Origin of the sequence: Oceanobacillus piezotolerans (assembly GCF_003665065.1) — a bacterium.
GTDB classification, from domain to species: Bacteria; Bacillota; Bacilli; order Bacillales; family Amphibacillaceae; genus Oceanobacillus; species Oceanobacillus piezotolerans.
In genome coordinates this window covers 1-57,671 of record NZ_RCHR01000004.1, presented here as the reverse complement: position 1 = coordinate 57,671, position 57,671 = coordinate 1, and the positions used below count along the sequence as shown (strand labels likewise).

Sequence of the window (57,671 nt, the reverse complement as noted above, 5' to 3'; positions counted from 1 at the left end):
ATTAAGATTGGAATTTAAACGGCACCTGTGATAGGTGTCGTTTAATAGTATTTTCTGGGAAAGTAATCTGCTTAACTAACTTTTTAATCATCCTACTCTTGTTTCCCTTGCTTAATAAAGTAATGGTAAAATATAGAAAAGGAGTGAAGAAATTTGAAATACAAAGATACGTGGGATTTAGAAACGATTTTTCCTGGAGGAACTGCTTCTAAACACTTACAGGCAAAGCTAAAAGATATTAAGAAGGACATTGATACTTATGAGAATCTTATCCAAACTTGGGACAATTCACAAAAATTATTTAAAGAAATTTTAAAGCAACAGGAGAAGATTGGTAAAGGGTTAGGTCAATCAAGAACATTTGTGCAAATGTCGCATGATGCATATACGAAGGATGAGCATGCGAGTGTAGTGATGGGACAGGTGATGGATTTATACAGTGACGTGCAGAAGTTATCAACAGTATTTACGAAAAAACTTGTTGCATTCTCAGATCAAGACTGGCTAGAACTCCTTCAAGATGAAGAATTACAAGCTGTCTCTTTTGCATTAAATGAAATAAGGGATCAGGGCAAGCGTCTTCTCTCAGAGGAAGAGGAAAGAATCATTACGGAGTTAAACAAGGATGGATTATCAGCTTGGAGTAACTTGTATGATACGATTGTATCTACGATGACGATACCATTTACCGATTCGGAAGGCAAGACGACTGAATTATCTATTGGGCAAGCGATGAACCGGATGTATGCTGACCCTGACAAAGAAGTGCGAAGCCAGCTGTTTGAAAACTGGGAAGCTGCTTGGACAAAATATGCCCCTATATTTGCTGACACACTTAATCACTTAGATGGCTATCGTATTACATTGCAAAAGCTGCATGACCGAGATCATTTCTTAGAAGATCCACTAGAGTATAATCGCATGTCCAAAGAAACATTGGACGCAATGTGGGGAGCAGTCTCTAGCAATAAAAAACCTTTCATTGACTTTTTGAATAAAAAGGCAAAGCTTCTTGGAATGGAGAAGCTTGGATGGCAGGATGTAGATGCACCGCTTGCTGTAGGAAGTGAAAAACCAAAGGAATTCACGTATGATGAAGCCTGTGACTTTGTTATCGAAAATTTTGCAAGCTTTGGTCCGAAATTAGCAGGATTTGCAAAACATGCACTGGAAAATCGCTGGGTAGAGGCGGAGGATCGTCCGAATAAACGTCCTGGTGGCTATTGTACCGGATTGCCAGAGTTTGGAGAGTCGCGAATTTTTATGACCTTTACTGGATCGAATAGTGATACAAGTACTCTTGCCCATGAACTGGGACATGCTTTTCATAGCCATGTCATGAAAGACTTGCCGACACTTAATCGCAGATACGCCATGAACGTTGCGGAAACAGCAAGTACTTTTGCGGAAACGATCATCAATAATGCGACTGTGGCGAATGCTAAATCTAAGGAAGAAAAAATCTCACTTCTGAATGCAAAATTGGAGAACGCAACAGCGATGTTTATGAACATTCATGCTCGTTTCTTATTTGAAACTGCCTTTTATGAAGAAAGAACGAAAGGAATCGTGTCTGAACAAAGGTTAAATGAATTGATGGTTAATGCACAAAAAGAAGCATATGGTGACAGCTTATCTAGCTATCATCCGCATTTCTGGTGCAGTAAACTCCACTTCTTTATTGATAGTGTGCCATTTTACAATTTCCCATATACATTTGGCTACTTGTTTAGCCTAGGAATTTATGCCGAATACTTAAAGAATCCAGCTGGCTTTGAAGAAAAGTATATAGCACTGTTACAAGATACTGGTTCCATGAGGGTGGAAGACTTGGCGAAGAAACATTTAGGTGTTGACCTAACGAAACAAGACTTCTGGGCAGCTGGGATCGAGTTAATGGCGAAGGATGTAAAGGAGTTTATAAGTCTAGTGTAGATCGACTTGGAAGAGGTTTTTTACTAATTCCAAACTAGCTAGGAGTGTAATCCGATTACACTGTCTTATGGCAGAATACAGATCTTGCTGGTTTAATGTTAATCGATGGGATTATCTTATCGGAATTGATGGGTAGCTTTTCAACAGAGCGATACATTTATTGGGAAAGTGGGATAAAAGCTAGAGGGAATGGCATTAAATGAACAAAGGTACTGCAGGTTTTTGCTTTTCCTTCATGAATAATTATTCCTGTCCACCGATTATAAATAATAAGCATTATTCCTTAATAAGCCCCTCTGCCTCCATATAATGGAGGAGAGGGGCTTAGCTGTTGGCAATGATGATACTATGATTGCAGATGGAGAATATTGTTTGCTAATCATTATGGTTTAGGCACTATTACTTCCAAATGACTAGGAAGCAGTTTCAATTTAACTGGCGTGTGAGGTCCTTCCTCTCCATCAACATTGGCAGTAAGGATTTGGTCTGTACGGATGGTAATTCGGTTTGCTGTGAGATAAGTGATATGATCATCATTCTGTAAATTTCCACTGAGGGTAGAACCAACCATACTGAAAATGTTGAAAGCGGAGAGCTCTTCAAAAATGAAGATATGCATTTTCCCATCATCGACCTCTGCTTTTGGATTAAAGTGGATATAGCCACCAACAGAATTAGTAAGGGCAACGAGAATTAGAAAGGCATGTTTTTTTATAACTTTGCCATTTGCATCTATTTCTACATTAAACCCCTCATCATCTCTAAGTTTTTTCGCACCTTCTAACACATAGGCCAAAGCACCCAGTTTTGATTTTTGTTCTGATGGAACTCCATAGAAAGCTTCTGCAATGGGACCGATGGAAATACTGCTCATAAAATAGCGTTCATGGGTCTTTGCAATGTCAATTTCCTTCGTGAATGTATCCTTTTCTAACAATTCGATTGCTGCATCTGTCTGAAGAGGGATGGAGAGGGCCCTAGCTAAATTATTAACGGTTCCTAAGGGAATGATGGATAATATAGGACGATGCTTTTGCTCCGCAAGGCCGTTTATTGCCTCATTGACTGTCCCATCGCCACCCATCACAATTAATAAATCCATTTCTTTACTACAAGCCTCTCTTGCATATTTCGTTGCATCAGACTGTTTTTCTGTTAGACGTATTGAGGTTTCGTAGCCATTTCTTTTTACTGCTTCCAAAGCTTTTTGTTGATATTCTGTGCTTCTCTCTTTTCCAGAATCTGGATTTGCAATTAACATGGCTTTCTTCATTTTCATTTCTCCCATAAACATTCTTTTCTTCTTATCTTCCCTTCTGTTGTTCTATGGAAACATGGAGGAGAACTAATTGTACCTCAATATTGTGGGAGTCATTTTATTTTTGAATATTTAAAAATAGGTTGATTTTTTGAAGCGAGTATAATAATATAACTAACATAAAACATACTAAACTTATAAGGATTATTTGATTTTGGAGGGGAGCCTTTGAGTAAGCCGATGTTTATTGAAGTAAAGGATGTATCAAAGTCATTTCGCAATAACGGAAAAGATGAGTTGATATTAAAGGATATCAATTTAAGTGTGAATCAAAGAGAAACCATAGCAATATTGGGACAAAGCGGTTGTGGGAAAAGTACTTTATTGAATATTATTGGAGGATTTGAACCAGCTAATGTGGGGCAAGTTTTGCTGGATGGAAAGGAAGTAACAAAGCCTAGTAAGAAAAGTGTGATGCTATTTCAACATTATGGACTGCTGCCATGGCGATCTGTATTGAAAAACGTTGAATTAGGATTGGAAGATAGTAATCTATCAAAAGAGGAACGAAAGAAGCAGGCGTATCATTATGTGGAATTGGTAGGACTAGGGGATAAAGCGAATCATTTTCCACGCCAATTATCTGGAGGAATGCAACAACGCGTCTCGATTGCACGTGCACTTGCCATTGAGCCAGACGTATTGCTAATGGATGAGCCGTTTGGCGCATTGGATACATTCAATCGCTATTATTTGCAGGACGAATTGATTCGCATTCAGCAGGAAATGAAGACAACCATTATCATTGTTACCCATGACATTGATGAAGCAATTTATTTAGCTGATCGAGTCGTTGTAATGGGAAAGGAACCTGGAAGAATTCAGCGTGAAATTGTTATTGATTCCTATAAACCAAGAGATCGAAGCGGGGATGAATTTCAATATTACCGAAAACAAATCCTTCAAGAATTCCATCTAAACAGCTCAAAACCACCATTGGAGTATCATATTTAGGGGAGAGAAATAGATTGAAGAAAAGCGTTTTACTGACCTTAGGCCTAATCAGTCTTGTATTCGTTGTAAGTGCTTGCGGCTTTACAGCAACAGAGGACAAGGAAGAGATTCCAACCATTAAAATTGGCTATTTGCCAATCACCCATGCGATACCTTTGTATCTTCAAGATGAGATAGTCACTCAAGGTGAGCAAGATTATAAAATCGAACTGGTAAAATTCCCATCATGGCCAGATTTAATGGATGCTTTAAACACCGGCAGAATTGACGGGGCTTCCGTACTGGTAGCAGTTGCAATGAAAGCAAAGGAACTGGGAATTGACTTGAAGGCAGTAGCACTTGGTCACAGGGATGGGAATGTCATCATTGCTGGAAATGACATTCACAATGTTCAAGATTTAAAAGGAAAAAGCTTCGCCATCCCGCATAAACTATCTACTCATAATGTGCTTTTATATGAAATGTTAACACGAGAAGGGATGCAATATGATGATGTGAATGTAATAGAAATGACACCTGCAGAAATGCCAGCAGCCTTAGCGGAAAATCGGATTGCAGGTTATGTTGTTGCTGAACCATTTGGCGCACAATCGGTTGTCATGGATAATGGGCATGTCCTTTACCAATCAGAGGAGCTTTGGCAAAACTCAGTTGATTGTGCAATCGTATTGCGGCAAGAATTTATGGAAGAAAATAGTGATCTCGCCCAGGCATTTATGAACAGTTATGTAGAGGCAGGAAATCAAGCGCAGCAGAAAGATGAACATGTGTATGAAGTTTCGTCGAAATTTATGAAAGTGGATGAAACGGTTATGGATTTATCTTTAAAATGGATTGCCTATGATAATTTACGTATTAATGAACAAGACTATAGCAAATTAAGTGACTATTTAATAGAGATGGGATTGTCAAAAAAACCGCCAGCTTATGAAGATTTCGTTGATAATTCTCTGATTGATGAGGCGATGTGAAAAAAATGAAAAAAATAGGAAATAATACATTAAATATTATTTTAGGTGTCCTTATTATTCTAGCAATATGGCAAATCACGGTAATGATTACCGATATCGAGGAAGCATTATTACCTACTCCAGTTATGGTGTGGGAAGCGATTGTCTCACTAGTTACAAGTGGAGCTTTATTTGAACATTTAAAGGTGAGTTTAGGAAGATTCGCAGTTGGTTATATTGCTGCAGCTATTCTAGCTGTAATATTGGGCCTATTCTTAGGGAGGATGGATAGGCTGTGGGCAGTACTTGATCCAATTGTTCAGGTGTTAAGACCCGTCGCACCGATTGCATGGTCTCCGTTTATTGTACTTTGGTTTGGGATTGGTAATGCGCCGGCAATAGTGATTATCTTTATAGCAGCGTTTTTCCCGATTTTACTTACAACCGTTTCAGGGGTTAAAAACGTGGATACCACTTATTTAAAACTGGCTAGCAATTTAGAAATCAAACAACCGCAATTAATGACAAAGATTATTTTTCCAGCAGCCTTTCCAGCTATTACAAGTGGACTTCATATTGGGGTGGGGACTGCTTGGATATTCTTAGTATCAGGTGAAATGGTGGGAGCACAATCTGGATTAGGGTACTTAATCGTGGATGCCCGAAACTTACTGCGGCTTGACTTAGTGTTGGCGGGAATTATTTTCATCGGAGTTTGCGGGCTGCTAATCGATAGAGCGATACGCCTTTTAGAAAGATGGGTAGAAATGCAATGGGGGATGTCATCAAAGGAGTAAAAAAAGCAAAAACATTACACCGTTTTTGCTTTTTCCTCCGTATGGTCCACTTTCAAAACAGCTAAGTCATCAACCATTTCGTCACAATGAGAGCAATAATAAGTGATATCGACTTGGGTGTTGCATTTCTCATGGACTAGAGTTTTATAACATTTTTCCAAATGTTTTTCGCCCCAATTGATAAACGCATGAAAGACATGTTCTAAATCTTTGCCACTTTGCGTTAAGGTGTATGCATATCTTGGGGGATGGTTGGAGTAAAGAGCGGAAGTAACAAGTCCACTTTCCTCTAGGTATTTCAACCGTTCTGATAATAGGTTGGAGGAAATACCATTTAATGCACTTTTAATATCATTAAATTTTGTATTTCCGATTAATATTTCATGAACAATTAACAATGTCCAGCGGTCTCCAACAATATTCAAAGTTTGAGCAATATTACAAGGTAAATTATAAACTGATTTCATAAATAGACCCCCATCTTTCTACATTTTCAATATATATAGTAAATGATAACATAAAAAACATTTATAAAAGTAAGTTGATTTATTTAACTTAGTATAATAAAATAACTTTAAGAAAGTTTACTAAAACAATAGGAATTATCTGTTTAAGGTAATTCCGAAAAAGGGAGAGTTGAAAATGGGTTTATATTTAGTGGAAGCGAATTTAAGTGGAGAAGTGAACGACAAAGCGAGCTTTGAGGAGAAGGTTTCCCAATTAGTAAACAATGGGGGTAACGAGTTAATCGAAGTACAAGTAGCGAAAGATTTCTCAAGAGCATTCTTTATTTTTGAAGCAGATAATAGTGAAGCGCTTGAAGCTAGCATCAAAAATCAAGGTGTTAATGTGGAGCTTGTAAAGGAAGTAAGATTAGTAGGGAAAGATTTAGATGAAGTGAAGAAGCAATCGGATAAAGTGAATTATCTTGTGCAATGGAATTTACCAGAAGATCTTACAATGGATGCATATTTAGCGAGAAAGAAAAAGAATTCCGTTCATTATGCCGAAGTACCAGAAGTATCCTTTGAAAGAACGTACGTGTGTGAGGATATGTCAAAATGTCTTTGCTTCTATGATGCACCAGATGAAGATGCTGTTAAGCGTGCACGTGAAGCAGTTCAAACACCAATTAGTTCTATTACTGAAATTAACAACTAAACCTTGCCTGTCCTCTGAAGTTCTTTAAGGAACTTCAGAGGTTTCATACATTCATGTAAGGGCAGCAAACGGGATGAACAATGGGAGGTAATGCAAGTGATCATGGCAAGAGAAGGGAATACAATGGTACTGGATTCTATTATTAAAGAGGATCTTAAGCCATTGGTTAAAAAAATTGATTCTGAGGCTTTTTATGCCGAGGATTATTTATTAAAGATTGGAAAACATGGATTATTTAATTCGGATGGGCAATCCGAAAGTGATACTTTAAAAAAAGAACTAGAAATAGTGGAGAAAACTTCGGAAGCTTGTATGACAACGGGATTTAATGTTTGGTGCCATTTAGCCGCTTTAACCTATTTACGTCAAAGTGACAATGACTATCTTAAAAATGAATTACTTCCTCTATTTGAAAATGGAGAGCTCTTAGGTGGTACTGGTTTGTCCAATCCCATGAAATTCTATTCTGGATTAGAACGACTGCATTTAAAGGCAGAACGTAAAGCTGGAGGATATCTGCTAAATGGAAACTTAGGATCTGTCTCCAATTTAAATAAAGATCATTGGTTTGGTGTTATTGCTGCTGTTGAGGATGGCAAGGAAATCATGGCTTTTGTTCCCTGTGATGCGGAGGGATTAGATTTAAAAGAAAAGACAGATTACATTGGAGTGAATGGAAGCGCAACCTATGCATGTAAATTTAAGGATGTGTTTATTGCAGATAACTTGATTATCTCAAAGAATGCAGAGGAGTTTGTAGATGAAATTCGCCCTGCCTTTATTATGTATCAAATCCCACTCGGATTAGGAGTAACTTCTGCAGCCATTCAATCAATGAAGAAGGCTCCGAAAAAGCAAGGTGGCATAAATAAATTTTTGAATATTCAACCAGAGGATATAGAAGATAAATACCTTGCACTTAAACAAGAGTTAAATCGTTTAGCTGAAAGTAAGAATTTAAAGAACCATTTATCTGAAATTCTAAAGCTCAGACTGGAAGTAGCGCAGTTAACAATAGAAGCAGTGCACGGAGATATGCTTCACTATGGGGGAGCGGCATACCTTAAGAAAAGTAATCCCTCAAGAAGATTAAGAGAATCCTATTTTCTCCTAAATTTAACTCCAACAGTAAAACATCTGGAAAAATTACTTTCCGATGGACCAAAGGAAAGTTCTTCTGTTTCATGAATGGGTGAAACGGAGGGGCTTTTTTTGCGTTCTGTACTAAAGGTCGCTAGAAAAACTAAGAGGAGAAAATTCTCTAGAGTTACATTTAATAATAGAAGAAAACAAGCGAAAATATAAGAAATATCGAGGTGGGCTCGTTTTCATTTCCATTGTTCTCGCTTACATGACCAAAGTTATCGTTTTCATCGACTTTGTAATATTTTGCCTAATATCCCATAATAAAGATAACAAAAAAGGAGGAATTTAATTGAAAAAGACAATTACTAAACTATTCGCTGCATATGTACAACCATACGAAAATTTAAACCGCGACATCATTAACGAAGCTAGAAAAATAAGATTATAAAAAGTGAGGGCAATTGATATGACTCTAATAGAAATCTATCAAAGTGATCCAAAAAACCGATTCTAATCAGGTAAGTAGAATCGGTTTTTTGTATGCTTACACTCTGATTAACTGAGCGGCCTGCTGTATTGAATATACCTAGTGGAATGCAAGATAGCGATTAATGTTTATTCCTCGAATGTAATCTCCTCATAGAAATTCATCCTTTGAAAAAGTGCAACACTTCAAGAAGACATCTTTGATCAAAAAAATAGAGATGTCTTTTTCTTATTGAGAATTAATACATTTTTTGTCACAAACCGCTTTCTTACCTCGTCTTGTTAATGAAAGTAATTGAGGAGGTTTTTAAGATGACAAAAGAATGGGATGTTGTAATCATTGGTGGAGGATTGTCTGGGCTTATTGCAGCAAATTATTTAGCTCATAAGCGTCTTTCAGTGTTAGTAATGGAAAAGGCAAATCAAATAGGAGGTAGAGCTGCTACTAAAATCGTCGACCACCAATATTTTAATCTTGGTCCACATGCTCTTTATAAAACAGGTCCTGCAAAAGGAATCTTAGAAGAGCTTGGCGTGCAACTGAAAGGGAAGTCACCAAACTTAGGTGGCAGCCTGATTGAAGATGATAAGCAGTATCTGGCACCTTTTACGCCATTGGGGGTTCTAACGACACGCCTGTTTCATTGGAAGGAGCGGATAGAGTGGGTAGGAGTGCTAATGAAGTTAAAGCGTGTTGATTCAGCTCATTTACATGAGCAATCCTTCAAGGTATGGGTAGAGAAAGTAGCCACATCCAAAAATGTGCAAAACCTGCTTTTTCTGCTCGGCAGACTTGCCACTTATTGCAACAAACCTGAGATGACAAGTGCGAAGGTCATTATTGGTCACTTGAAACATGTTATGCGAGGAGTGATCTATATAGATGGTGGCTGGCAAACCATTATAGATCAGCTTTATCAAAAAGCAGTAGCCAACGGGGTAGAATTTCAAACAAGTACTGTTGTGAAACAAATTGACCAAGTGCATCAGGATAAGATACAATTATTAACAACTAATAATGACAGAATTATCGGAAAATACGTCGTGTATTCTGCCTCTCCGATGAAGCTTTCTCAGTTGGTGGGAGATAGGGTTTGGCTCCCAGCTTTTCTCAGACAATGCGAACCAGTAAAGGGAGCAACACTTGATGTTGCTTTAAGAGAACTTCCTAATCCAAAAAACCTGTTTTCGCTAGGATTCACTACTCCTATCTATTACTCTGTTCATTCCCCATATGCCAAACTTTCTGACAGTGCAAATAGTGCAATCTTACACGTATTTAAATATCTCGAACCAGACCAAGTAGTGGACAGCAGAAGCACGAGAGTAGAGCTGGAAGACTTTTTAGAAAGAGTGCAGCCTGGCTGGCGTGAGAAAGTGATTACGGCTCGCTTTTTACCCCATATTATTGTCAATCAGCGATTGCCTATGGTAGGGGATAAACTCAGTCATAAAATGGGAATATTAAATTTATTATTAGCAGGGGATTGGGCAGATCCCGATTCAATCTTATCTGACGGGGCAGCCGCCAGCGGGAAAAGAGTGGCAGAAGAAATTATAAGAATGGAAAAGAGGAGTCTGCATGGAAATAACGAGCGAGGATTACATGCAATATAAGCCATTATTATTTTCTTTGGGATATAGGATGCTAGGTTCGGTTGCAGAAGCAGAAGATGTAGTGCACGAGACGTTCTTAAAAGCTTATCAGCTTAAAGGAACAATGATAGAGAATAAAAAAGCATACCTTTGTAAAATCTTAACAAATCGCTGTTTAGATATTTTAAAATCTGTACGAATGAAACGGATGGATTACGTTGGACCTTGGAATCCAGAGCCATTATTGCTGGATCAATCTAACGATAATAACCCTCCGGAGATACTATTGCAAAGGGAGGGATTGAGTATAGCGTACTTGCGGTTAATGGAAAACCTAAAGCCGGATGAGCGAGCAGTTCTCTTGCTTAGACAGGTATTTGAATTTTCATATCAAGAGATTGCAAGTATGGTTGAGAAAAAAGAGTCAAATTGTAGGCAGATTTTTAGCAGAGCAAAACGGAAGATGACTCGGGTTGAAGAAGAAAGTTTAAGTTACGAGAGTAATAAATTGATTGTAAATCGCTTTATTGAAGCCTTTCAGCTACAGGACATGGAAACTTTGTTAGAGTTAGTATCCAACAATGTGACTTTGTATTCCGATGGTGGCGGGAAAGTTACAGCAGCTACAAGACCAATCATCTCTTTTGACAGGGTTATGGCATTATTATTCGGGATTATCAAGAAGGTGCCAGCGGACTTTCGGTTTGAGTTAAAGAATGCAAATCAGCAGCCAGCTATTTTTATTTTTATAACCGGTAAGCTTCATAGTGTGATTAGCTTTTATATAAATAAGGAAAAGATAATAGATATTTATATGACAATGAATCCTGAAAAATTGCCATGTTCTGAGAAGGAATACAGCCGAAATGGTGACTTAAAATGAGAATGAAATCCGTTTTAAGCTCCTAGCTAGTCGAAACGGTAACTCATTGAGCCGATGAACGCCCGAATTAGAGTCGATGCAGCTCAACCGGTCACTCATGAAGCGGCTGAACGCCCAACACAGCTTCGTAGCACCTCAAACAGTCACTCATACAACAGATAAAAGCCCATCTTAAAAGCATAGCTTCTAAAACAGGCTTTCACTTGGTTTAACGTCACGAATCATAATACCTTATTCAAAAATGCCTTTGTTCTCTCGTTTTGGGGATTAGAGAAAATGTTCTCGGGAGTGTCCGCTTCCATAATTACTCCTTGGTCCATAAAAAGAACGCGGTCTGCTACTTCTCGAGCAAAGCCCATCTCATGGGTTACGACGACCATTGTCATACCTTCTAATGCTAACTGTTTCATAACTTCCAAAACTTCTCCCACGAGTTCAGGATCGAGGGCAGAGGTCGGCTCATCAAATAACATTAACTTCGGCTCCATTGCTAATGCTCTAGCAATCGCCACACGTTGCTGCTGTCCTCCAGAAAGCTGGGATGGATATTGGTCTGCTTTTTCCAACAGTCCTACTTTCTCTAGTAATTTCATTCCTCGTTCTCTTGCTTCCTGACTTGAAATCTTCCGTACTTTTTCTGGGGCGAGCATAACATTCTGGATAACAGTCTTATGAGGGAATAAATTAAATTGCTGAAACACCATTCCCACTTCGGTGCGGACTTTATTGATATTGGTTTTTTTGTCATTTAGGTTAAAACCATCGACGATAACTTCTCCGCTGGTAATGGTTTCCAACACGTTGAGGCAGCGGAGAAATGTACTTTTTCCGGATCCACTTGGACCGATAACACAAACTACCTCGGAGGGCTTGATTTCACAGTTAATCCCTTTTAATACTTCGTTATCGCCAAATTTCTTATGTAAATCTTTTACAGTAATCATTGAACATCCAACCTTCTTTCAATATAGCGTAAAACATAGGATAGTGTTAAGGTGATTGCTAGATAAAATACAGCAACAGTAGTATAAATTTCTACGGCGTTAAAATAGTTTGATGCGATTAATCTCCCTTGGAACATAAGCTCCGGTACAAGAATTACCGATAATAGAGAGGTATCCTTAATACTGATGATAAACTGGTTTCCGAGTGGAGGAATCATTCGTTTAAATGCTTGTGGCCATACAATATAGCGCATGGTTTGATGATGGGTAAGGCCAAGAGACCGTCCTGCTTCTACCTGTCCTTTATCAATGGATTGTACGGAGCCGCGAACAACCTCGGCAATATACGCGCCTGAATTTATCCCGATTACAACAATACCTGCCGTGACAGATTCCATATTATAGCCTGTAATCAACGGAAGTGCGAAGAAAATCCAAATTGCTTGCACTAACACCGGTGTCCCACGGATAACTTCAATATAAAATGAGGATATACCATAATAGAATTTATTTCTAGAAATACGTCCTAAGCCAAAAATGGCACCTAGGATAAATCCGATAAGCAGTCCAATTATAGAAATTAATAAAGTATAGTAAAGACCTGTCCCAAGCTCGGGTAAAAATTCGAGTACTCCGGCCCAATTAAATTGTCCAATCATTCTTTCACTCCTTAGATTGAAATCAGGCTTATCCTCAAGGAGATAAGCCTGATTCAAATTCGTTGTTTAGTAGCTATCCCTATAACATTCTAATTATTCTTCTGCTGCGCCAAACCATTTTTCATAGATTTCATCATAGGTTCCATTTTCCTTAAGTGTCGCCAGTGCATCATTAATTGCACTTACTAGATCTTCATTTCCTTTGGTTATTGCAATTCCATAGTCTTCTGCTTGATAAAGTTCATCGATTGATTTGAGTTTTCCCTCACCAGTAGTTGAGATATAGTAGTTCACGTTAGGTGCATCATAAACGACAGCATCTGCACTGCCATTTTCAACAGCTAAGTAAACTTGATCCAATTGTTCATATTCGTTAAGGGTAACATCATCTAAATTCTCCCTTATAAAATTGGCACTAGTTGAACCCAGGCGGGTTGCAACGGTTTTACCCTCTAAATCCTCTAACGATTGAATATCCTCGTTATCAATTGGGACGCCAATCGTGATACCAGATTCATAGTATGGATCACTATAGTCAATCACCTTTGCTCTATCTTCCGTAATACTAATACCAGCTATGGCAATTTCAAATTGGCCAGTTTGCAGTCCAGGTATAATTCCGTCAAAGTTTGTTGTTTCAATTTCTCCTCCTGCAATTTCAAAGCCAGCTTCTTCGGCAATTGCGTTAATGATTTCAATATCAAATCCTTGAAGCTCCCCATTTTCCACGAACTCAAATGGTACGAAAGAGTTATCACTAACCACTGTATAGGAATCATTTAAATCATATTCTGCTGCATCCGAAGCACCATTCTCCTCGGAAGATGTCTCCTCGCCGCTGCCACAAGCAGCTAATAAAAGTACAAGACCCATTGAAATAAGTGCAGTGATTCTCCATTTCCAATTTCTTAATATCACTTCATCAAACCCCCTTCTGTTTTTTAAACAATGATAGTGGTAAAGAAAACTTGTGCCCATAATAGTATCAAACTTTACATTATTTGGAAAATTTATTTTTTAATCATATTAACCAAAGAATCAGAAATTTTAACCCTGAAAGAAGATTAGAATGGAAATGCTTAGTTTTATTAGGAATTCCTTCCGAATACCAACAATAGCCTGTTCTTGCTAGGCTAATAGGTTGCTAAATGTGGTTGGTATAGTCTATTACTCACAGTTAGTTTTTATGCTAAGTAATAATCTTTAGTGGTCAACGTCGATTTTTGTCAGAGAAAGTAAATTTTTTTCATTCTTTTCTACTAAAAAAATTTATATCAATCTTATATCTATTTAATACTCCTTTGCTAGGATGTAGCTAGTGAATAGGAGAGGGGGAAATTTATCCTTTATAAAGGATGTTCAAAGGCCTGGTAAAAAAGACACCAGAGTTTTCTGGTTAGCTTGATTTTTTTATTTATTATGTAAAATCTTGAAATTTAAAGGACTTTTTAAATTTAATCAAGAATCTTCTATCTATAAAATAAACAGGGAGGGATAATAATGAATCGAAAATGGACGACGAGTATTTTAGCTGCTTTACTTGCCTTTTCAACTTTTGTTCCGTCTGTAGGCGCCGGGCAAAATCCAATATCAGATGTTCGTTCTGCATCCTCAGATAGAACGGAACCGATTATAACGGTTGGTCCAGCTGGGAAGACCATTGTTTCGAATGAAGACACGACGAAAATTGGACCAGGTGTTGAATTAACACAATTTGAACGCTTGGATGCACGTGGCTGGTTAAATGGGGAAGTGATGACAATTGATTTATCTAATCAAGCCATTTCTACTGATCTCCTTTATCCAGGAGTGATTACCGATTCAGAGCCAGTATCAAAGATGGCAAAAGAGTCAGGTGCAATAGCAGGAGTAAATGGAGACTTCTTTGATATTAATAATACAAAAGCTCCATCGGGATCGATGATTAAGAATGGTACGCTATTAAAGGGACCACAAGGATCACATACATTAACTGCGGGTGTAGATCAAGAAGGGATTGGTGCGATATCCAATATCTTCCTTGAAGGTACAGTTTCACTTCCAAGTGGAAAGTACGAACTGCAAGCTTTAAATCAATCTAGTATTCCAGCAAATGGAATTGGACTTTATAATTCGGTTTGGGGCCAAGCACAAAGGCCAAATGCTGGTGCTTCTGTCTATGAAGTAACAGTTCATAATGGAGAAGTTATCGCTGTATCCAATGAAGTTGGAAGGGGGGAAATAGCCGAAGATTCTTATATTCTAGTAGGACGGGAATCTGGTGCAAATAAATTAAAAGAACTGGCTGTTGGTGATAAAGTCGGGATAGCTTATGCACCAAGAGTAGACGGGGAAAGTTTAATGGATTTTGCCATCGGTGGAAATGTAATTTTAGTAAAGGACGGACAAGTCCCTGAGAATATCGATGATAGTACAGCTGCACCAAGAACTTCGGTAGGTTTCTCTGAAGACGGGAAAACGATGATTCTGGCTGTGGTAGATGGTCGCCAAACGAACAGTCGTGGAATGACATATAAGGAACTAGGTTCGTTAATGAAGGAATATGGTGCTTATCAGGCATTGAACATTGATGGTGGCGGTTCTTCTACGATGGTTGCGAGAAAACCAGGGAATGAGGACGCAGAAGTCGTAAACGAACCATCAGATGGTGCTGAACGACATGTACCAAATGGAATCGGTGTATATGCTGAAGAAGGAAGCGGCGATTTAACCAACTTTGCAGTTGAAACGATTATAGAAGCTGACAATAGCTCTCGTGTGTTTCCTGGATTAAGCAGAAGTTTTGTTGGCTTAGGGCATGATGAAAATTACTTCCCTGTTGATGTTAACGGGATTAGATGGAAAGCATTACCGGCAGATGTCGGTTCATTCGATAAAGAGGGTGTGTTTACAGCGAAGAAATCTGGATACGCTGTAGCGCAAGCGCAAATTAAATCTGCCAAAGGAACAAAGGAAATTACTGTGCTAGGTGCGTTAGACCGAATCGAAACCTCCCAGTCCTACATAGGGCTTGAAATGGGAAGGTCAACTAGCTTCTTTGTAACAGGTTATGATAAAGATGGTTATTCTGCTCCAATAGAAGCGCGTGATATCGAGTTAGAATACAATGAATCTGTCATTTCCGTAGAGGAAAATCCAGATGGAAGTTTTATCGTAGAACCTCTACAGGACGGTGGAGCAACTACGATTAATGTAACGGTTCAAGATAAGATTACGAATCTTCCGGTTACAATCGGGCTTTCTACGGTTGAAATCTCTGATTTTGAAACTGAAAAAGGATGGTCCGTGACAAAATTTCCTGCAGCTGTTGGTGCTTCCATGGAAATGGTGGAAGGAAGAACAGGGAATGGTTTACAAGTAAACTATGATTTTTCAACTTCAACAGCTACTAGAGCAGCGTATTTGCAAGCTTCCCCGCGAATTGAACTTCCGGGTGATGTGCAGAAGATTGGATTATGGGTTCATGGCGATGGCAATGGTGCATGGTTGCGTACAGTACTAGAGGATGCTTCAGGGACAAATTATACATTAACTCTAGCTAATCAAGTGAATTGGACTGGTTGGAGATATGTGGAAACGACTTTGCCAGAGGGAATCCAGTATCCAGTGAAGTTATGGAGAATTTATCCAGTTGAAACAAATCGAAATGAACAATACAAGGGTCAGCTTATTTTTGATGATCTAACGGTAAAAGTACCTCCGTCTATTGAGAGTGGGGAAGAGAAGGTAACAACAGAAGATCCAATTATAATCCAGAACGAGACAATTGGAGATGATCGCTTTAGGTTTGCTGTATTATCAGATTCACAATTTGTGGCTCTTTCCCCAAACAGCCAGCAAGTCCAAATGGCTCGTCAGTCATTACGTGAAATAGTTGCTGAAAATCCGGATTTTCTAGTTATTAATGGAGATTTAGTTGATACGGCTTGGGAAGAAGATTTTGAGCTTGCGAAACAAGTTTTAGAAGAGGAAGTTGGAGATGCTTTCCCAATTTATTACACGCCTGGTAATCATGAAATTGCTGGTAGTGGCTCTTTAGATAACTTTAGAGCTGCATTTGGCGAAAACCGCTATACCTTTGACCACAAAGGAACAAGGTTTATCCTTTTGGATACGTCCACAGGAAGTTTGCGTACAAGTGATTTTGATCAGTTAATTGAATTACAAGCGTCGTTGGATTCGGCAGCAAATGATCCTTCGATTAATAATGTTGTGGTGGTAGGTCATCATCCAACACGTGATCCACTGCCAACGAAGAATAGTCAACTTTCTGATCGTAAGGAAGCGGAATTACTGGAGGATTGGTTAACGGAATTTCGTAAAGATTCCAATGGTAAAGGTGCCATGTATATAAGTGGACACGCCCACACGGTCAACTTAGAAAGGGTGGAAGGTGTGCCGTATATGGTGACAGGCTCTGCAGGAAAAGCACCATATGGTTCTCCTAATAATGGTGGCTTCTATGCGTGGACCTTGTTTGGTATCGATCCGACACCAATCCCAGACAAAGCCTTTGGTCCAGAAAAAGCTGCAGCTCAAGCTAAAGCAGCAGGTGCAGAATGGATTCAAGCGGAGGTTAGACCGATATTAGAATCCATCACGATGGATGCGCCGGCAGTAGTGGCTACTGGTGAAACGGTTTTAATTTCTGCAACAGGTCATCAAGCAGGGGATTTAAACTTCCCGCTAGGCTATCCTGCTTCTGTGATTTGGGAAGGAAGCGACAATGTATTTGTTGGTTCTGGTGAAGAATTAGAACGTGCTAAGAAATCAGATAAATATGCTGCTGTATTTAATATAGCTACCCGTGAATTAACGGCCCTTAAACAGGGGGAAGTTGCGATAACGGTTATTTCTAACAAGGTTGAAGTTAGTAAAGATATCGTAATTGAATAGGCAGTAAAGAAGCAAGCGGTTTGCCGCTTGCTTCTTCTCCTTTTAATCAAATTGATATTCTGCTAATGTGGTTACTATTTCGTCTTGAATCCCGTTGACCGAGCCCTCTAAGAAGTTATTATTTAGAATGGAGAAAATGAACTTTTCCCCTTCCTGAGTAGTAACATAGCCGGATAATGTAGATACGCTCGTTAAGGAACCGGTCTTCGCTATAACATTTCCTTCAGTTGGTTCACCTTTCAAGCGATTGCGGAGCGTTCCGCCAACCAAACGTTCAGATGCCCCTGCAACAGGTAAGGAATGTTCCAAATGTGTATACCACTCTCTATCCTGTACGGCATAAAGCAATTGCGTGAGATCGCTTGCTGGAATATAGTTTTTGTGTGACATGCCAGAACCATCACGAAGCAATATATGTGATTCATCCACACCTAGGCTAATTGCTACATCCTCTATCACTTCTAGCCCCTTTTCCCAGGAGCCTTCTTTATGAACAACCCTTCCCATTTCCTTTACTAAAACTTCCGCATGTCCATTGTTGCTTAACTTCATAAATGGTACGAGCAACTCATGTAATGGCATGGAATCTTTGGAAGTAAGGAGTGTTGCATCCTCTGGAGTTGCGCCATAGGTCACTTCTGAATTCCCAATCAAAGAAATGCCATTTTCTTCTAGTGATTGTTTAAAGACATCAAGTGCATAACCAGTCGGCTCCCACACCGATGCCCATGATCTTGATATACTTCCATCTGCAGGCATTTGTCCTTCAATAATGATATTGTTGGAGCCATGCTCTCTTTCGATGGATATGTTTTTGCTTTGCCCAGCTTGTACCATTTCAGTTTTGTTTATAATGTTCACGTAGTCTGTGTGGGGAGTGAGTTTTACTTTAGCTTGGTCACCATTTTTATTTGGTGTCACTTCCACAATGACTGTACCTGCATCATAGTCTTCATTTGGTGATAAGGTTAGCGCAGAGACCTGAGCCCCTGTATAATACGGCTCGTCCGACCAATTGAGATCAAGGGAAAGGCGAACATCATCATACCAAGTATCATCACCAATTAAATTCCCTTTAATTTTTGAAATTCCCTGCTCTTTTAATGCAGATGCCAGTTGGTCCAAATCCTCTTTTAATAAAGTTGGATCGCCTTTTCCTTTTAGGTAAAGGTTTCCTTGTAATACTTTACCTTTTACCACCCCATCTGTCAGCACTTCTGTAGAAAATTGATAATTTGGCCCTAATGTTTCCAGTGCTGCAGCAGCAGTTAAGAGCTTCATGTTGGAAGCAGGATGAAGTTGAATATTACCATCATGTGAATATATTTCTTCTCCTGTGTCTGCTTTTCGAACACTGATTCCTGTCACTGCACCATCAAGTCGTTCGTTTTTAAGAAGTGCATTAATTTGCTCCTCAAGAGAGCCGGCTGTTTCTTCTGCATTTGCGTTTTCCTCGGATGCATGTGGTTGTTCCCCATTTGTTGTGGAAATGACTACGGCAGACATTACTACCACGAAGAGGAACAAAGCAACATTAGCTTTTATTGCCTTCATAACTAATCACATCCTTTATTTTTAATGTTTTAATTATACATAACAATAAGAAAATATTTACTGTTTTCTAGAAAAATGATTCGAAAGACCTTGATAGATTAAGTTGACGCTTAAAACAAGGGATTCCTATTTAAACATTGTAAATATTATATCTTTCTTTTAAACGACAATTATGTTAATATTTAACATATTTAACTAAATTAAATAATCTTTATTTTTTCAAATAAATATTTGTAAAGGATGAGAAAGAATGAGAATTGCCACGGATATCGGAGGGACATTTACTGACTTGGTTTATGTCGATGACAACGGAGAAATCGGTGTCGCGAAAAGTCCGACTACGCCTCCAAATTTTGAAAAAGGTGTATTGGATGTTATCGGAAAAAGTGGAGTAGATAAAAGCGCCATTTCGACTTTCATTCATGGAACAACGGTTATTATTAACGCTCTGACGGAGAAAAAAGGAGCAAAAACTGCTCTGATTACAACAAAGGGATTTAGAGATGTTTTAGAAATTGCTCGTGGGAACCGTCCAGATTTATTTAACATCCGTTATAAAAAACCGAAAGCCTTTATTGATCGGTATTTACGAAAAGAAGTAGAGGAACGATTGAACTATAAGGGGGAGGTCCTTACACCGTTAAATAAGGAACAAATCAAAGAAATTGTCGATTATTTCAAGCGTGAAGAAGTAGAAGCAATCGCCGTTTCTTATTTACATGCTTATGTGAATCCTACACATGAAAGAAAAACAGTCCAACTAATTAAGGAATTATGGCCTGAAGTATATGTAACAGCTTCTCATGAAGTGACGAAGGAATGGCGTGAATATGAACGAACAAATACGGTTGCATTAAATGCATACGTACAGCCAACAGCAACGAAATATATTGACAAACTACATAATGAATTAGAAAAATTTGTAGACAGCAAAAATTTTATTATGCAATCCAATGGTGGAACAACTACTTTTGAAGAAGCAAAGAAAGTTCCGATTAATATGGTGGAATCTGGACCAGTCGCGGGAATCTATGGTGCGGCAGTATTAGGAAAAGTAATTGGAGAAGAAAATGTCATTGCTTTTGATATCGGTGGAACTACGGCAAAATGCTCTCTTATTGAAAATGGGGAAGTAAAGGTTTCAACAGATTATTATATTGAACGAACTGATCGAAATGCGGGATATCCGATTAAAACACCAGTTGTCGATATTGTGGAGATAGGTAATGGTGGTGGTTCGATAGCTTGGATAGACGAAGCAGGCTCATTGAAAGTGGGACCACAATCAGCAGGTGCAGTACCAGGTCCTGTATCTTATGGTCAAGGGGGAACGGAACCTACCACCACCGATGCAAATTTATTAACTGGTAGATTATCTGCTAAAAACTTTGATTATGAAGTAAATCTAGATAAAGTAAAGCAAGTCATGAAAGAAAAAGTTGCAAGTCACTTTAACTTAGAAGTTGAAGAAGCAGCTCTTGGAATTATTCGTATAGCCAATTCCAATATGTTGAATGCATTAAAATTGATCTCTATCCGAAAAGGGCATAATCCGCAAGATTTTACACTGGTGGCCTTTGGCGGTGGTGGATCGATGCATGCGCCAGCACTCGCCCTAGAGCTTGGGATAAAGAAAGTAGTCATTCCGATTGCTTCCCCCGTGTTTTCTGCTTGGGGGATGTTAATGACAGATTTACGTCACGATTATATTAAAACGTTTATCAAACGACTTGGAAACTTAGATCTCACTGAATTAATGGACCAATGGACAAGCATGGAAGAAGAGGCAATTGATCAGTTCTGGAAGGAAGGCTTTGATAAGAAGGATATTGAATTCCACCGTTACCTCGACATGCGTTATGTTGGGCAAGAACATACGGTGAAAGTCCCTGTTCCAGGTGGCAAGTGGAATGAAGAGACCCGTCAAGCTATCATAGAGAAATTCCATGAATTGCATGAGAAAAACTATACATTCCGCCTTGAAGAGACAGAAACAGAAATTGTTAATTTGCATGTTACTGGATTTGGGAAAGTCAATAGCCCTGAAATGAAGAAAATCTATCGTAATACCACATTAATGGATGCCAAAATTGAAACAAGAGATGTCTATTATGAGAATCCGAATGGTTGGGTTAAAACCGATGTATACGATAGGGAGCTTCTTCCAATCAATGAAGTTATTCAAGGTCCTGCCATAATTGAAGAAAAGGCAGCAGTAACAGTTATTTATAAGGGGCAAACGTTAATCGTTGATGAATATGGAAATCTAATTATTGAAACGGAGGAGAGATAATGACGGAGAAAGTAAGAATAGATCCTTTTACATTAGAAATTGTAAAGGACTCCTTGCTGGCAATCGGGGACGAAATGTTCATTGCTTTAGCTAAAACATCCATGAGTCCGATTATTTATGAAGTGCTGGATTATGCCAGTGGCTTAACCGATGCGAAAGGCCAATTATTAACGCAGGGAAACGGAGTCGCCGGTTTTACAGGAATGCTTTCTTTTATGGTCAAGGAGACGTTAGAGAAATATGGTAAAACAAACAATCTAAGACCAGGAGATATCATCATTATTAATGATCCATATGGTGGTGGCGGCTCGCATTTATCAGATGTTGGACTAGTTATGCCGATTTTTTACGAGGATGAACTGATTGCCTTCTCAGCTAATAAAGCCCATTGGACAGAGGTTGGGGGGAAGGATCCTGGTTCCTTTACGAATGATTCAACAGATATCTTTCAAGAAGGGCTTCAGTTCCCATGCATTAAGTTATTTCATGCAGGTGAGATAAATGAAGGACTGGTAGAAATGATTCGTGCCAATGTCCGTTTTCCTGATCAATCTCTCGGTGATATGTGGGCACAAATTGCTGCATTAAAAACAGGAGAGAAACGAGTAAAAGAGATTTGTAAGAAATACGGGAAGGATGTTATCCTCTCGTCTATTACTAGCTTGCTAGACCATGGGGAAATTATCTCTAGGCAGGAACTTGCAAAATTACCTAAGGGCACCTTTAAAGCCGAAAGCATTGTCGATACGGACGGTATAGGGAATGGTCCTTTTCCTATTAAAGTAAAAGTGACGGTAACGGACGATGAGTTTATTTGTGATTTTAGAGGAAGCAGCCCACAAGTACCAGGCCCTGTTAATTGTTCCTATACAGGACTAGTGTCTGCGGTAAGAACAATTTATCTTGCAATTATTAATTCAGGTAATGATGTAAATGATGGTGCCTTTCGACCATTAAAAGTGATTGCGGATAAAAAATCGATTATGTCAGCAGAAAGGCCGGTTCCGATGTCGAATTACTATGAAACGTTAATCGGTTGTTTAGACTTGGTGTGGCAGGCGTTGGCACCACATCTACCTGAACGATTGGCAGCAGGTCATTTATCCTCTGTCTGTGCCGTTACATTATCCGGCACTCATCAGGATACAGAAGAACCCTTCCTGATTGTGGAACCATCTGTAGGTGGTTGGGGTGGCGCTCCTGGCCAAGATGGCGCAAGTGGTCAGTTCTGTATTACCGATGGAGAAACATATAACGTTCCGGTTGAAATTGCTGAAACAAGATATGGGGTATTATTAGACGAATACAGTTTACGTGTTGATGGCGCTGGTGCAGGGGAATACATCGGAGGGAAAGGTGTGATTCGCTCCTATCGCGCATTATCTGATGGTCAAACCGCTACGGTTACCTTTGGAAGAAATAAGGTAAAACCATGGGGGATTAATGGTGGACAAGAAGGGACACCGAATGAGTTTTATGTGGAGAAAGCAAATGGGGAAGTAGATGGTCCATTTGGTGTTTATCCACGATATCCACTGCAAAAAAATGATGTCATCAAATTGATAACAGCAACAGGTGGAGGTTACGGTGATCCATTAAAACGACCTGCCGAGCAAGTTGCCATGGATGTAAAGAATGAATATTATACCGCTGAAGAGGCAAGGGATTTATTTGGGGTGAGTGTAAACCCAGTAACATTCCAATACAAAGAAATGGATGTTAGAGGTTAATAAAAAATGAGGATGTAATAGCTTGGTAGATTCGCTGATACATCCCATAGAACCCATATTTTTTATTCGTGCACCGAGATGCAATCATACAAGAGGAAGTGAATGTGATTTGGAAAATAAAGAAATCGTAGTAAAGGATGAGGCACTTCAAGCTGTCCCAGAAAATCATAGACAGCATTGGATTACGCCAACGGTTATTTTTGGTGGATTGGAATTCTCTATCCCAGTTTTAATGGTTGGAGCAACATTGGCAGCTAGTTTTGGAATGACTGAAATTTTACTTATTTTAATTATTGCATTATTTGTTATCCAATGGATTGGAAATACCATTCAAGGATACATGGGAGCGAAAACAGGGCGCTCCTCATCTGTGATTGCAAGATCTAGCTTTGGGGCACTGCAATCAAGATTCATTGTTGGTTTATCTGTTTCTATTCTTTGTTTATGTTGGTGGGCTGTTCAAACAGCTGTAGCTGGAAATTCTATTTCAGTAATGCTTGGTATTGACTATACGGCTGAAAGAGGAATGTGGGCATTAATAACGATTATATCTGGTGTTCTATTTGCTTTGCCAGCTATCTTTGGCTATAACTCCATGAAGTGGACTGATTACATCGCTGTTCCGGCTGGTTTATTACTCGTATTTGCGGGTATCTATTATGCACTGCATAATATTGGTTGGGAAATGATTTCTAGTTGGAACCCGGAGCCAACGATGACAATAGCTGCAGCGATTAGTATTATCATCGGGGTCAATGTATCTCAATGGGTGACTGCATCCGATTATACCAGATACGCGAAGCCTACCATAAAGGATAATATATTAATCCCTACAGGTGTTGTGTTAGTTGGGTTTCCTCTATTCTTAGTAGGTGCCATTATGTCCGTTGGAGTTGGCGATGCAGATATTGTCAATGTCATGATTAATTTAGGTTTTCCTTTTTGGGGATTCTTGATATTATGGATTGCAACTTGGACGAGCCAAATTGTTAATTCATATTCGATGGGTCTAGCATTATCGAATATGTTCAATATGAATTCAAATAAAACAAGAGCATTGCTTACCACAGCAGGTACTGTTGTTGCGATTATCATTGCATTAGCTGGTATTTTAGATCATTTTATGGATTTATTAAGTATGGCAGCTATTATTTATCCTGCCGTTGCTGGAGTTATGATGGTTGATTACTTTTTCATTCGAAAACAAACTTGGCAAGATAATGAAGGGTGGAACTGGATGGCTACTATTGCATTGGTAGCGGGCATGCTAGTCGGTTATGTTACACAGTACGTTGCGCCAGTTGGTATCCCAGCCATACAATCCATCGTTGCAACAGGTATTGTTTACTATATTGCGATGAAGATTAAGGCACAAGTAGCGCCGGATCACTTTACAGGATAATACAGAATGACAGAGAGGTGACATGAACTCTCTGTCCTTTTTATTTAGGAAAGTTAAACACAGACCTTAAATGCGGTCGGTAAAAAAATAGAAAAAGGGTCTGTAGAAAGAATTTTCATATGTAGGCTATAAGATGGACTTGATACCTGATTCTTGAGGATACAGATTATTATTAAGAAAACTCGTAACATGGGGAAAATCCCTAGATACGAGTTTTTTTATCATATTCATACAAGAAAACTATCTTAAGACAAGTATGAGATTTAGAAAAATTTACTCACATTTTAATCTGGTTAGTAATTCTAAATATTATTATTTATTATCCCTCTATTGATTGTTCGGTAATTACTTGGTAATATAAAAAATGTTCCTGATATTGTTCTTTTTTTGGTTAAAATACGAACAATTAGGTCTGTAATAAAATTAATGTTTATTTTTCAAAATACATCTATTGGAGGTTTACATCTTTGAACACATTTGGTCTGTATATGATTCTATTTAGCGTCCTTCTAATGGTCGCAATATCTGTTCTTGGGTACTTATTTAGTAAAAGGCAGATGAAAAATAATGATTCTTATTTCACCGCCGGTCGCAATATAACCGTTGCCTTTATGACGGCAACGTTCATTGCCTATGCAGTTGGTACAGGTTTGATTTTTTCACCTGCTGAATCAGCTTATTTAGACGGTATGACTGCTATGATAGGTTATGCTTTGGCGCTTTCTATTGCATATATCATCTTTATTCCTATTTCTCGCAGAATTAAACAACTTCTACCAGAAGGAAATACAATTGGGGAATTTGTTAAGGCGCGTTATGGAAATGTGATGTTTGTCGTTGTTTTATTCGTTATCATTGTATATTTATTCTGTTTACTTGTCGCTAACTTAATTGGTGCTGGAATCGCCTTTCAATATCTTGGTGGAATGCCAATTTACGCAGGAGTATTGATTATCGGTGTTCCAGTAATGATTTATACAACTTATGGTGGGCTTGGTGCCGCGATTTTTACAAATAGCATTCAAGCACTCTTGTTAACCCCGTTGTTATTCGTTGTTGCCTTCTTTGCATTCCGTAATCTAGGTGGAACGACGGTTGTATACGAGGGTGTAATGGAGAATGCACCTGAATTAATGAGTATTTTCCATGCTTCTGGTATGGAATTCGCGTTAATGATTATTATTGCTGTTTGTTCGGCTGAATTGTTAAACCAAGCCCTATGGCAACGTGTTTATTCAGCAAAAGATTTCAATGTTGTGAAAAAAGGTTTAATAAATGCATCCGTTATGACATTCCCGATGGCAATTATTGCAGGAGTTTTCGGATTGATTGCGATTTCTATGAGTATGGAATTACCACATACATCTATCGGAACTGCACTTGTAGCTCATAACGTATTACCTGAATGGGGATCAATGTTATTTGTATTAGTAATCGTGCTTGCAACGACATCAACAGGTTCAGATGCTTTAGCCGCTTTTTCTTCTACAGCTTCATTAGATGTTGTGAAAAGTTTAGTGCCAAATATGGACGCCAAAGCTGCAGTGAAAGTAGGACGAATCTCAACGATTGTTTTCGCTGTTGCAGCAATGCTTGTAGCGTTTCAGGCACCATCGATTTTACAAATTCTGCTTTTTGCCGACTTAGTTGCAGCTGCTGCAGTAGTGCCAGTTATCGCTGGCTTGTATAACCGGGACATTAGTGGAAAATTAGCTACAACAGGTACAGTTTTTGGATTAGTATTAGGGATTCCTTTATATTTCATGGGAGAAAATTTATATAGCTTTTTAGTGGCCATTGTCATCTCCTCTCTTATTGTATTTATCGGAGCGATTTTCTCGAAAGCAGGATATAATTTTGATCAATTGAAAGAAACGATCAAGAATCTAGATTAAGGAAAGGATGAACTACATGTATTCTTTAGCGTTTTTTAATGTACTAATCTGGATTTCACTTATTGGACTATTGGTTGTCTTTGGATTTCAGATTTGGTTTACGATAGCAGATTCTAAAAATAAACAACAAGATTAAAGGAGAATGAATATGAACGCAGAACAAGCGAGAGAGCAGATTTGGGCGGAACTTAGAAAAGTTGGAAAACCGGACACACGATTTCACTGGGATTTTGCAGAATTTATAGCAGATTATGAAGGGAGCGATCTAGGAGCGGATATTGTTCGTGAGCATGAAGCTTATCAAAATGCATCTGTTGTATTTATCACACCTGATAACAACATGAGGAAATTAAGAGAGTATACATTAATAGATAAAAAGACGCTCATTATGACGACGTACGGGATTAATCGTGGATTTCAAATCGTTCGCCCTGGGGATGTGCCTGAAGGAAAGGAAGAATTCGCATCTACATTAGATGGGATTGAGCTATTCCTAACACCGATTTCATTAAAAGAAATAAAAGAAGAGTTCGATCATATCCCACTTCTTTTCACAGGTGCATCTGCGATGAAGCCAAATGGTCTTCGTTTTGGAAAAGGACATGGCTACTTTGACTTAGAGTGGGGAATGTTGTGGGAAATGGGAATTGTTACTACTGATTCTATCGTTTTTGGGCTTGGTCATGACTGTCAAATTGTTGATGCGGATATTGATCCAGAGGAGTATGATACGGTTGTTGATTATATTGTAACCCCAACTCGCTGCGTAAAAACTGAAAACAATCATCCAAAGCCGACACTAGGAATTATCTGGGACAAGCTTGAGGATGGAATGTTTGATAATATTCCTCCACTGCAAGAGGTTTATGAGGAGAAAGTGAAGAGCTAAATCGAGTATGGAAAACCCAACTAGTTAAATGTTGGGTTTTTAACTTTTTACAAATCCAAATAATTAAACATCAGTCCTCTAGCGGCTTTAATCATTTTTTTAAAAAAACTAGCACTATTATACCTCTTAAGCAAATGTCGTGTATTACATATTAGACTCTATTTCTTAACCTTAAGTAGGAATTAGACTAGTCTAGAACTTTAGTTGACAATCATTATGTTTTCCTCTCATAGAAATAGGGTAATTAGGCAATAATGTAGTTAACAGAGGTGATAGAATGGGTTTAATTGAAAAGTTGAAAAAAGGAAATACTTCTTCAGGAGTAGCGGCACTCGGGAATACGTTCTTAGCGGCAATAAAATGGTTTGGTGCAGCAATTAGTGGAAGCGGAACTATGTTTGCATCTGCTACGCATTCCTTAGCAGATGCAGTAAATCAAGGTTTTGTATATTTTGGAAGTGTGCTTGCAGAACTGCCACCTTCGAAACGTTTTCCACTTGGTTTTGGTCGAGTCATCAATATTTTTTGTATGATTGCAGTTATTGTGGTCACCATTATGGCTTATGAAACCATAAAGGAAGGCTGGCATCTGTTACAGCATCCAGCTGAATCCACTAATTTTACGTTAAATATACTTATCTTGTTAGCAGCTTTTATCATTGATGGATTTATCCTATTTAAGGCAATGAAGGAAATAGCAATAGAAACGGGGACAGATAAATCAGGTGGTGTGATTGGCAATTCATTTCGCAATGTAGGTAAAGCAGCTCCTGCTACAAGACTCGTGTTCTATGAAGATCTAGTCGCTACATCTGGAGCGGTGTTAGCTATTATTGGAATTGTCCTGTCGCAATTTTTTGGTATCCTTGCAGCAGATGGGTTCGCATCCATCATTATTGGACTATTAATGCTGTTCGTAGCATACCGAGTAGGATATGATAACATGGTTGGATTAATTGGAGTTTCTGCTCCAGTCGAAGTACAAGATAAAATTTCGGGAATATTATTAGCGGATGAAGCTGTGGTAGATATAACTAGAATTAGAATTATCCAAGAGGGTCGTCTTTATCATGTAGAAGGGACTGTTGAGCTTCGAAAAGGCTTAACTTTGGGTGAAGCAGATGATATCAAATTCCGACTAAAGGATCGATTGCTCCGTGAGCCAGAAGTCGCAGACGTTGTTTTAGCTATTATTGAAGATGATGATAAGAAACATTGGAAATCGTAAGGGGAGTGGAAGCATACTCCCTTTTTTGTTGTGAAAAGAAAACCAAAAGGGAGAAGTGTTAAAAAGAAATGCTTATGGAGTCAGTTTTGATCTGTATTTTTAGTAAAGACATCCTCTTCAGAAAATTTGTTATTGACAGATACAATAGGTTTATGTAAGATGTTATTAATCTTACTAATTGAATATGTTTTTCCTTATCAAGAGTCGGGGTAGGAACCTGGTCCGTGGATCCCGCAGCAACCATTACTTATGTAATAAGGTGCTAATTCCAGCAAGCATTTGCTTGAACGATGAGGGGTGGATATATAAAACCTCTTCCTCATCAGGAAGAGGTTTTTTGTTTACTCACCGAGAGGCAAACGCAAGAAGTCTTTTTTAATTTAAATCTTATTAAAACGATGGGAAAAGTTAATTTTAGTGAGGGTAAAAATAGAAAGGGAGAGATTTAGATTGGCAAAAACGGATAGCTTATACAAAAAAGAGTATTTTGGAAGGATTGTTGAATTAAAGGAATATGCACCAGAAGCATTTGAGACTTTTTTCAAATTTAATGATCAAGCATTAGCAGAAGGTGAACTTTCCGTTAAATTAAAGGAATTAATTGCAGTAGCCGTAGCACATATTACAGCTTGTCCATATTGCATTGATTTACATGTAGGAAACGCTAAGAAAAATGATTCTTCAAAAGAAGAAGTAGCAGAGGCAATTTTTGTTGCGACAGCCTTAAAAGCTGGATCTGCTTTAGCACATGGAGTGAATGGACTCAATGCCTATGATAACAGTGGAGACGAAGAGTTATATAAAGCATCTTATTTCAGTCGCCTTAAAGAATTTAATACATTAAGTGAAGATACGTTTAAAGCGTTCATTGACTTTGATGGAAAAGCTATCAAAGCTGGAAAATTATCGGTAAAAGAAAAAGAACTGATTGCAGTGGCTTCTGCACATACAACAGGTTGTGCTTACTGTATTGATTTACATACGAAAAATGCGAAGAAGGCTGGAGCATCCTTAGAAGAAATTTCGGAAGCAATTTTTGTTGCAGTTGCTCTTAAAGCCGGTTCGGCAATTGCACACAGTGTAAATGCGCTAAATGCTTACGATGACAAATAAGAAAAGGAGTTTGAACAATGAGTAAAAAGAAACAAATTCATTTAAATGGTTTTGTACAAAATTCACCTTCCCCCCATTCCACAGGATTGTGGAAGCATGAAAAGGATCAGGGAACAAAACATAATACAATAGACTTTTGGACGGAAACAGCAAAGGTACTGGAAAAGGGAAAATTTGACGCCGTGTTTATTGCGGATGTGCTTGGAACGTATTCCGTATATGGTAACAGTCATGATGCGGCAGTACGTCATGCGGTGCAATTGCCTGCACATGATCCATTACTAATTATTTCCGCAATGGCACAAGCGACAGAACATATTGGTTTTGCACCAACCGTTTCTGCTACATATGCACAGCCATATGCATTGGCACGCCAATTGTCTACGTTAGATCATTTAACAGAAGGGCGTTTAGCGTGGAATGTGGTGACTTCTTATTTAGAAAGTGAAGCTATAAACCTAGGATTATCTGGACGTATTCCAAAAAATCAGCGCTATGATCGTGCAGATGAATTCTTAGAAGTTGTTTATAAACTTTGGGAGCATAGTTGGGAAGATGATGCGGTTGTTTATGATCGAGAAAATGATGTGTTTGCCGATCCTAAGAAAGTACATGCCATCAACCATCATGGAGAATTTTTCAATGTGCCGGGAATTCACTTAACCGAACCATCGCCACAGCGGACACCGGTATTATTCCAAGCTGGAGCTTCACCTAGGGGACGAGACTTTGCGGCGAAACATGCGGAAGCAGTTTTCACGAAAGGCCATTCATTAGAAGCTTTGAAAAGTTACTCTGCTGATCTTCGTAATCGAACCGTTGCTCAAGGCAGAAATGAAGATAATATTCGTATCTTCCCAATGATTCTTCCGATTATTGGTTCAACGGAAGAAGAAGCATATGCGAAATATGAGGACTTAAAGAATCATGTTAGCTATGAAGGGACTGCGGCATTGCTTTCCGGTCATACTGGAATTGATTTTTCAAAGTATAATCCAGATCAATATATCGAAGATATCGAAACAGATGCGGTTCAAGGGAACTTAGATATGTATACGAAGGATCCGAATAAGAAATGGACGTTACGTGAAGCGGTACTAAACCATGGACTTGGTAATGGAACAGCTAAATTTATCGGAACTCCGGAGCAAATTGCAGATTGCATTGAAGAGTGGACAGTTGAAGGAAATGTTGACGGATTTAACATTGCCCAGAGCTATTCATTAGAAACATTTCGTGAGTTTGTCGATTATGTAGTTCCGGAATTACAAAAACGGGGAATTTATCGTACGGAATACGAAGGAAAAACATTGCGAGAAAATTTATTTGGTACTGGTCCATATTTGCCGGATAATCATCCGGCGAGAAGAGTGACTACTTTAGTGAAATAATCCCATGTCTAGCTCCAACGCCGAGGAACTAGCGAGACTACCGTGATTTTATGGTTATTGTATTTCTTTACGACTGTGGTTTAGGGGAAGTACGACTAAGATCGCCACATTACGTGGCAGCTCTTTTGGTAGGGAGAGTAACTGCAGTCCATACGTCGCTACGAAGCACAGGATGCGTTAGTACAAGCGTTGCGACAGGACGTCGTGTTCTTAGCCTGTAATGTTGCTTACGCTTTTCTTAGAAAGGGGAACAAAATGGATACTGTAAAAATATATACTTGGGTTGGATTCCTTTTATTTCTGGTTATTATGTTGGCACTTGGATATATAGGGACAAAGCAAACGAAAAGTGTACGTGACTTTGCGATAGGGGGAGGACTTGGTCCTGTTTTGTTGGGGCTATCCTTTGCTGCTACCTATTTAAGCGCAGCGACTTTTCTTGGGTATCCCGGCTGGTCCTATGAATGGGGACTAACGAATCTTTGGCTCATTCTCGCCATGATTGGTGGGGGAGCCATTGGGGTGCTGATGGTTGCCAAAAAAATAAGGAAATTAAATAAAGAACAAAAATCACTTTCCTTACCGGATTGGTTAGGTGACTATTATAATAGTGATATTCTGCGAGTGGGTACAGGGTTGATATTACTGTTTAATATTTTTTACATTGCGGCTCAGTTTGTAGCGGGCGCAAGGATTTTTGAATATTTACTAGGAATGGATTACACAGTTGGTCTGATCCTCATTACTGCCGTTGTTGTGTTGTACGTCTTTGGTGGTGGGGCATTAGCTGATATTTATACCGATGCCGTTCAAGTGGTTCTAATGGCGATTGCAGGTATCTTCGTGTTCGTTTCTGGAATTGTTATCTTTTGGAATAACGGGATTACTGCAACTTTTACTGGGATTGTAGATAATATGGCCGCACAGGATGGGAATCTAGTAAAAGTGTTTAACCCGGATTCTGCCCATTTTTATTCAATTGGCGCTGTGATTGGTGCGATTACGATTCAGTGGGCATTTGCATCTGCACCACACTTATTTAATAAAGTATTAGGTTTAAAAAATGAAAAAGACTTAGGGAAAATGATCCTTACTTATATTATAACTGCTTCATTATGTGTACTTGTCTTGTTTGGTGGGTTTTATAGTAGAGTGGCACTTGGATCAGCTGTAAATGTGACGGATTTAGCTTTAATGGAGTATTTGGTCTGGGGATTTCCAGCTATTATTGTTGCGCTCTTTGGTGTAGTAATACTTGCAGCAGCGATGTCTACAACAGATGGTCTGTTTGTATCCATCTCTACGGTGTTTGCCAATGATATTTTTCTAAAATTCCTAGTGAAGCGTGGATATGTTCAAGTGGAAGAGGAAAAAGCAGAGAAAATTGCGTTGCAGATTAGCAGAGTTACCGTACCAATTGTGGGTTTAATTGCTTTTCTTCTTGTTCTCCATCCGCCAAAATATATGGGCGATGTGATGTGGATTGGCATTTCAGGTGTTGCAGCTGGAACATTAGGACCGATTCTTTATGCGGTTTACGGGAAACGTAAAGCATCTCCTAGAGCAGCGGAAGGATCAATGGTCATTGGTTTAGTTTCCTATTTAATTTTATACTTTGGCGGAATTATCCCAAGTACCATGACAGCTGGTGCAGTAGCAACGTTCATTGGAATTCTTGCCATGATTATCCTAGCACTGTTGATTAAGGATAAGAATCAAGAAGTCGAGTTAGCCAAAGCTGAATAAAGTCTAAAAAGAAATATTTAAAAAGACTGGTAAAAAGGATAGGTCGTTCCTGGGTCTCAACTTTCACTAAATTTTGCAATGTTTAACCAAACGAGGAAATCACTACATCCTGTAAAAGCTCGTTCCTTTTTATCTTTTTTTGAACATGCGTCTAAAGGGAGGAATGAAAATGTTTGTAAATGAGATGCTTTCTATCTTTTTGTACGGGCTTATCGTAATATATGCCATTGTTGGTTTTTCGCTTTGGAAATGGTATTTTGACAAAAAGTAATGACAGAAGGGAGGAATCGAAATGGCTGATATTGCCATTGTGTCAGGCAGTCCTCAATCGTTGTCTGGATTGGAGCGGGTTCTCCACTATTTAGGCAAACAAGTGGAACAAAAGGGGTATTCGATCGTACATATTTCAGTCAAAGATGTAAATTCAAACGACTTATTATTTGGGAATTATAAAAGTAAAGAGATCCAGCAAATTACAAGTGAATTAGACCAGGCAAAAGGGGTTATAATCGGTTCGCCAGTTTATAAATCGTCGTATACAGGGGTATTGAAGGCACTGATTGATCTCCTCCCGCAGGACATTTTACAGGATACCCCTGTTCTGCCGTTGATGACGGGCGGCAGTGCCTCTCATCTTTTAGCGATAGAGTATACACTGAAGCCACTGTTAGCCACATTGAAAGGACAGCCGATCAAAGGACTGTATTTCCAGGATAGTCAATTGGATAAAACAAAGGAAAATCCGATTATCGATAAAGAACTGCTAGAGAGAACAGAAAAACAGTTAGATTATTTACTAGATAAAATAAAGAGAGAAGCATATTTGATAGAAGGTCTGCCATGGTAGATCTTTTTTTATTTACATAAGGAATGAGTGAAACTTATCAGTATTAGGCAATGGAGACATTTCCCTCAGCCTAAGATTCTAAGGAAAATTCACTCTTCCTTTTTGACCATTCTTTCCTTATCATTAAAATGGGTGATAACTTTGAGAAAAATCTTACACATAGAAGACGATAGAGAAATAGGCAGATTAGTAAAAGAAGACTTACAACGGCGTGGTTATTCAGTTACATGGCTAACGTCAGGAGATGAGGCGCTAAATCACTTACAAGATTCAAGTCTCGTAATTCTCGATGTGATGCTTCCAGGATTGGATGGCTTTTCAGTAGGGCAAAGATTGAAAAAAGAACGTCCAGATGTTCCAGTTCTTATGTTATCAGCGCGTACAACGGTAGAAGACAAGCTGCAGGGACTACAATTTGCAGATGATTATTTAATAAAGCCGTTTCATCCAGATGAGCTTGCTGCTCGAGTAGAAGTGCTGCTGAGAAGAAGCAACAACCATCCATCAGAAGAAATTCGGCTGGGACATTTGGTAATTAATTTAAACGAAAATAGAATAATAACTAATACAGGTGATGAAATTGTATTAACGGGAAAACAACACCAAATCTTCATGTACCTGTTAAGACATCCAAATCAGATACTAACGAAAGAACAAATTTATGAGGCGGTATGGGGGGAGCCGTATATCAATGGGGATAAAACGCTGATGGTTCATATTCGGTATTTGCGTGAAAAACTAGAACAGAAACCTGGCAGCCCAATGATTATTGAAACTATCCGTGGGTTGGGTTACAGGGTGAAGCAATGAATAAATTAAAAACCTCGTTATTAAAGCAGTATCTATTGATTATTTTCTTAGCTATTCTAATTATCCCTATAGCGATCCCTGGTTTATCAGCGCTGTATTATCTTATTACTAGCTACGAGGATCCATCCATTCAGTATTATAATGGAACAGAATTAGAAGAGATGTGGCGGGAAACCGCAACTAACTTAAACGATGCGGATGATCAGCAAATCCAGCATACATTGGCTGAACTATACAGTAAATACGAAGGGACAACCATGTATTGGGTCGATGAGAATGGGAAAACGAGAGATACATTTCCAAAAACAATAGCTGTTCCTGAAGCATGGACAGTATCGGATGCGGTAGCATTTGTCCAAGGCAATCGTGGGGACAAAGCAGATCCTTTCACAGTTGTTGCCAATATTGGAGGAGACAGTAAACAAGGGTTTATGGTATTACAAACTCCTCGGTCTGAGATGGTCAGCCCTAGTGATGAAAGACAGCGCCGCTACAGTTTAGTCATCCCAATTGCGATTCTTGTTCTATTAATTTTATTTGTGCTTGTTTCCGTTCTCTTTTTCAATAGAATCATTAAAAGGCTGGTACGATTGCAAGCCGCTATGGAAGTGTCAGAGAAGGACGGAATACCTAAAGTAATAAACGTAAAAAAAATGGACGAAATTGGACAGTTAGAGAATTCATTTAACCGGATGATCAACGAGTTAGAAGCTGCTAAAGCTAGAGAATTGGAAGAGGAGAAATTACGAAGAGAACTCATTGCGAACATGTCTCATGATTTAAGAACACCACTTACCACCATTCGTGGACATGCCTTCCGTTTAAAACAGGAACATATAAGTGAAGAAGGTAAGCAATCACTAGATGTTATCGACGACAAAATCAGCTATGTTGACAAGCTTATCGACAATCTCCTTTCTTACACACTTCTTTCATCAGGCAGATATCGGTATGCCCCAGAAAAAGTAGATATGGCCCGACTGGTTAAAAGCTCTTTTGCTGCGTGGTATCCTGTGTTTGAGAACAACCAATTTGAAATCAAACTTAATATTCCAGAAGAATCAATCTCTTGGACAGTGGACCCTCAATGGATGAATCGAATATTGGATAATGTCTTCCAAAATGTACTGCGTCATGCAAAAGAGGGGAAATATATAGCCCTATCTGTTAGTTCCCAGGAGATTATCATAGTAGATAAGGGACCAGGAATAAAAGCGGAATCGTCCCAAAAAGGTGTAGGAATTGGACTTTCCATAGCAAAATTAATGGTCAAAGAGATGAAATTGAAATTGGATATAGAAACAGGTGAAAAGGGTACAGCGGTGGCTATTCGGAATAAAGATTCAAATCAATGGACGAAGCAAAGAAAATGAATTGTCTAGAAGGTCAAAGCGAATATGCGAGCTTTTTAATATGAAGTTTTGTCTTTTTGGTTTTTGTGCAGTTATAGTATAAACTAAGTAATAGAAAATCTGTAACCTGGTGAAAAGGGTTATTATAATTTAAATTTAAGCTATTTTGAGTAAGTAGGAGGCAACTGACATGGAGAAAAGGGAATTGACACTCGAACAACAAGAAGAATTACTTAATACAATGAAAGCCCGTTTTGAAAAAAATATGAACCGTCATAAAGGCTTTGAATGGGATAAAATTAAAGCGAAATTGGAAACAAATAAAGAAAAACTGTGGTCGATATATAGGATGGAAGAAACAGAAGGCGAGCCTGATGTTGTCGGATATGATAATGAAAAAGACGAATACATATTTTGTGATTGTTCACCAGAAAGCCCTAAAGGTCGAAGAAGTGTTTGTTATGATCGGGCGGCACTGGAGTCCAGGAAAAAGCATAAACCCCAAAATAGTGCCATGGATATGGTAGAAGAGATGGGCATTGAGCTTTTAACAGAAGAGCAGTACCGGGCATTACAGACGCTTGGAAATTTCGATATGAAAACATCAAGCTGGATCCAAACTCCATCTGATATAAGAGAACGTGGTGGAGCGCTATTTTGCGACTTTCGCTTTGGTCATGTCTTCGTATATCACAATGGCGCGGACTCCTATTATGCTGCCAGAGGATTCCGTGGATCACTAAGAGTTTAAAACTTTCTATAGCCACCCGCGGATGGTAAATTAAAGGAATAAGTCAGAAGCTAAATAAGTGTAAATGATCAAGCATTTCTCAGTCTGAGAAATGCTTTTTATCTTTTTATGTGATTTATTCAATAAAAAAATAATAGTATTCAATATTTTTTTATTGTAAAACGATAAATATCATGATATAGTCAAAAATGAAAATAAATAAGTGAGGTGCTTTATTATGAAACAAGGAACAACATTGTTTTTAAAAATTGCTGTTTTTATTATCGGAATTCCAGTTCTTGCTGTATGTATAATTGGGTTATACTGGTTAGTTAGAAATCCAGCAAATCCGGATTTTGCCCATTTACTATATCCAATCGTAATAGGGATGTTTCTATCAGCAATTCCGTTTTACATTGCATTGTATCAGGCATTTAGGCTTTTAAGTTATATCGACAGAGCGCAGGCTTTCTCACAAATTTCTGTGAATGCTTTAAAGAAAATTAAATTCTGTGCAATAGCAGTTAGTACTTTATATGTGGTCATTCTGCCATTTATTTATCTAGTAGCAGAGCAAGATGATGCTCCGGGACTTATCATAATTGGAATGGTTCCTATTTTTGCTTCCATGGTCATCGCAGTATTTGCTGCTGTCCTACAAAGACTCTTGCAAGAAGCAATTGATATAAAATCTGAGAATGATTTAACGGTCTGAGGTGATTAAAATGGCGATTATAATTAATATTGACGTAATGTTGGCTAAAAGGAAAATGAGCGTAACAGAACTTTCGGAGAGAGTTGGAATCACAATGGCTAATCTCTCTATACTGAAAAACGGAAAGGCGAAAGCAATTCGATTATCTACTCTAGATGCCATTTGCAAGGCTTTAGATTGCCAACCTGGGGATATATTAGAATACCGGAATGAAGAAGATGGCGAAATTAAGTGAACTAAAATAATGAAGGTTAATAAGAGGACGAAGGGCAGTCCAGTCTTTCAATTGGTTCGATTTGGCTGGGAACAAGCTCTGTCCTGTTTATTCCCGGTTGTGATTTTTGCTTCACTAGCTTTAACGCAACTCGTGCCACTTCCCTTCCTGCCGCGTTATGACTGGCTGCTCATCATCTGCCTAATAATGCAGTGGGGTATGGTGAAATCTGGACTTGAAACACGGGATGAACTCAAGGTTATCACATTATTCCATCTTATAGGACTTGCTCTTGAAGTTTTTAAGGTGAATATGGGCTCATGGTCTTATCCAGAGGAAGGCTACTTCAAGGTATTTGGAGTTCCTTTGTATAGCGGGTTCATGTATGCAAGTGTAGCAAGTTATTTATGCCAGGCCTGGCGAAGGCTAAAGGTTGAACTAGTCAGGTGGCCGCCATTTTTGGTGGTGGTACCTCTTGCTGCTGCAATCTACTTAAACTTCTTTACCCATCATTATTGGATTGATGTTCGCTGGTGGTTATCTGGACTTGTCATTATCGTTTTTTGGAACTCATGGGTCCTATTCCGAATAAATGATACTCATTACCGTATGCCGATTGCTCTTTCATTTGTACTTATTGGTTTTTTTATATGGATAGCCGAAAACATTGCAACGTTCTTTGGAGCTTGGGAATATCCAAATCAAACCGATGCTTGGAGTCTTGTTCATTTCGGAAAAGTGAGTTCATGGCTTTTACTAGTAATTGTTAGTTTTCTTATTGTTGCGACGCTAAAGCAAACTAAAGGAAAAATCCTAAAAAAGAAATTAACAAACTAAGAGACTGATTACAACAATCAGTCTCTTTTTTCATCGTGGGTTAGTTTGGTATAAGAGATATTTTTTACTTAAATGATAGTCCACCTATTTTTAAACAGAATTTAAACTTCACCACCGTTTCTTTTAACCTTCGAGGAATAATCTTATTTATGAGGTGAAGGAAATGAACGATTATATTATCGAAACAAACGGATTAACGAAAAAGTATGGTTCCACATATGTAGTGAATCAAGTCGATTTGAAAGTGAAAAAGGGCGAAATATACGGTTTTCTTGGTCCAAATGGTGCGGGAAAGACCACCACTATCCGAATGGTTTTAGGACTAGCTCGACCGACAAAAGGATCTATACATATTTTTGGGAAAGACATGAAAAAGGATAAGTTATCTGTGCTTAAAAAGGTTGGTTCGCTTGTAGAATATCCTTCCTATTATGGGCATTTAACAGCCTATGAGAATTTGGAAGCAGTACGAATCTTGCTTGATGCACCAAAGTCAAGAATAGATGAAGTTCTCTCGATTGTTAGATTAACAAACGATGCCAAGCGACCGGTGAAGGGATTCTCTCTTGGAATGAAGCAACGCCTTGGAATTGCAACAGCATTACTCGGGAACCCAGAGCTTTTAATTTTGGATGAACCAACGAACGGCCTTGACCCTTCAGGAATTATTGAAATTCGTGAACTCATAAAGTCGATGCCAAAAGAACATGGCATCACGATTTTGGTTTCCAGCCACTTATTATCAGAAATGGAACAAATGGCTACACAAGTTGGCATTATTTCTAAAGGAAAAATGATTTTTCAGGATTCTATCTCTACTTTAAGACAGCGGTCTTCTAGTAAAATTCGGATTAAAGTAAGTGACACAGAGGCAGTCTCTAAAAAGCTATTATCTTGGGGCTATAAGGTGGGTTCTAATGAAAATTATATTTTTGTTGAAAATACTTCTGACAGAGAGATAGCAGAGATAATAAGGAAGCTCGTTAACCATCAATGTTCCATCTATAGGGTTGAAGAAGAGAAAAAATCACTCGAGCAAATCTTTCTTGAGCTAACTGGTGGGGAGGCGAGCCTGTAATGGGAAAAGTGATTGCTTCTGAATTCGTAAAAATAAAACGGAAAATGATTGTCTTTCTTGTTTTTCTAGGCCCATTTGGAGTGGTTTCCTTAGAATTGGTAAATTTCTGGCTGCGTTATGATTGGCTAACGAATCTATACAAAGATAATCTGTGGAGAGGACTTATTGGTGAAGTTATGATGTTATCCATTCCATCACTGATGTTAGGATTAACCATCGTTACCTCGATGATAGCTAATATCGAACACCAAACAAATGCATGGAAGCAAGTATTGGCATTACCGGTTTCGAAAGCAAAAATATTTACTGGGAAGCTCTTACTTTCAGGTATGCTGCTTTTTGTATCTTGCATGCTATTATTTGGAGGAACAATCATTTTAGGTATTCTATTGAAATTTGGAACTGATATTCCATTTCTATATGTAATAAAAATGTGCTTTTTTCCACTTTTCTCGGCCATGCCATTCGTTGCTCTGCAAATCTGGCTTTCTATCGTTTGTAAAAACCAGGCAATCCCCTTGATGGTCGGAATCGTGGGGACAGCAGTGTCGATGTTTTCCATTACCTTTCCGGATTGGGTTCCTTGGAAGTGGCCACTATTAATCAATGAATGGGGAAATCCTATTTATTCTGTTATTGCTGGCTTGATTTTAGCAATGGTTGTATATGCTGGTGGTCTACTTGACTTTATTCGAAGGGACGTGAAATAAATGGTTCGTTTGCTGCGAACGGAATTATTGAAATTACGCAAGTCTTCTATTTGGCTATTAATCTTTGTAAGTCCGTTTTTATCTCTGCTGGTCGGGCTAGGAGAGACAACTGCAGGACTGCCTGAAGAGGAGTATTGGCTCACTACCTATCAATGGATGAGCTTTCCACATGCAGCATTATTTCTGCCGTTACTTACGGGTGTATTCTCGGCATTTGTTTGCCGTTATGAGCATGTCGGAGGTGGATGGAAACAGCTGGCGGCACTACCTGTTTCGAGAGGCAAACTTTACTTAGCAAAACTACTGGTCGTCTGTTTGCTTATTTTCTATACACAGATTTTATTGGTGGCTGGACTATTCAGCGTGGGACAATGGAAAGAATTTCAAGTGGCTTTTCCATGGGAGACGGTTGCAATCGGGGCTTTTAGTGGTTGGCTAGCATGTTTGCCATTAATCGCACTGCAAATGCTTGTTTCTGTTTCTTGGTCTAGCTTTGCTGCACCAATGGCAGTTAATGTCATTTTTACACTGCCAAATATCCTAATTTTAAATTCAGAGACATATGGCCCCTATTATCCTTGGGCACAGCCATTTTTAGCGATGATGCCTCATACTGAGACTGAAAGTTTCAGAGCATTACATATTTCCATGGAGACGCTCTTTATTGTCATTCTTGGCAGCCTGATGTTGTTTTTATTTGCAGGTTTTACTTACTTTATAAGGAAAGAAATATAAACCGGAGGGGATAGTGAAAAGGATTATGAGAAAATTTGGGGTTATTAATATCATTGGGATAGGAATCATCATAGCACTTTGGTCGACTGTCTATTTGATTAACGGGCTGGTTGGCGCCTATGCATGGACACTTATAAAACTTGTATTTCCAATTATAGGTGGAGTTGGAATCGTTATAGATCTCGTTCTTTTGGTTATTTATCTAGTGAGAATGAGGAACACACAGAAGCTCGTTCTGAATCTTTTCGTTAACATATTTTTCGTGGTCCCGATTCTGATGACAATGAATATTATCCAGCTGCCATATCCAAATGATATAGACCGAGTTGACCCAGCAGTGACGGTATACTGGCCGCTTGCAGAAGAAACGGTTGTTGGTTTTGGTGGTGATAAGTTAGAACATAATCAAAAGCATGTCACATGGGCTTCGGAAAGGTGGGCATATGATTTAGTGATGGAGCCTTATGATATAGGAAGCATGCGCAACGAAGATTATGGGATTTGGAACAAAGAAGTGTTTTCTCCAGTTAGAGGGAAGGTCATAGGAGCGTACGATGGGGAAGCAGATGTAGAGCCAAATTCTGAAGAGTTTACTTCGATGGCTGGGAATTATGTTTATATTAGAATAGAAGAAACAGGGACATATCTATTACTTGTTCATTTGAAGAAAGACAGTGTCATGGTAGAAGCAGGGGACTATGTTCAACCAGGCGATGTGATAGGACGAGTAGGGAATAGTGGTTCCACTTCAGAGCCACATTTACATATTCATCATCAGAGACAAGACCCAACGAAAATGCTCTACCCTACTTTGGCAGAAGGGCTGCCACTATTTTTTGAAGAAATTAATGGTGAAGCCATGCCGAATGGTGGGGATGTTGTAAAGCGGGTGGAGGAATAAGAGTTGGATAACAGGAAATTTTGCAGAAATGGTGAGGTCAGATGTTTTGTTCATAGAAATCTATCGCCGCTGAGGAAAGAAACATCGGCCTTGAGAGCTCTTGTATCACCTTCGAAAAGGGGGATATCGTCTTCAAGAAGAGGAACATCGTCCTCGAGAATGAGAACATCGCCTTCAAGAAGAGAAACATCGCCCTTGAGATCGAGAACATCGCCTTCAAGAAGAGGAATATCACCCTCGAGATTGAAAGTATCACCTTCGAAAAGTAGCATCACCTCTGAAGGAACAAAAAAGTCCCCCTGTTACAAACCACTTTGTGACAGGGGAACTTTTAACAACAAGCGTACACTATGATATTGCGCGATTATTAACATAACGTTCCTCCATTGTGTTAATCAATCGTCCTAGTTTTAAATATGTAACTTGGAATATCGGGCTTTGGATAAACGTAAAAATAAATGTCACAATAAAGACGGGCCCACCTAATAAAAGTCCAAGTACTAATACCAAGCTTTCTGTAATGATTCGAATTCTTCCAATCGATGCTCCGGTTTTATCTGCTATAGACAGCATGAATCCATCACGTGGTCCAGATCCTACTCCAGCAGCATTATATATGCCACCACCAAGCCCCATCAATACAATCCCACTGAGCATTATCGCGATATCTATCCACGTATTCCCGCTTGCTTTAGGAAGGAAATCCAACCACATATATAGATCAACAAATGCTCCAACCAATACAGCATTAAAAAAGGTTCCTAGTTTAATATAGCTTTTATCCAGCAACCAAGAGATAACAATTAAAAAGCATGAGATAATAACTGCCCATGTTCCGATAGATAATCCAATTCTATTAAACATGGCAACATTCAACACATCCCATGGGTGAATCCCTAAATGCTGCACATTTATGGTCATCGTAATCCCTAAGCTAAAAATCATGAGACCAATAAAAAATACCGACCATCTTATGAGTAGATTCATCAATTAACCCACTTTCATACTGTATATTTAACCATTATGATAGCAGATTCCTCCGTAAATAGGAATGACTTGAACTTAGAAATGGGCAGTGTATGATTTTGAATTTCTAGAGAAAGGAAGTTAAAAAGAGGGGATAATTCTCTTACTCAATTTTAGAAAATCCCCGAAATTCATGAGCTGAATTATTAATCCGTTTAACTTTTTGTGATGTGTCTACCGTTTAATGCCCAACCTCTTCGAATTCACTCTTAAAGCTGACTTGTCATTTCACTTATTGCATAAACAGCTTTCGCCTTTCCATAAATTTTTGCACGGCATAGTTGACAAAAGCAAGGCTGTAAGAAATGAGGAAAAGGGTTCGGGAATGGAATTTTAATAGCTTATAATGCCCTATCCTTTGAAAGAGGGTGTTTAAAGGGTACGCAAATAATAAATCCATTACAAAGTTAGTTAAAGCATATAAGGAGAACCTTCCATTCGTAAAGTGGAAAACCCATAGATTAGCAAAGAAAAATGGCCCTATAATAAACGCAATAGCATCAAATAATATATATTTTGTTCCACCCTTGACCGTCCACCATTTGAAAATTAAGTTATACAGCGAACCTATAAACAGAATAGAAGAGGAAAATAAGGTAACAGGTAAATATTTTTTAAAAGATTGCTTTGGCAGAAAACGAATGATAATCATCCACAATACGATTGCATTGGCTATTCGAAAGAAATTTGCAAGCACAGAAATCCTCCTTTTTTTCTTTTAGTATGGGAGGATCATTGTTAATTATTCTAAGTGTGACATTTCTATTTTTAGAATGTTCTATTTTTAAACGGAGATATGGTAAGATAATACTAATAATCTGTCTATGAATGGAAATGGGGGAGTACTTATGACATTTATGATTGTTTTTATAGCTATTATCCTTGTTGTGGCGGTAGTCGCGACGTTCATCATCCTCAAACAAGAGGAAACTAAAATGAAAACGTATGAAGAAGAGGGAGAAACAGTTAAGGATGAATTGAAAAGGTCTCATGAATATGAATCAAGCTCCTTATCCAAAAATGTAAAAAATTTATCGTGGATTTATGCAATTGTTACGATTATGTCATTTGTTGTTTTAGCCATTTATATCTATTATCGTTAACGGGAAAAAAGAGTTGCTCCTTTTGGGCAACTCCTTTTAAAACCCTAACTGCTTCGAAACAAAGAATGCTGTGGCAAAACCTATTAACATGATTAATGGAAAAATAAAGTCAAGCTTACCTATTGTAAACTGCCGATAAAAGCTTCGGTTTTTATCTCCAGTAAATCCCTTCGACTCCATCGCAATTGCGGTTCGTTCAGCTTTTCTTATCGCACTGGCAAGGAGAGGAATGGCATAACGTTTGTAGTTTTGCATTTTCTCCTTTGGTGTTTTGGCTTGGTTTACGCCACGTATGAGATGAGCGTCATGAATAATTTTCAACTCATCCCTGATCATCGGCAAAAAGCGATAGCCAGCTAATACTGCATAAGCAATACGCGGTGGAAGCTTCAGCTGCTGCATCATACTAAGGATAAAATGCACAATATTCGTTGTAAAGACGAACAGCAAGGATAATGCAGCAACATTCAACACACGTAAGGCAAGCGCTAATGCTGTTAAGACGTTTTCTGTCGGTAAACTCCAGCTCAATATGTTTATAGCCTCATCTGGATTAATCGGTGGGTCGGCAAAGGCGATAGAAGTCCAAAGCATCCCCAAAGCAAAAATGAAAAATGGAGAAAAGTACAGCAAATATTTTTTCCAGGATACCTTACCGAAAAGAAATGTAATAAGAACAGTCCAGATTAAGAATAATAGAGGCGTAATCGGCTCAAAAATGGTAGCTAGGAAAATGATGAACACCATAATCGTTAAGGCCTTCAGGCTTGGATTAAGTTGTTGTAGAAACATAGCTCGCTGCTCCTTCATATATTTTCTTTAATTGAACTGAAATCGGAAGCTCAAGCTTCCAATACATTAGTTTATCAATTGGCATCTTCCATAATTCGTGTGGAGAGCAGTCTGCTAATACAGCCCCGTCTCCAATGACGATGACGCGTGTGGCATAATCGGCCACAATATCCATGTCATGGGTAATCATAACGATCGTAGCCCCAGTCTGATGTCTTTGTTTTAGTAAGCCCATGAGTTCCGTATTCGTATGCGAATCCTGACCAAATGTAGGTTCATCGAGCAATAGGAAGGACTGGTCATCCACAATCATCGTTGCGACACTAAGTCTGCGCTTTTGCCCCTGACTAAGGGAGAAGGGGTGCTCGTTTTTTAACTCCAGTAATCCAAAGCTTTCCAAAATGTCGTTCACTATTTTCTCTATTTCAATTGTTTCAGTATCCTTCCATTTCAAGCCAAAGGCTACTTCGTCATAAACAGTATTAGTAATAAACTGGTGCTCTGGATTTTGAAACACATACCCAATTTCTTGACGCAGCTGTGCTTCTTTCCACTTGCTCAAAGATTTCCCTTTAACTAAGAGGCTCCCATTTGTAGGTTGTCTGATTCCCGCTAGAATTCGTGACAGAGAGGTTTTTCCGCTCCCATTGGCTCCGACGATAGCGACAAATTCACCTTTGTGGAAGGTGAGTGATACGTCTTTTACAATCTCCTTATTGCCGGCACTCCAAGAAAGATGGCGTGCTTGGACAAGGGGCTTCGAGCTTATCGAGACATGATCCGCTATCCTTTCTTCCTTAATTGGCAATGGATTTTCTCTAAATTCCTCTATGGTTAATGGAGGGTTAGAAAGAAGCGGGTGTTGCTCTAACACAAACTGTGTTACACGGGGAATCCAAATCCCTTCTCTCGTAAGCTGCTGTCTCTGTTCTCTTAGCGCTTGGCGAATAGAGCCATCATAAAAAATTTCACCCTGACGATTTAGGAGTACACAACGCTCGGTAATGTCTGTCCAGCCGTCTAACTTATGCTCAATAACGATCAGACTAAAGGTGACTTTATCCCTTAAAGCCTTGATGGTTTCAATAAATTCCTTTGTTGCAATGGCGTCCAGATTGGCTGTCGGTTCATCAATTATCAAAAGAGCTGGCTCAAGTGCAAGAATACAAGCTAGCGCAAGTTTTTGCTTTTGCCCTCCAGAAAGGGAGGAAATCGATGCCTTTTTAAAGGAAAGCATATTCACAAGTGTAAGTGCTGCATCGATTTTTAACTCCATTTCCTCATTAGGTATACCGAGATTTTCAAGTCCGAATGCAACCTCGTCTTCCACTGTTAGCATACAAAACTGTGTTTCTGGATCTTGAAACACGACACCAACCTTTCTGCTGCGCTCACCCGGGAGTAAATCTCTATTCTCCCTTCCATCTACAAATATTTTGCCGTGCATTTCTCCGTCTAGCTCACGTGGAAATAGTCCATTTAGACAAGAAGTGAGTGTACTTTTTCCACTGCCACTCGGTCCAAGCAGCAATAGACTTTCTCCAAACTTGAGCTGGAAGCTGACGGAGGAGAGCGCATTTTCCTGTCTCGTTTCATAACGGATTGTGAGATTTTGAACGTCTACGAATGGTTTCATGCAGCATTCTTCTTTCGTTGTTGTTTTCCTAATGCAAAGCTTGACAGGACACCAGTAGAAGCTAGACCTTCACTTAATGCCTTCCCTAGTAAACCAGCAATGAGTGCTCCACTAAGTAATCGGACAACGAACATTGCTGCAACGTATCCAGTTGCTAGTGCTGCAAAACCACTCATAAAGTAACCGTAGATAAAGCTTGTTACAGCCGACCCCATCCCAGCAGCCATCAAGACCCAGGTGGAGTAATTCCTCCAACGAGTGGCTGCGAACACAGCCTCTGCACCAATCCCCTGAATCATTCCACTCACAATAAGCATTGGACCAACTGCATTGCCGAGAAGCACTTCAATCATTGCTGCTATCGTTTCTGATAGAAATGCGGCACCGGGTTTCTGAATAATATAGGCGGCAATGATCGAAACAATAAACCATATTCCAAAGATAAAGTCATAGCCAATCGGTCCCATGAGTCCTGCAAGCACACCGCCAACTGGTAAAAAGGCAAGGTATACTACTCCGAATACGACAGCGAGTGCTGCCATAACGACGATTTCTTTAAAGCGCCAGCTTTTCATTCTGCAACCTCTTTTTTATGAGACGGACTATTTGCAGAAATCGATACGGTCATTACTGTGTGGCTGGAGCCACCGTCAACGGTTGCTTTGAAGACTTTCTCTAACCCATTGAAAATATCAGTCGCCTCTCCATCGAGTCTAGTTGAATAGTGCGCGTGGGATACGCCTACATATGCTTTCATTGCTTCAATTTGGTCATATATAATGTCCATATAATTCCCGCCACCTAGTGGATAAAGGGAAAACTTTGCTGCAACAGGTTGTTTGATATTCTTCACTAGTTCTTGGTTAAGTGCCTCATCATCAACATCCATATATGCCTCTCCTTGAGAATCCCCTGGACAACCAAGTGAATAAGTGGCTTGGAACGCGATATGTTCTCCTGTTTTCGTTGCATGTAAGAAAATCGCCTTTGTAACATCAAATACATGGATTAATTTTCCTCTTACAGTGGTTGTGACATCATCGGTTTTTATATGGACTTTGGAAGTATCTGCTTCCTCTAATGCTCCTATAATAATATCGATAAAGTTATCACTCATCGGATGAATGGAAAAACTTGCTCCTGCGATGTTACTTTTTGTACATGTCTGGTTCTGATTTGTCATGCTAAAAAGCCTCCCCCAAAATATTTTTATTGAAAATAAAAAACTGCATTCCCTTTTCGTGGGAATGCAGTCTATATGTAAAATAAGATTCTGTATTTATTAAATGTTACAGAGTCAGGTCGACCGCACTTCCCCACGCTGGTATTATCCAGATCGGGTTCAAAGGGTCAGAACGACAACTTGTTCTTCTCAGCCGCATACACAGCTCCCCTAGTGCTCTTGCAATATTTAATTTTCTAAATATAAATTAACATAAGATTTGGAATATGTAAAGGGGATACAGTCTTTACAATTCCTGTTCCCGACGAATAGATTTCAATTGTGGTGCTGTAAAAACACGAAATAACACAAACGTTAGTATAGACAAAAGAATCCCAAAAATATAAGGCAATCCAATAGAAATCGAGAAAAACCAGCCGCCTAAAGGGGGGCCAATGATCCTTCCAAGTGAATCAAAAGAGGATAGGAGTCCAGTTACCCCGCCATGGCCTATTTTCGATTTTTTAGTGAGTAAAGAGGAAACACTTGGACGAATGACCCCATTCCCCAAGCCAAAGACCGTTAAATAAATGGCTGCTGTTATAAAACTATCTGTGAACAGAATTAGCAAGAAGCCAACTGCGGAAACCAAAATTCCAATCTGAATCACAACATGCTCTCCAAATCGTTTAATGAACCCGCCAACCATCCCACCTTGGACAATGGCGCTGCCTAATCCCATAATCATGAAGATATAACCCAATTCTATTGTTCCTAAATCTGCTCTTTCTGCAGCAAAGTAGGCAAAAGTTGCTTCTAACCCAGCTAAAGAAAGAGTAACGAAGAATGTGAGAAAGTACAACATATTTGTAGAGGAAGACTTGAACGCATGAAATAAATTTCCAGATTTCCTCAAGGATTCCTTCCTTCTTTTTTCAATGGATAAGGACTCTCTTAAAATAAACATCACCATGAAAAAGGTAAAAAGAGCAAAGCTTCCTGCTAAGAAAAAAGGGGTACTCAAGCTTGAACTGGAAAAAATTCCGCCTATAGCAGGTCCAAATATAAATCCAAGTCCGATTGCAGCACCGACTATCCCCATTCCTTTCCCACGGTCTTCCTCGGAAGTAATATCAGCCGCGTATGCCATCACTGTTGCCATATTGGCTGAAGATAACAATCCTCCTATTATTCTTGCCGCGAACAGCATCCATAATGCTGTCGATACAGCCATTAAAAAGAAGGAGAGCGCTAAACCTAACGTACCTATCATAATCACGGGTTTGCGTCCAATTCCATCCGAAATCCTTCCCCACATAGGTGCGAAAATCAATTGCATAAGAGAATATACTGCCATAAGTAAGCCTAACTCAGTAGGCGATGCACCGAGTTCTTCCGCATAGAAGGGAATTACAGGGATGATAATACCAAAACCAACCATCACTAGAAACATAACAGCAAATAAGATTGTTAATGCTCTTTTTGTGTTCATCATCCGTCACTCCATTTTATAAGCTATTCTAATTTGCTTAATTTTAGTGAGGTATTTAAGGGAGGCCCTAGCATATTAGGGAAGGGAGCTAGACTGATTTCTAAAGTGTTGGAAGGATATGTTTGTCAGTTCCTTAGTACAGTGACATTATCTTCTGCGCCATAGGTGGTAGCATCTTGCAAAAATGAAATAGAAAAGGTCCGAAAACTTTCCACAACAAACGAATTTTTTTTCTTTTTATTCCATGCAATTCCTACCGTTTGAAAGCAAGCAGGATTTGAAATCTTGACTATCTTTACATTGTCTAAGGACGAATCCAAAGATAAATTATTAAAGATAAAGGAAATTCCTGCTCCCTCATTTACTAATTGCAAAATGACGGAGAGGTCCTCTCCTTCAAACGCGATACGCGGGGTGAAGCCAGCTTTTTCAAATATGCGATTTTCTGTTGTACGAAAGCTTTGGCCTGTTTCTGACAAAATAAACAATTCTTCTTTAGCCTCAACAAGGGAAATCTCTTTTTTAGCTGCTAAAGGATGATTTTTGGGAACCACTAAGAAGATTTCTTCTTTGAAGAGAGGCGCCCACTCTATTCGCTCATCAGTAATAGGGTTTGGAACAATCAGTAAGTCAATTTCACCATCCAGTAATTTCTGCTGCGCTAATCGGTCAGGTAATAGATATTGCCGGAATTTAACATTAGGACGCTTTTTATAAAACTCATAGAATAATTTTGGTAATAGCTTTGAATTCATTACATTAATGGTGATACTATCTTCTCGAATATTTGCCAACTCTTGGACTGCTTCTTTTGCATCTTGTAAATCTGATAAAATTTTCTCTACCTTCTGATAAAAAAGTTGCCCGTATTCATTCAATAGAATCGTTTTTCCCTTTCGATCAAATAAAGGTACGCCGATATCTTGTTCTAATCTTCCAATCGTTTTGCTTAAGGAGGATTGAGAAATCTCTAGTTCAGCAGCTGCTTCCGACATATGCTCTAACCTTGCTACCGTTAGAAAATATCGTAATTGCTTTAAACTCATATGTTCACCTTCTTATGCTTATAACTATAAAGGAATAAGTTAATTCTTTCAAAGTTTTGGATGCGTATTCATAAAAGAGTTAAGATATATATGTAACATATATTCCAAAATTAAATTATATTACCAACGAGTAATGGAAGATTTAGGAGGGTTATATATGAGCGTTAAAGATTTTGAAAATCGAGTTGTATTAATCACTGGAGCTGCTACTGGTATTGGCCGTGCTACAGCACTAGCATTTTCCCGTCGGGGTGCGAAAGTAGCAATTGGTGACGTTGATGAACGGGCTAATGAAACAGTTGAACTAATTCAAAAAGAAGGCGGAGAAGCTGCATTCTTTAAAACAGATGTAACAAACTCCGAACAAGTTAAGTCACTTGTTGAAAAGACAGTTGAACAATTTGGTGGATTGCACCATGCATTCAATAATGCCGGAATTTTAAATAAACCAGCGAAGTTCGCTGATATTGAAGAAGATGTATTTGATAAAGTAATGGAAGTGGACGTAAAAGGTGTATTCCTTGCTGTAAAACATGAACTTAATCATATGGTTGCTAATGGTGGCGGTACAATTGTAAACACTGCTTCTGTAGCTGGTTTGATTGCAGACCCTAATATGGCACCATATGTTACTGCTAAACACGCAGTTACCGGCTTAACAAAGTCAGCTGCATTTGACCATGCTAGAGACGGTGTTCGTGTTAATGCGTTAGCACCTGGCCTAACAGAAACGCCTATGACACAGATTTGGAAAGATGACCCAGAAAAATGGGCAGAAGTTACTGCTAACGTTCCGATGGGGCGTGCTGCTAAGCCAGAAGAAATTGCAGAAATGGTTGTATTCCTTTCTTCAGACGCTGCAAGCTTCTGTAACGGTTATGTGTATGCAGTAGATGGTGGACAAGTTTCTCACTAAACTTAGAACTCAATATGAAATTTCATTTAACGGAACAAGGTAATCAAGATAGGTTGATTTACCTTGTTCTTTTTTTATGGATTAAATTGTTATATGGTTAATAACATTATATAGACATCAAGGTACAAAAATTCGAATAATCAACTGTCCTTTGTTTCCTGTTCTTTAACTGGTTATGATATTATCTTTATATATATAATTTTCTAACGTTTTTCGTGGAATTGGCTCGCACAAGTGATGTGAGACTGAAAGCGCAGGGGAAATGGGAGAAAAGTCGCTCATACAAGTAATGAAAGCCCGAATGAGTTCGCTAAATGTAAGAAAGGTCGTTCATACAAATAATGAAAGCCCAAACGAGCTCGCTAAACGGAAGAAAGGTCGTTCATACAAGTAATGAAAGCCCAAACGAGCTCGCTAAACGGAAGAAAGGTCGTTCATACAAGTAATGAAAGCCCAAACGAGCTCGCTAAACGGAAGAAAAGTCGTTCATACAAGTAATGAAAGCCCGAATCAGCTCGCTAAACGGAAGAAAGGTCAATCATACGGCCTATCATCATCCGGAGAAGGTTCAATCCTAATCTACCAGCAATTTATTTTAAAAATAAGTATGTTACACTAAAAGAGCAGTTTTGTTTGGAGAGGAGTACGAAAGTTTGGCTTTAGAGAAAATGATTTCAAAGCTTTCGAAGCAGGAATTAATTGATTTAGTGCTGGAATTAGCTCAGGGGGATGAAGATATTCACAAAAAGCTGGAGTATAAATTGGAAACCCCAAACGACGAGGTAAAGGCCAGCAAACAACTGATTCGAAAGTACATAAATGAGAATAAAAGAAGAGGGTTTATTTCTTGGCGCAACGTTCATTCAGCACTGCAAGGGGCGGAAATGGTGCTGGAAAAAGGAAGAGATAAGCTAGTGAATGATGAAGAAGAGACAGCAATCCATCTTGGGCTTGCAGTACTTTCTGTTGTAATTGATATGTTTCAATATACCGACGATACTGGGGGAGAAATCGGCTATGTAGTGAATAAAAGCATTACCCTTCTCAAAGATGCTTCCTCAATGGTATTACTTTCTTCACAGCATCGAGAACAAGGGAATATGTTCGATCTTATTTTAAATGAAGCCATGAATAAACGTTATGATGGCTGGAATGATTGGCGTCTTGAGCTTCTAGAAGTTTGTACCATTTATTCTGCTCGCATCTCTGCTAGAAAGAAGTTAGAGCAAACGCTTGATAAGCTCTATACGCAAGTATCTACACACTCTTCTTGGTCCTCGGATTATGAACTACAATTAATTAAACAACTACAGTTAAAAATCTTAGAACGTAATGGTGAATTGGAAAAGGCCCAACAATTCATCCTTGAGAATCTGCAATTTGATAATTTTAGAGAAATGGCTATTCAAAAAGAAATAGAGAACGAAAATTATAAGAGTGCGTTAATTTTATGTGAAGACGGCGAAGAAATTGATAATAAGTACCCAGGCCGCGTGAAAAAGTGGAAGCAATATCGATTACAGGTCTATGAATTGCAAGAGAACATTGAAAAGCAACAGGAAATTTTGCTTGAATTTGTATACGACAATGAGTACGAGGCATATAGGAAATTAAAGGAGCTATACTCTCCTGAAGAATGGGCGAAAGTTTCAGAGGAAATCTTTGAGGTATTTGAGAATCAATCTGGCTATTTACCTCATGTGTACGAGTATATTGCTAAAGCTGAGAATCGCTCAGATAAAATTTTAAAATACTGTGAAAAGTCACCTAGTACAGTTAGTGAACTATATCCTTATTTAATAGATGATTATGCTGACAGGGTTGAGGAAATTTTTATCACCTATATTCAAACGGAGGCAGAAAACGCAGCAAACCGTAAACAATATCGTTCTGTGTGCAAGAAATTGAGAACATTAAAAATTGCGTGTGGCAAGGAAAGATTTACCACCTTAGTGCAAGAGCTGAAGGAAATCTATCAGCGTAAGCCAGCGTTTGTAAACGAGTTGGAAAAGGTAGAGAATTAAATGAGATAGATTAATAAAAGGATTCCCGTCCCATTACTTTATTAGATGAAATATTCTCCTCCAACAATATCTCATGGAGAACTTCATAATTTAATAAACCCAGCTAAAAATACACAAAGAAAAGGAGAGAGGTACATCCCTCGCTCCTTTTCTGATTATCAATATTTATAAGACTGTCCACCATCGATTGGGATAACAGCTGCATTAATAAAGTTTGCTTGGTCAGACAGTAGGAATGCTACCAAGTATCCCACTTCCTCTGGTTTACCAAACCGTTTCATTGGGTTAGGCTCTACGAATTCTTTTCCAACTTCTTCCCAATTGTCTCCACCCATTTGTTTCAGGGATCCTTCTACCATCGGTGTCATGATGGCACCAGGAGCGATAGCTTTGACGCTTACTCCATATTGTCCATACTCAATTGCTGAGTTCCTTGTTAATCCAACAACTCCGTGCTTACTTGCTGCATAACCTGATTGATTACCAACTCCGCGGATGCCACCAACTGATGCAGTATTTACAATGGAGCCATAACCTTGTTTCTTCATGATTCTTAATACATATTGCATGCCATAGAACACACCATTTAGGTTGATGCCAATCACTTTGTTAAATTCGGCTGAACCAAAATCTTCTGTAAGGTTTTGTTTGCCTTCAATCCCGGCATTGTTAAAGAAGCCATCGATTCTGCTGAACTTTTGAATGGTTTGTTCTACATAATTTTTAACGTCCTCTTCTTTGGAAACATCAGCAGCAATCATTAGAATTTCAGCTTCTGGAGCTTCTAACAATACTTTTTTTCTCGTCTCTTCCAAGCCTTCTTGGTTTAGATCCACTAATGACAGTTTTGCTCCTTCTTTTGCTACCTGTAAAGCAGATGCTTGCCCTAATCCAGAGGCTGCACCGGTAATAAGTACAACTTTGTCCTCAAATCTATTCATGAACCTTCATCTCCTTTTTTTATAGTGAATGAAATATAGATACAACAATCCTACTTAAATTATTTTGTTATAGAAATTGATTCTTCTCATATAAATATACCCGGATAAATTGTTGATTAAACAAACTAAGTGAAGAGGAAAAAGTACAGAATTAGGATTTTCACATAATCATATTAAAGTTGTGTGCAAACGGATAAAGTGTTTTGCGTTGACATAAGCCAACGCTAAATCATACCATGGAACATATAAAACATCGGAGGTAAAAAAGTAAATGACAAAACAATCGGTATTCTTTTTTGATATAGATGGAACATTACTAAACGGTGAAAAAAAATTACCTGCATCAACAAAGGAATCAATTTTTAAGCTGAAAGAAGCGGGACATATTGTCGCAATTGCAACAGGCAGGGCACCATTTATGTACGAGGATTTGCGTAAGGAGCTGGAAATTAATACATATATCAGTTATAACGGACAATATGTAGTGCTAGAAGGTGAAGTTCTGTACACCAATCCGTTGAATATGGATGAGCTTATAAGACTAACGGAAATTGCGAAGGCAAATGAGCATCCAGTAGTTTTTATGGACCATGATGATATGAAGGCAAATGTTCCAGAGCATACATATATTACAGAAAGTATATCTACCTTAAGAATTGATCGTTTTCCTACTCATGACCCGTACTATTATAGAGGTCGTGATTTATATCAGTCGCTCCTGTTCTGTATGGAAGGGGAAGAGAAACCCTATGAATCTGAATTTAAGGCATTTGATTTTGTAAGATGGCATCCTTATTCCGTTGATATCTTGCCAAGAGGCGGTTCTAAGGCAAAGGGAATAGAAAAGGTCGTTGAGAAATTAGGGATTGCAAAAGAAAACATTTATGCATTTGGTGATGGCCTCAACGATATTGAAATGCTATCTGCCGTGCACCATGGTATCGCGATGGGGAATGGAGAAGAGAAAGCGAAGCAAGCGGCAAGATATGTGACGTTATCGGTAGAGGAAGACGGGATTTCCTATGGCTTGAAAAAGTTAGGGTTGCTATAAAAAGGAAATAATATAACCTAATTTGAAGTGTATTTGTTAAGCTATTAAAGAGAAAGAATAGATAAATTCCACAGGAAGAGAACGAAGGGATTTAGTTTCGTTCTCTTCTCCTTCTAATAAAAAATGCATGCGTCATTTTTAAAATCGGCCTGCCAAGTAGTTGAATGCCTCCTAAAATGAAAAAAATATTACCGATTTTTTCCGTTGAATGAAAGAGAAATAGTATACTTCCTGTTACATACCATAATCCTAATGTAAGATCATTTACTAGGGAAAGAAGTCTATACCTTCTGCTGAAGAATAATTCGAACTTTCCCATCTCTAAAGCATAGTATTCATTTGTTTTCTCTACCTTAGGCAACGCAAAGTACCTCCTTCTTTCTTTAACAACCTTTGAAAGAGTTAAATACTCTGAATCAACAATGTATCTATTCCCTACAAGCATTTTATTAAACGGTTGGCTATAAGTGTGAATTTCCATTATTAATTCCCCGAGGAAAATTGATGGTTTGAAATAAAATACAATGTAAGTAAAAAGAGCGGTAATAAAGGGGAAACTGCGGTCCATATACAAATACTATCTTGATTACTTTAAGAGCATCTATCGGACAAGTGATTAGAAAAGAGGGAATGGAATAGCTTTGTGATAGTAGAACAATAAAGCTCTACTTAATGCCAATCCCAAAAATAATTAATCGACTTTCTTAATTGGCCAAAATAAAACCTGCCGTGAAGAAGCGTAATGAAAGACAGGATTTCCAATGATCGTATTTTCCGGTAAGAAAGGCGTCATATTTTCATTATATATTACGACATCTGCATCATGCACCTTCCACTTTTTATGATGGATGTCCCCTCTATATAAATGGTTATTGCTGTAAGACCACAAGTAATACCTTTCCAGAAGCCAATAACTCTAACTTGCCTTTTTTGGACAATAGGATCCAGAAACTGGACGGTAAACAACGTTGAATTTAGCCTCTGACTTTCCTTTACGCTCTAAACTATAGCAGATAGTATTTTTCCTCATGGTTCTATTTATTTTTGCGTAGTAATAAGGCAAAGTAGCTGCTCTTGCTCCTAGAACCGCAAATAAATGATTGGCATCCAGACTGAAAAAATAAATCCCCTTTTTCCCATCTCTTTTTACATATGTACGAACATTGAGTTCTAAGAAAGAGTTTAGAAAGGGAACAGGGGGTAAATTTCGAAAGCGCATGTTGCTTACTTTAAATGGAATAATGGTAATCCATGCATTTCTATTATATGTATCCAATTCAAGACTTTTTGGGATATATGGTTGAATTGCTGCTGCGGAAATAGGGAGATGCATAAACAATAAATGATCCCATCTTTGTTTCATTACCCAAGGACCATCAGGTAAAGGGAAATCCCGATGGTCTGTACTATTCAGTATCTTTTCTAACATGTCCTTGCTCCCTTTCACATTCTCTTTATTCTATCATTTTTTCGTTAGTTATCATTGTTACCTTGATTCGGGTTCTTATCAGTTTCTCTTTGTGGTTCGATATCTTGTGTTGAATCTTTTTCCTTCTTTTTTTGTTCAAGTGAATCGTCATATTGTTTGTCTTTACTATTCTCAGTCATTCTTTCACCTCCAAATCAGACCTTATATTACTTTAATAGCCGTATTAAATAAAATTCAAACATGGTGTTTTAATAGATCACCTTAGGGTATTGATTAATAAACAGACTTAAGTAGGAGGTATGATAGAAGGTAGTGAGATAGACGAGTGTTAAAACTTAACTGCAGCTCAGCATTTTAGGGGAAACATTTATTAAAGAAAGGGGTTAAACTATGAAGAAGCATGCAAAGGCACTTGCAATCAAAGGGGTTATGACCCTGATTGTTCTGTATCTGGTACTAGGGCTAAGTTATGGAATGTCATTTGGTAATGTATTGCTGGTTACACTTGTCCTTGGGTTGGTTTCCTATGGGCTTGGAGATCTTTATATCTTGCCGAAATCTTCTAATGTAACAGCTACATTGGCGGATTTTGGTATGGTTTTTTTAATAATCTGGTTATTAGGAATGGCTGTTACGGATTTGAGTTTAGGTACTATATCACAGCAAGCTCTTATTTCAGCACTTGTCATGGCAGCTGGTGAGTTTATCTTCCATATCTATATTTTAAAGAAAGGCTTAGGTCTCAAACGAAGATATCGAACCATTTTTTGATTGTTTTTTAATTCAAAGGAGGCTGGGCCATAACCAGCTAAAATAGTATAAAAAATGGTTCCGAGCAATAAAATTCGCTCGGAACCATTTTTTGTTGAGTTATTTCCATTCTCTGTCACTAGTTTGCGGTCCTTGGCGGTATACTTCCTCAAGTTTACCGCCATAAATGCAAACCCTAATTCATTTTTGACTTTGTCTTTACCTCTCAAAGACATTCGAGTGAAACCCAAATTAGCCTTCAAGAATCCGAAGACTGGTTCCACATCAATTTTACGTTTGCCATAAATCTCACCAGTTTTCTCATCTGAAAGCTTCGCTCTCACATATTCTTTTTGAGCTTCCCACTTCTCATTGTAGTGGACTTTTCGATTGTTTCCTTCCTTCACTTTCGTACAAAGCGAACGTAGAGGGCAATTCGTACAATCTTCACATTCATAAACTTTGTAC

The 57,671-nt window shown here is 38.6% G+C and carries 53 protein-coding genes, 1 pseudogene and 2 riboswitches; of the genes and pseudogenes, 34 read left to right on the top strand and 20 right to left on the bottom strand.

All coding sequences use genetic code 11. The annotated features are described in order from the left end of the window. Positions 1-153: 153 nt before the first annotated feature. A complete protein-coding gene (locus D8M04_RS11915; RefSeq protein WP_121523264.1) occupies positions 154-1,935 on the top strand; it encodes a M3 family oligoendopeptidase in 1,782 nt (593 codons plus the stop codon). Between the two features lie 382 nt (positions 1,936-2,317). Here the strand turns inward: D8M04_RS11915 and D8M04_RS11910 are convergent, their stop codons facing one another. Then, positions 2,318-3,208: a diacylglycerol/lipid kinase family protein gene (locus tag D8M04_RS11910; protein ID WP_158595117.1), complete on the bottom strand. Its 891-nt coding sequence runs from the start codon at positions 3,206-3,208 to the stop codon at positions 2,318-2,320. Between the two features lie 213 nt (positions 3,209-3,421). On the opposite strand from D8M04_RS11910, the gene D8M04_RS11905 reads away from it, so the two are divergent. From D8M04_RS11905 to D8M04_RS11895, 3 genes are read left to right on the top strand one after another with little or no spacing between them, the layout of a single operon-like run. Then, complete coding sequence (locus tag D8M04_RS11905; protein WP_121523262.1) at positions 3,422-4,207, top strand: ABC transporter ATP-binding protein; 786 nt, start codon at positions 3,422-3,424, stop codon at positions 4,205-4,207. A gap of 14 nt (positions 4,208-4,221) precedes the next feature. Continuing rightward, positions 4,222-5,178 (top strand): ABC transporter substrate-binding protein, encoded by a 957-nt coding sequence (locus D8M04_RS11900; RefSeq protein ID WP_246001222.1) that lies wholly within the window; start codon positions 4,222-4,224, stop codon positions 5,176-5,178. 5 nt (positions 5,179-5,183) lie between these two features. After that, positions 5,184-5,954 carry an ABC transporter permease gene (locus D8M04_RS11895; protein ID WP_121523931.1) on the top strand — a complete coding sequence of 257 codons (771 nt, stop codon included), beginning with the start codon at positions 5,184-5,186 and terminating at the stop codon, positions 5,952-5,954. 14 nt (positions 5,955-5,968) lie between these two features. On the opposite strand, the gene D8M04_RS11890 is transcribed toward D8M04_RS11895, so the two are convergent. Next, positions 5,969-6,421, bottom strand: a complete 453-nt coding sequence (locus tag D8M04_RS11890; protein WP_121523260.1) for a winged helix-turn-helix transcriptional regulator — start codon at positions 6,419-6,421, stop codon at positions 5,969-5,971. A 175-nt stretch (positions 6,422-6,596) separates the two neighbouring features. Here D8M04_RS11890 and D8M04_RS11885 point away from each other — a divergent pair, with 175 nt between their 5' ends. From D8M04_RS11885 to D8M04_RS11870, 4 genes are all read left to right on the top strand, one after another. Then, positions 6,597-7,115, top strand: a complete 519-nt coding sequence (locus D8M04_RS11885; protein WP_121523258.1) for a DUF4242 domain-containing protein — start codon at positions 6,597-6,599, stop codon at positions 7,113-7,115. A 102-nt stretch (positions 7,116-7,217) separates the two neighbouring features. Next, a complete protein-coding gene (locus D8M04_RS11880) occupies positions 7,218-8,303 on the top strand; it encodes an acyl-CoA dehydrogenase family protein (protein WP_121523927.1) in 1,086 nt (361 codons plus the stop codon). Between the two features lie 696 nt (positions 8,304-8,999). After that, complete coding sequence (locus tag D8M04_RS11875; RefSeq protein ID WP_121523256.1) at positions 9,000-10,304, top strand: phytoene desaturase family protein; 1,305 nt, start codon at positions 9,000-9,002, stop codon at positions 10,302-10,304. Further along, the gene (locus tag D8M04_RS11870; protein ID WP_121523255.1) at positions 10,270-11,166 is read left to right on the top strand and encodes an RNA polymerase sigma-70 factor; all 897 of its coding nucleotides are present in this window, start codon (positions 10,270-10,272) and stop codon (positions 11,164-11,166) included. The genes D8M04_RS11875 and D8M04_RS11870 overlap by 35 nt, the downstream gene beginning before the upstream one ends. Before the next feature lie 221 nt (positions 11,167-11,387). Here D8M04_RS11870 and D8M04_RS11865 read toward each other — a convergent pair whose 3' ends face one another. The 3 genes from D8M04_RS11865 to D8M04_RS11855 all read right to left on the bottom strand — a co-directional run bounded on the left by D8M04_RS11865 (position 11,388) and on the right by D8M04_RS11855 (position 13,687). Further along, positions 11,388-12,110, bottom strand: a complete 723-nt coding sequence (locus D8M04_RS11865; RefSeq protein WP_121523253.1) for an amino acid ABC transporter ATP-binding protein — start codon at positions 12,108-12,110, stop codon at positions 11,388-11,390. Next, a complete protein-coding gene (locus tag D8M04_RS11860) occupies positions 12,107-12,769 on the bottom strand; it encodes an amino acid ABC transporter permease (RefSeq protein WP_121523251.1) in 663 nt (220 codons plus the stop codon). The genes D8M04_RS11865 and D8M04_RS11860 overlap by 4 nt, the downstream gene beginning before the upstream one ends. 93 nt (positions 12,770-12,862) lie before the next feature. After that, the gene (locus D8M04_RS11855) at positions 12,863-13,687 is read right to left on the bottom strand and encodes a transporter substrate-binding domain-containing protein (protein WP_342772648.1); all 825 of its coding nucleotides are present in this window, start codon (positions 13,685-13,687) and stop codon (positions 12,863-12,865) included. A 582-nt stretch (positions 13,688-14,269) separates the two neighbouring features. On the opposite strand from D8M04_RS11855, the gene D8M04_RS11850 reads away from it, so the two are divergent. Further along, positions 14,270-17,665 carry a phosphodiester glycosidase family protein gene (locus D8M04_RS11850; RefSeq protein ID WP_121523248.1) on the top strand — a complete coding sequence of 1,132 codons (3,396 nt, stop codon included), beginning with the start codon at positions 14,270-14,272 and terminating at the stop codon, positions 17,663-17,665. A 42-nt stretch (positions 17,666-17,707) separates the two neighbouring features. On the opposite strand, the gene dacB is transcribed toward D8M04_RS11850, so the two are convergent. Continuing rightward, positions 17,708-19,219 carry a D-alanyl-D-alanine carboxypeptidase/D-alanyl-D-alanine endopeptidase gene (gene dacB / locus D8M04_RS11845; RefSeq protein WP_121523247.1) on the bottom strand — a complete coding sequence of 504 codons (1,512 nt, stop codon included), beginning with the start codon at positions 19,217-19,219 and terminating at the stop codon, positions 17,708-17,710. 250 nt (positions 19,220-19,469) lie between these two features. Between dacB and D8M04_RS11840 the strand changes: the two genes are divergently transcribed. The 20 genes from D8M04_RS11840 (at position 19,470) to D8M04_RS11750 (ending at position 41,835) form a co-directional block, all read left to right on the top strand. Beyond that, entirely contained in the window at positions 19,470-21,512 is a 2,043-nt protein-coding gene (locus D8M04_RS11840) for a hydantoinase/oxoprolinase family protein (RefSeq protein WP_121523246.1), read from the top strand. After that, positions 21,512-23,242, top strand: coding sequence for a hydantoinase B/oxoprolinase family protein (locus D8M04_RS11835; RefSeq protein WP_121523245.1), 1,731 nt, complete (start codon positions 21,512-21,514; stop codon positions 23,240-23,242). The genes D8M04_RS11840 and D8M04_RS11835 overlap by 1 nt, the downstream gene beginning before the upstream one ends. 109 nt (positions 23,243-23,351) lie before the next feature. Continuing rightward, positions 23,352-24,644 carry a cytosine permease gene (locus D8M04_RS11830; protein WP_121523244.1) on the top strand — a complete coding sequence of 431 codons (1,293 nt, stop codon included), beginning with the start codon at positions 23,352-23,354 and terminating at the stop codon, positions 24,642-24,644. A gap of 467 nt (positions 24,645-25,111) precedes the next feature. Further along, on the top strand, positions 25,112-26,539 hold the full coding sequence (locus D8M04_RS11825) for a sodium:solute symporter family transporter (protein WP_121523242.1): 1,428 nt from the start codon (positions 25,112-25,114) through the stop codon (positions 26,537-26,539). Between the two features lie 148 nt (positions 26,540-26,687). Further along, positions 26,688-27,428, top strand: coding sequence for a 5-formyltetrahydrofolate cyclo-ligase (locus tag D8M04_RS11820; RefSeq protein WP_222928587.1), 741 nt, complete (start codon positions 26,688-26,690; stop codon positions 27,426-27,428). A 277-nt stretch (positions 27,429-27,705) separates the two neighbouring features. Further along, positions 27,706-28,656, top strand: coding sequence for a cation diffusion facilitator family transporter (locus D8M04_RS11815; RefSeq protein WP_121523238.1), 951 nt, complete (start codon positions 27,706-27,708; stop codon positions 28,654-28,656). Positions 28,657-28,847: 191 nt separating this feature from the next. Continuing rightward, positions 28,848-28,953, top strand: a riboswitch (SAM riboswitch). A gap of 153 nt (positions 28,954-29,106) precedes the next feature. Then, positions 29,107-29,769: a carboxymuconolactone decarboxylase family protein gene (locus tag D8M04_RS11810; protein ID WP_121523236.1), complete on the top strand. Its 663-nt coding sequence runs from the start codon at positions 29,107-29,109 to the stop codon at positions 29,767-29,769. 17 nt (positions 29,770-29,786) lie between these two features. Next, complete coding sequence (locus D8M04_RS11805; RefSeq protein WP_121523234.1) at positions 29,787-31,160, top strand: LLM class flavin-dependent oxidoreductase; 1,374 nt, start codon at positions 29,787-29,789, stop codon at positions 31,158-31,160. Positions 31,161-31,415: 255 nt separating this feature from the next. Continuing rightward, on the top strand, positions 31,416-32,906 hold the full coding sequence (locus D8M04_RS11800; RefSeq protein ID WP_121523232.1) for a sodium:solute symporter family protein: 1,491 nt from the start codon (positions 31,416-31,418) through the stop codon (positions 32,904-32,906). Positions 32,907-33,198: 292 nt separating this feature from the next. Then, positions 33,199-33,753 (top strand): NADPH-dependent FMN reductase, encoded by a 555-nt coding sequence (gene ssuE, locus D8M04_RS11795; RefSeq protein ID WP_121523230.1) that lies wholly within the window; start codon positions 33,199-33,201, stop codon positions 33,751-33,753. A 141-nt stretch (positions 33,754-33,894) separates the two neighbouring features. After that, positions 33,895-34,563 (top strand): response regulator transcription factor, encoded by a 669-nt coding sequence (locus D8M04_RS11790; protein ID WP_121523228.1) that lies wholly within the window; start codon positions 33,895-33,897, stop codon positions 34,561-34,563. After that, positions 34,560-35,936, top strand: a complete 1,377-nt coding sequence (locus tag D8M04_RS11785; RefSeq protein ID WP_121523226.1) for a HAMP domain-containing sensor histidine kinase — start codon at positions 34,560-34,562, stop codon at positions 35,934-35,936. The genes D8M04_RS11790 and D8M04_RS11785 overlap by 4 nt, the downstream gene beginning before the upstream one ends. Before the next feature lie 169 nt (positions 35,937-36,105). Continuing rightward, complete coding sequence (locus D8M04_RS11780; RefSeq protein WP_121523224.1) at positions 36,106-36,666, top strand: DUF4256 domain-containing protein; 561 nt, start codon at positions 36,106-36,108, stop codon at positions 36,664-36,666. 217 nt (positions 36,667-36,883) lie between these two features. Continuing rightward, a complete protein-coding gene (locus tag D8M04_RS11775) occupies positions 36,884-37,360 on the top strand; it encodes a DUF2975 domain-containing protein (protein ID WP_121523222.1) in 477 nt (158 codons plus the stop codon). A 10-nt stretch (positions 37,361-37,370) separates the two neighbouring features. After that, on the top strand, positions 37,371-37,595 hold the full coding sequence (locus tag D8M04_RS11770; RefSeq protein WP_121523220.1) for a helix-turn-helix domain-containing protein: 225 nt from the start codon (positions 37,371-37,373) through the stop codon (positions 37,593-37,595). 9 nt (positions 37,596-37,604) lie between these two features. Then, positions 37,605-38,411: a DUF817 domain-containing protein gene (locus D8M04_RS11765; RefSeq protein ID WP_121523218.1), complete on the top strand. Its 807-nt coding sequence runs from the start codon at positions 37,605-37,607 to the stop codon at positions 38,409-38,411. Positions 38,412-38,574: 163 nt separating this feature from the next. After that, a complete protein-coding gene (locus tag D8M04_RS11760) occupies positions 38,575-39,489 on the top strand; it encodes an ABC transporter ATP-binding protein (RefSeq protein ID WP_121523216.1) in 915 nt (304 codons plus the stop codon). Continuing rightward, positions 39,489-40,199 carry an ABC transporter permease gene (locus tag D8M04_RS20190; RefSeq protein ID WP_187695445.1) on the top strand — a complete coding sequence of 237 codons (711 nt, stop codon included), beginning with the start codon at positions 39,489-39,491 and terminating at the stop codon, positions 40,197-40,199. Before D8M04_RS11760 ends, D8M04_RS20190 begins: the two co-directional genes overlap by 1 nt. After that, positions 40,200-40,934: an ABC transporter permease gene (locus D8M04_RS20185; RefSeq protein WP_187695444.1), complete on the top strand. Its 735-nt coding sequence runs from the start codon at positions 40,200-40,202 to the stop codon at positions 40,932-40,934. A gap of 13 nt (positions 40,935-40,947) precedes the next feature. Continuing rightward, positions 40,948-41,835, top strand: a complete 888-nt coding sequence (locus D8M04_RS11750; protein WP_246001220.1) for a M23 family metallopeptidase — start codon at positions 40,948-40,950, stop codon at positions 41,833-41,835. A gap of 50 nt (positions 41,836-41,885) precedes the next feature. Here the strand turns inward: D8M04_RS11750 and D8M04_RS11745 are convergent, their stop codons facing one another. From D8M04_RS11745 to D8M04_RS11735, 3 genes are all read right to left on the bottom strand, one after another. Then, a complete protein-coding gene (locus D8M04_RS11745) occupies positions 41,886-42,107 on the bottom strand; it encodes a hypothetical protein (protein WP_121523214.1) in 222 nt (73 codons plus the stop codon). A 76-nt stretch (positions 42,108-42,183) separates the two neighbouring features. Further along, the gene (locus D8M04_RS11740; RefSeq protein ID WP_121523212.1) at positions 42,184-42,822 is read right to left on the bottom strand and encodes a YczE/YyaS/YitT family protein; all 639 of its coding nucleotides are present in this window, start codon (positions 42,820-42,822) and stop codon (positions 42,184-42,186) included. A 271-nt stretch (positions 42,823-43,093) separates the two neighbouring features. Next, positions 43,094-43,558, bottom strand: a complete 465-nt coding sequence (locus tag D8M04_RS11735) for a hypothetical protein (RefSeq protein ID WP_121523210.1) — start codon at positions 43,556-43,558, stop codon at positions 43,094-43,096. A gap of 151 nt (positions 43,559-43,709) precedes the next feature. Between D8M04_RS11735 and D8M04_RS11730 the strand changes: the two genes are divergently transcribed. Further along, entirely contained in the window at positions 43,710-43,964 is a 255-nt protein-coding gene (locus D8M04_RS11730) for a hypothetical protein (protein ID WP_246001218.1), read from the top strand. A gap of 36 nt (positions 43,965-44,000) precedes the next feature. Here D8M04_RS11730 and D8M04_RS11725 read toward each other — a convergent pair whose 3' ends face one another. From D8M04_RS11725 to D8M04_RS11700, 6 genes are all read right to left on the bottom strand, one after another. Continuing rightward, the gene (locus tag D8M04_RS11725; RefSeq protein WP_121523206.1) at positions 44,001-44,756 is read right to left on the bottom strand and encodes an energy-coupling factor transporter transmembrane component T family protein; all 756 of its coding nucleotides are present in this window, start codon (positions 44,754-44,756) and stop codon (positions 44,001-44,003) included. Continuing rightward, positions 44,737-46,392: an ABC transporter ATP-binding protein gene (locus D8M04_RS11720; RefSeq protein WP_121523204.1), complete on the bottom strand. Its 1,656-nt coding sequence runs from the start codon at positions 46,390-46,392 to the stop codon at positions 44,737-44,739. The genes D8M04_RS11725 and D8M04_RS11720 overlap by 20 nt, the downstream gene beginning before the upstream one ends. Continuing rightward, a complete protein-coding gene (locus D8M04_RS11715) occupies positions 46,389-46,967 on the bottom strand; it encodes an ECF transporter S component (protein WP_121523202.1) in 579 nt (192 codons plus the stop codon). The genes D8M04_RS11720 and D8M04_RS11715 overlap by 4 nt, the downstream gene beginning before the upstream one ends. Continuing rightward, positions 46,964-47,575 (bottom strand): YkoF family thiamine/hydroxymethylpyrimidine-binding protein, encoded by a 612-nt coding sequence (locus D8M04_RS11710; RefSeq protein WP_121523200.1) that lies wholly within the window; start codon positions 47,573-47,575, stop codon positions 46,964-46,966. The genes D8M04_RS11715 and D8M04_RS11710 overlap by 4 nt, the downstream gene beginning before the upstream one ends. A 113-nt stretch (positions 47,576-47,688) precedes the next feature. Then, positions 47,689-47,797, bottom strand: a riboswitch (TPP riboswitch). A 64-nt stretch (positions 47,798-47,861) separates the two neighbouring features. Then, positions 47,862-49,046: an MFS transporter gene (locus D8M04_RS11705; RefSeq protein ID WP_121523198.1), complete on the bottom strand. Its 1,185-nt coding sequence runs from the start codon at positions 49,044-49,046 to the stop codon at positions 47,862-47,864. Between the two features lie 125 nt (positions 49,047-49,171). Beyond that, complete coding sequence (locus tag D8M04_RS11700; RefSeq protein ID WP_121523196.1) at positions 49,172-50,092, bottom strand: LysR family transcriptional regulator; 921 nt, start codon at positions 50,090-50,092, stop codon at positions 49,172-49,174. 157 nt (positions 50,093-50,249) lie between these two features. On the opposite strand from D8M04_RS11700, the gene D8M04_RS11695 reads away from it, so the two are divergent. Continuing rightward, entirely contained in the window at positions 50,250-51,008 is a 759-nt protein-coding gene (locus D8M04_RS11695; RefSeq protein WP_121523194.1) for an SDR family NAD(P)-dependent oxidoreductase, read from the top strand. Positions 51,009-51,661: 653 nt separating this feature from the next. Further along, positions 51,662-53,032 (top strand): hypothetical protein, encoded by a 1,371-nt coding sequence (locus tag D8M04_RS11690; protein WP_121523192.1) that lies wholly within the window; start codon positions 51,662-51,664, stop codon positions 53,030-53,032. A 158-nt stretch (positions 53,033-53,190) separates the two neighbouring features. Here the strand turns inward: D8M04_RS11690 and D8M04_RS11685 are convergent, their stop codons facing one another. Further along, on the bottom strand, positions 53,191-53,973 hold the full coding sequence (locus D8M04_RS11685) for a glucose 1-dehydrogenase (protein ID WP_121523190.1): 783 nt from the start codon (positions 53,971-53,973) through the stop codon (positions 53,191-53,193). A gap of 271 nt (positions 53,974-54,244) precedes the next feature. On the opposite strand from D8M04_RS11685, the gene D8M04_RS11680 reads away from it, so the two are divergent. Further along, a complete protein-coding gene (locus tag D8M04_RS11680; RefSeq protein WP_121523188.1) occupies positions 54,245-55,024 on the top strand; it encodes a Cof-type HAD-IIB family hydrolase in 780 nt (259 codons plus the stop codon). Between the two features lie 91 nt (positions 55,025-55,115). On the opposite strand, the gene D8M04_RS11675 is transcribed toward D8M04_RS11680, so the two are convergent. The 3 genes and pseudogenes from D8M04_RS11675 to D8M04_RS20565 all read right to left on the bottom strand — a co-directional run bounded on the left by D8M04_RS11675 (position 55,116) and on the right by D8M04_RS20565 (position 56,632). After that, a complete protein-coding gene (locus D8M04_RS11675) occupies positions 55,116-55,505 on the bottom strand; it encodes a YrhK family protein (protein ID WP_158595116.1) in 390 nt (129 codons plus the stop codon). A 210-nt stretch (positions 55,506-55,715) separates the two neighbouring features. Next, a pseudogene (locus tag D8M04_RS20430) lies at positions 55,716-56,453 on the bottom strand (YqjF family protein). 44 nt (positions 56,454-56,497) lie between these two features. Next, positions 56,498-56,632, bottom strand: coding sequence for a hypothetical protein (locus D8M04_RS20565; RefSeq protein WP_281277125.1), 135 nt, complete (start codon positions 56,630-56,632; stop codon positions 56,498-56,500). Positions 56,633-56,843: 211 nt separating this feature from the next. On the opposite strand from D8M04_RS20565, the gene D8M04_RS11660 reads away from it, so the two are divergent. Continuing rightward, a complete protein-coding gene (locus D8M04_RS11660) occupies positions 56,844-57,224 on the top strand; it encodes a DUF2512 family protein (protein WP_121523180.1) in 381 nt (126 codons plus the stop codon). Here the strand turns inward: D8M04_RS11660 and D8M04_RS20425 are convergent. Further along, positions 57,170-57,671, bottom strand: a 502-nt coding sequence (locus D8M04_RS20425; RefSeq protein WP_246001217.1) for a transposase, incomplete at its 5' end; no start/stop codon positions are given. The two genes, D8M04_RS11660 and D8M04_RS20425, sit on opposite strands and share 55 nt — an antisense overlap.

Coding starts and splice junctions, on each gene's coding strand:
- D8M04_RS11780 (WP_121523224.1), top strand. CDS start 36,106: ATGGAGAAAAGGGAATTGACACTCGAACAACAAGAAGAATTACTTAAT.
- D8M04_RS11720 (WP_121523204.1), bottom strand. CDS start 46,392: ATGAAACCATTCGTAGACGTTCAAAATCTCACAATCCGTTATGAAACG.
- D8M04_RS11745 (WP_121523214.1), bottom strand. CDS start 42,107: ATGCTACTTTTCGAAGGTGATACTTTCAATCTCGAGGGTGATATTCCT.
- D8M04_RS11675 (WP_158595116.1), bottom strand. CDS start 55,505: ATGGAAATTCACACTTATAGCCAACCGTTTAATAAAATGCTTGTAGGG.
- D8M04_RS11870 (WP_121523255.1), top strand. CDS start 10,270: ATGGAAATAACGAGCGAGGATTACATGCAATATAAGCCATTATTATTT.
- D8M04_RS11885 (WP_121523258.1), top strand. CDS start 6,597: ATGGGTTTATATTTAGTGGAAGCGAATTTAAGTGGAGAAGTGAACGAC.
- D8M04_RS11740 (WP_121523212.1), bottom strand. CDS start 42,822: ATGAATCTACTCATAAGATGGTCGGTATTTTTTATTGGTCTCATGATT.
- D8M04_RS20190 (WP_187695445.1), top strand. CDS start 39,489: ATGGGAAAAGTGATTGCTTCTGAATTCGTAAAAATAAAACGGAAAATG.
- D8M04_RS11850 (WP_121523248.1), top strand. CDS start 14,270: ATGAATCGAAAATGGACGACGAGTATTTTAGCTGCTTTACTTGCCTTT.
- ssuE (WP_121523230.1), top strand. CDS start 33,199: ATGGCTGATATTGCCATTGTGTCAGGCAGTCCTCAATCGTTGTCTGGA.
- D8M04_RS11760 (WP_121523216.1), top strand. CDS start 38,575: ATGAACGATTATATTATCGAAACAAACGGATTAACGAAAAAGTATGGT.
- D8M04_RS11865 (WP_121523253.1), bottom strand. CDS start 12,110: ATGATTACTGTAAAAGATTTACATAAGAAATTTGGCGATAACGAAGTA.
- D8M04_RS11820 (WP_222928587.1), top strand. CDS start 26,688: ATGAACGCAGAACAAGCGAGAGAGCAGATTTGGGCGGAACTTAGAAAA.
- D8M04_RS11730 (WP_246001218.1), top strand. CDS start 43,710: ATGACATTTATGATTGTTTTTATAGCTATTATCCTTGTTGTGGCGGTA.
- D8M04_RS11800 (WP_121523232.1), top strand. CDS start 31,416: ATGGATACTGTAAAAATATATACTTGGGTTGGATTCCTTTTATTTCTG.
- D8M04_RS11680 (WP_121523188.1), top strand. CDS start 54,245: ATGACAAAACAATCGGTATTCTTTTTTGATATAGATGGAACATTACTA.
- D8M04_RS11770 (WP_121523220.1), top strand. CDS start 37,371: ATGGCGATTATAATTAATATTGACGTAATGTTGGCTAAAAGGAAAATG.
- D8M04_RS11710 (WP_121523200.1), bottom strand. CDS start 47,575: ATGACAAATCAGAACCAGACATGTACAAAAAGTAACATCGCAGGAGCA.
- D8M04_RS11765 (WP_121523218.1), top strand. CDS start 37,605: ATGAAGGTTAATAAGAGGACGAAGGGCAGTCCAGTCTTTCAATTGGTT.
- D8M04_RS11695 (WP_121523194.1), top strand. CDS start 50,250: ATGAGCGTTAAAGATTTTGAAAATCGAGTTGTATTAATCACTGGAGCT.
- D8M04_RS11700 (WP_121523196.1), bottom strand. CDS start 50,092: ATGAGTTTAAAGCAATTACGATATTTTCTAACGGTAGCAAGGTTAGAG.
- D8M04_RS11860 (WP_121523251.1), bottom strand. CDS start 12,769: ATGATTGGACAATTTAATTGGGCCGGAGTACTCGAATTTTTACCCGAG.
- D8M04_RS11785 (WP_121523226.1), top strand. CDS start 34,560: ATGAATAAATTAAAAACCTCGTTATTAAAGCAGTATCTATTGATTATT.
- D8M04_RS11775 (WP_121523222.1), top strand. CDS start 36,884: ATGAAACAAGGAACAACATTGTTTTTAAAAATTGCTGTTTTTATTATC.
- D8M04_RS11725 (WP_121523206.1), bottom strand. CDS start 44,756: ATGTTTCTACAACAACTTAATCCAAGCCTGAAGGCCTTAACGATTATG.
- D8M04_RS11840 (WP_121523246.1), top strand. CDS start 19,470: ATGAGAATTGCCACGGATATCGGAGGGACATTTACTGACTTGGTTTAT.
- D8M04_RS11715 (WP_121523202.1), bottom strand. CDS start 46,967: ATGAAAAGCTGGCGCTTTAAAGAAATCGTCGTTATGGCAGCACTCGCT.
- D8M04_RS11685 (WP_121523190.1), bottom strand. CDS start 53,973: ATGAATAGATTTGAGGACAAAGTTGTACTTATTACCGGTGCAGCCTCT.
- D8M04_RS11875 (WP_121523256.1), top strand. CDS start 9,000: ATGACAAAAGAATGGGATGTTGTAATCATTGGTGGAGGATTGTCTGGG.
- D8M04_RS11835 (WP_121523245.1), top strand. CDS start 21,512: ATGACGGAGAAAGTAAGAATAGATCCTTTTACATTAGAAATTGTAAAG.
- D8M04_RS20565 (WP_281277125.1), bottom strand. CDS start 56,632: ATGACTGAGAATAGTAAAGACAAACAATATGACGATTCACTTGAACAA.
- D8M04_RS11880 (WP_121523927.1), top strand. CDS start 7,218: ATGGCAAGAGAAGGGAATACAATGGTACTGGATTCTATTATTAAAGAG.
- D8M04_RS11805 (WP_121523234.1), top strand. CDS start 29,787: ATGAGTAAAAAGAAACAAATTCATTTAAATGGTTTTGTACAAAATTCA.
- D8M04_RS11660 (WP_121523180.1), top strand. CDS start 56,844: ATGAAGAAGCATGCAAAGGCACTTGCAATCAAAGGGGTTATGACCCTG.
- D8M04_RS11910 (WP_158595117.1), bottom strand. CDS start 3,208: ATGAAGAAAGCCATGTTAATTGCAAATCCAGATTCTGGAAAAGAGAGA.
- dacB (WP_121523247.1), bottom strand. CDS start 19,219: ATGAAGGCAATAAAAGCTAATGTTGCTTTGTTCCTCTTCGTGGTAGTA.
- D8M04_RS11895 (WP_121523931.1), top strand. CDS start 5,184: ATGAAAAAAATAGGAAATAATACATTAAATATTATTTTAGGTGTCCTT.
- D8M04_RS20185 (WP_187695444.1), top strand. CDS start 40,200: ATGGTTCGTTTGCTGCGAACGGAATTATTGAAATTACGCAAGTCTTCT.
- D8M04_RS11705 (WP_121523198.1), bottom strand. CDS start 49,046: ATGAACACAAAAAGAGCATTAACAATCTTATTTGCTGTTATGTTTCTA.
- D8M04_RS11815 (WP_121523238.1), top strand. CDS start 27,706: ATGGGTTTAATTGAAAAGTTGAAAAAAGGAAATACTTCTTCAGGAGTA.
- D8M04_RS11890 (WP_121523260.1), bottom strand. CDS start 6,421: ATGAAATCAGTTTATAATTTACCTTGTAATATTGCTCAAACTTTGAAT.